General features: G+C 74.1%; 52 protein-coding genes and 1 tRNA gene (2 of these 53 cut by a window edge). 8 read left to right on the forward strand and 45 right to left on the reverse strand.

Going from position 1 to position 57671, the window contains the following annotated elements:
• A protein-coding gene (locus tag BJ989_RS18800) for a hypothetical protein (RefSeq protein WP_179518482.1) crosses the window boundary here: on the reverse strand, positions 1-1585 show its 5' portion. It extends 1076 nt beyond the left edge of the window; only the first 1585 of its 2661 coding nucleotides appear in the window; its start codon is at positions 1583-1585; its stop codon lies beyond the left edge, outside the window.
• Complete coding sequence (locus BJ989_RS12530; RefSeq protein WP_179518483.1) at positions 1582-2181, reverse strand: hypothetical protein; 600 nt, start codon at positions 2179-2181, stop codon at positions 1582-1584. The genes BJ989_RS18800 and BJ989_RS12530 overlap by 4 nt, the downstream gene beginning before the upstream one ends.
• Positions 2182-2367: 186 nt before the next feature.
• On the opposite strand from BJ989_RS12530, the gene BJ989_RS18335 reads away from it, so the two are divergent.
• Positions 2368-3696 carry a lipopolysaccharide biosynthesis protein gene (locus tag BJ989_RS18335; protein ID WP_179518484.1) on the forward strand — a complete coding sequence of 443 codons (1329 nt, stop codon included), beginning with the start codon at positions 2368-2370 and terminating at the stop codon, positions 3694-3696.
• Between the two features lie 10 nt (positions 3697-3706).
• The gene (locus tag BJ989_RS18805) at positions 3707-4729 is read left to right on the forward strand and encodes a lytic murein transglycosylase (RefSeq protein WP_179518485.1); all 1023 of its coding nucleotides are present in this window, start codon (positions 3707-3709) and stop codon (positions 4727-4729) included.
• Between the two features lie 39 nt (positions 4730-4768).
• On the opposite strand, the gene polA is transcribed toward BJ989_RS18805, so the two are convergent.
• Positions 4769-7477 carry a DNA polymerase I gene (gene polA / locus BJ989_RS12545; protein ID WP_343049330.1) on the reverse strand — a complete coding sequence of 903 codons (2709 nt, stop codon included), beginning with the start codon at positions 7475-7477 and terminating at the stop codon, positions 4769-4771.
• A 68-nt stretch (positions 7478-7545) separates the two neighbouring features.
• On the opposite strand from polA, the gene BJ989_RS12550 reads away from it, so the two are divergent.
• Entirely contained in the window at positions 7546-8010 is a 465-nt protein-coding gene (locus tag BJ989_RS12550) for a PaaI family thioesterase (RefSeq protein WP_343049331.1), read from the forward strand.
• Positions 8011-8032: 22 nt separating this feature from the next.
• Here BJ989_RS12550 and BJ989_RS12555 read toward each other — a convergent pair whose 3' ends face one another.
• Positions 8033-8608 (reverse strand): GNAT family N-acetyltransferase, encoded by a 576-nt coding sequence (locus BJ989_RS12555; RefSeq protein ID WP_179518486.1) that lies wholly within the window; start codon positions 8606-8608, stop codon positions 8033-8035.
• A 212-nt stretch (positions 8609-8820) separates the two neighbouring features.
• On the opposite strand from BJ989_RS12555, the gene BJ989_RS12560 reads away from it, so the two are divergent.
• Positions 8821-9570 (forward strand): DUF554 family protein, encoded by a 750-nt coding sequence (locus tag BJ989_RS12560; RefSeq protein ID WP_179518487.1) that lies wholly within the window; start codon positions 8821-8823, stop codon positions 9568-9570.
• 211 nt (positions 9571-9781) lie between these two features.
• Positions 9782-11140, forward strand: coding sequence for an ABC transporter substrate-binding protein (locus BJ989_RS12565; protein WP_218848809.1), 1359 nt, complete (start codon positions 9782-9784; stop codon positions 11138-11140).
• Positions 11141-11378: 238 nt separating this feature from the next.
• Here BJ989_RS12565 and BJ989_RS12570 read toward each other — a convergent pair whose 3' ends face one another.
• From BJ989_RS12570 to BJ989_RS12590, 5 genes are all read right to left on the reverse strand, one after another.
• A complete protein-coding gene (locus tag BJ989_RS12570; RefSeq protein WP_179518488.1) occupies positions 11379-12242 on the reverse strand; it encodes an ABC transporter ATP-binding protein in 864 nt (287 codons plus the stop codon).
• Positions 12239-13216, reverse strand: a complete 978-nt coding sequence (locus BJ989_RS12575; RefSeq protein ID WP_179518489.1) for an ABC transporter ATP-binding protein — start codon at positions 13214-13216, stop codon at positions 12239-12241. Before BJ989_RS12575 ends, BJ989_RS12570 begins: the two co-directional genes overlap by 4 nt.
• A complete protein-coding gene (locus BJ989_RS12580; protein WP_179518490.1) occupies positions 13209-14195 on the reverse strand; it encodes a branched-chain amino acid ABC transporter permease in 987 nt (328 codons plus the stop codon). Before BJ989_RS12580 ends, BJ989_RS12575 begins: the two co-directional genes overlap by 8 nt.
• Before the next feature lie 10 nt (positions 14196-14205).
• Positions 14206-15579, reverse strand: coding sequence for a branched-chain amino acid ABC transporter permease (locus BJ989_RS12585; RefSeq protein WP_218848810.1), 1374 nt, complete (start codon positions 15577-15579; stop codon positions 14206-14208).
• A gap of 169 nt (positions 15580-15748) precedes the next feature.
• Positions 15749-16363 carry an ANTAR domain-containing response regulator gene (locus BJ989_RS12590; RefSeq protein WP_343049332.1) on the reverse strand — a complete coding sequence of 205 codons (615 nt, stop codon included), beginning with the start codon at positions 16361-16363 and terminating at the stop codon, positions 15749-15751.
• A gap of 52 nt (positions 16364-16415) precedes the next feature.
• Here BJ989_RS12590 and BJ989_RS12595 point away from each other — a divergent pair.
• Positions 16416-16488 (forward strand) — tRNA-Leu (locus tag BJ989_RS12595).
• 15 nt (positions 16489-16503) lie between these two features.
• On the opposite strand, the gene pyk is transcribed toward BJ989_RS12595, so the two are convergent.
• The 20 genes from pyk to hisD all read right to left on the reverse strand — a co-directional run bounded on the left by pyk (position 16504) and on the right by hisD (position 40365).
• Positions 16504-17949, reverse strand: coding sequence for a pyruvate kinase (gene pyk, locus BJ989_RS12600; RefSeq protein ID WP_179518491.1), 1446 nt, complete (start codon positions 17947-17949; stop codon positions 16504-16506).
• 135 nt (positions 17950-18084) lie between these two features.
• A complete protein-coding gene (locus BJ989_RS12605; protein ID WP_179518492.1) occupies positions 18085-19554 on the reverse strand; it encodes a glutamate synthase subunit beta in 1470 nt (489 codons plus the stop codon).
• A gap of 32 nt (positions 19555-19586) precedes the next feature.
• Entirely contained in the window at positions 19587-24128 is a 4542-nt protein-coding gene (gltB, locus tag BJ989_RS12610; RefSeq protein ID WP_343049333.1) for a glutamate synthase large subunit, read from the reverse strand.
• Positions 24129-24314: 186 nt separating this feature from the next.
• The gene (locus tag BJ989_RS12615) at positions 24315-25031 is read right to left on the reverse strand and encodes a VIT1/CCC1 transporter family protein (protein ID WP_343049334.1); all 717 of its coding nucleotides are present in this window, start codon (positions 25029-25031) and stop codon (positions 24315-24317) included.
• 47 nt (positions 25032-25078) lie between these two features.
• A complete protein-coding gene (gene lgt / locus BJ989_RS12620; protein WP_343049335.1) occupies positions 25079-26041 on the reverse strand; it encodes a prolipoprotein diacylglyceryl transferase in 963 nt (320 codons plus the stop codon).
• A complete protein-coding gene (locus tag BJ989_RS12625; RefSeq protein WP_343049336.1) occupies positions 26038-26700 on the reverse strand; it encodes an SCO family protein in 663 nt (220 codons plus the stop codon). The genes lgt and BJ989_RS12625 overlap by 4 nt, the downstream gene beginning before the upstream one ends.
• Positions 26693-27535 (reverse strand): tryptophan synthase subunit alpha, encoded by an 843-nt coding sequence (trpA, locus tag BJ989_RS12630; protein WP_179518494.1) that lies wholly within the window; start codon positions 27533-27535, stop codon positions 26693-26695. Before trpA ends, BJ989_RS12625 begins: the two co-directional genes overlap by 8 nt.
• A complete protein-coding gene (gene trpB / locus BJ989_RS12635; RefSeq protein ID WP_179518495.1) occupies positions 27532-28821 on the reverse strand; it encodes a tryptophan synthase subunit beta in 1290 nt (429 codons plus the stop codon). The genes trpA and trpB overlap by 4 nt, the downstream gene beginning before the upstream one ends.
• A complete protein-coding gene (gene trpC, locus BJ989_RS12640; protein WP_179518496.1) occupies positions 28818-29645 on the reverse strand; it encodes an indole-3-glycerol phosphate synthase TrpC in 828 nt (275 codons plus the stop codon). Before trpC ends, trpB begins: the two co-directional genes overlap by 4 nt.
• Positions 29646-29783: 138 nt before the next feature.
• Positions 29784-30023, reverse strand: coding sequence for an HGxxPAAW family protein (locus BJ989_RS12645; RefSeq protein ID WP_179518497.1), 240 nt, complete (start codon positions 30021-30023; stop codon positions 29784-29786).
• A gap of 58 nt (positions 30024-30081) precedes the next feature.
• On the reverse strand, positions 30082-30783 hold the full coding sequence (locus BJ989_RS12650) for a Trp biosynthesis-associated membrane protein (RefSeq protein WP_179518498.1): 702 nt from the start codon (positions 30781-30783) through the stop codon (positions 30082-30084).
• Entirely contained in the window at positions 30780-31139 is a 360-nt protein-coding gene (hisI, locus tag BJ989_RS12655; protein ID WP_179518499.1) for a phosphoribosyl-AMP cyclohydrolase, read from the reverse strand. Before hisI ends, BJ989_RS12650 begins: the two co-directional genes overlap by 4 nt.
• 45 nt (positions 31140-31184) lie before the next feature.
• Positions 31185-33017, reverse strand: coding sequence for an ABC transporter ATP-binding protein (locus BJ989_RS12660; RefSeq protein WP_179518500.1), 1833 nt, complete (start codon positions 33015-33017; stop codon positions 31185-31187).
• On the reverse strand, positions 33014-34813 hold the full coding sequence (locus BJ989_RS12665; RefSeq protein WP_218849407.1) for an ABC transporter ATP-binding protein: 1800 nt from the start codon (positions 34811-34813) through the stop codon (positions 33014-33016). Before BJ989_RS12665 ends, BJ989_RS12660 begins: the two co-directional genes overlap by 4 nt.
• 204 nt (positions 34814-35017) lie before the next feature.
• Positions 35018-35779 carry an imidazole glycerol phosphate synthase subunit HisF gene (gene hisF, locus BJ989_RS12670; protein ID WP_179518501.1) on the reverse strand — a complete coding sequence of 254 codons (762 nt, stop codon included), beginning with the start codon at positions 35777-35779 and terminating at the stop codon, positions 35018-35020.
• Positions 35776-36510 carry a bifunctional 1-(5-phosphoribosyl)-5-((5-phosphoribosylamino)methylideneamino)imidazole-4-carboxamide isomerase/phosphoribosylanthranilate isomerase PriA gene (gene priA, locus BJ989_RS12675; protein WP_179518502.1) on the reverse strand — a complete coding sequence of 245 codons (735 nt, stop codon included), beginning with the start codon at positions 36508-36510 and terminating at the stop codon, positions 35776-35778. The genes hisF and priA overlap by 4 nt, the downstream gene beginning before the upstream one ends.
• 66 nt (positions 36511-36576) lie before the next feature.
• A complete protein-coding gene (gene hisH / locus BJ989_RS12680; protein WP_179518503.1) occupies positions 36577-37293 on the reverse strand; it encodes an imidazole glycerol phosphate synthase subunit HisH in 717 nt (238 codons plus the stop codon).
• Positions 37290-37898 carry an imidazoleglycerol-phosphate dehydratase HisB gene (gene hisB, locus BJ989_RS12685; protein ID WP_179518504.1) on the reverse strand — a complete coding sequence of 203 codons (609 nt, stop codon included), beginning with the start codon at positions 37896-37898 and terminating at the stop codon, positions 37290-37292. The genes hisH and hisB overlap by 4 nt, the downstream gene beginning before the upstream one ends.
• Positions 37895-39055: a histidinol-phosphate transaminase gene (locus tag BJ989_RS12690; RefSeq protein ID WP_179518505.1), complete on the reverse strand. Its 1161-nt coding sequence runs from the start codon at positions 39053-39055 to the stop codon at positions 37895-37897. The genes hisB and BJ989_RS12690 overlap by 4 nt, the downstream gene beginning before the upstream one ends.
• Positions 39052-40365 (reverse strand): histidinol dehydrogenase, encoded by a 1314-nt coding sequence (hisD, locus tag BJ989_RS12695; RefSeq protein WP_179518506.1) that lies wholly within the window; start codon positions 40363-40365, stop codon positions 39052-39054. The genes BJ989_RS12690 and hisD overlap by 4 nt, the downstream gene beginning before the upstream one ends.
• Before the next feature lie 43 nt (positions 40366-40408).
• Here hisD and BJ989_RS12700 point away from each other — a divergent pair, with 43 nt between their 5' ends.
• Positions 40409-41074, forward strand: coding sequence for an LON peptidase substrate-binding domain-containing protein (locus BJ989_RS12700; protein ID WP_179518507.1), 666 nt, complete (start codon positions 40409-40411; stop codon positions 41072-41074).
• Positions 41075-41076: 2 nt separating this feature from the next.
• Positions 41077-41574, forward strand: coding sequence for a Cys-tRNA(Pro) deacylase (gene ybaK, locus BJ989_RS12705; protein WP_179518508.1), 498 nt, complete (start codon positions 41077-41079; stop codon positions 41572-41574).
• A 28-nt stretch (positions 41575-41602) separates the two neighbouring features.
• On the opposite strand, the gene BJ989_RS12710 is transcribed toward ybaK, so the two are convergent.
• The 16 genes from BJ989_RS12710 to murG all read right to left on the reverse strand — a co-directional run.
• Positions 41603-43288, reverse strand: a complete 1686-nt coding sequence (locus BJ989_RS12710; protein ID WP_179518509.1) for a DUF3352 domain-containing protein — start codon at positions 43286-43288, stop codon at positions 41603-41605.
• 37 nt (positions 43289-43325) lie between these two features.
• Positions 43326-43862: a hypothetical protein gene (locus BJ989_RS12715; protein ID WP_179518510.1), complete on the reverse strand. Its 537-nt coding sequence runs from the start codon at positions 43860-43862 to the stop codon at positions 43326-43328.
• On the reverse strand, positions 43859-47419 hold the full coding sequence (gene dnaE, locus BJ989_RS12720; protein WP_179518511.1) for a DNA polymerase III subunit alpha: 3561 nt from the start codon (positions 47417-47419) through the stop codon (positions 43859-43861). Before dnaE ends, BJ989_RS12715 begins: the two co-directional genes overlap by 4 nt.
• A 106-nt stretch (positions 47420-47525) precedes the next feature.
• On the reverse strand, positions 47526-48302 hold the full coding sequence (locus BJ989_RS12725; protein ID WP_179518512.1) for a GNAT family N-acetyltransferase: 777 nt from the start codon (positions 48300-48302) through the stop codon (positions 47526-47528).
• A 3-nt stretch (positions 48303-48305) separates the two neighbouring features.
• The gene (locus BJ989_RS12730) at positions 48306-49238 is read right to left on the reverse strand and encodes an RluA family pseudouridine synthase (RefSeq protein WP_179518513.1); all 933 of its coding nucleotides are present in this window, start codon (positions 49236-49238) and stop codon (positions 48306-48308) included.
• Positions 49235-49816 carry a signal peptidase II gene (gene lspA, locus BJ989_RS12735; RefSeq protein WP_179518514.1) on the reverse strand — a complete coding sequence of 194 codons (582 nt, stop codon included), beginning with the start codon at positions 49814-49816 and terminating at the stop codon, positions 49235-49237. Before lspA ends, BJ989_RS12730 begins: the two co-directional genes overlap by 4 nt.
• The gene (locus BJ989_RS12740) at positions 49789-50616 is read right to left on the reverse strand and encodes a TraR/DksA family transcriptional regulator (RefSeq protein WP_179518515.1); all 828 of its coding nucleotides are present in this window, start codon (positions 50614-50616) and stop codon (positions 49789-49791) included. The genes lspA and BJ989_RS12740 overlap by 28 nt, the downstream gene beginning before the upstream one ends.
• 169 nt (positions 50617-50785) lie before the next feature.
• Complete coding sequence (locus BJ989_RS12745) at positions 50786-51544, reverse strand: DivIVA domain-containing protein (RefSeq protein WP_179518516.1); 759 nt, start codon at positions 51542-51544, stop codon at positions 50786-50788.
• A gap of 109 nt (positions 51545-51653) precedes the next feature.
• Positions 51654-51938 (reverse strand): YggT family protein, encoded by a 285-nt coding sequence (locus BJ989_RS12750; protein ID WP_343049339.1) that lies wholly within the window; start codon positions 51936-51938, stop codon positions 51654-51656.
• 17 nt (positions 51939-51955) lie between these two features.
• Positions 51956-52465 (reverse strand): cell division protein SepF, encoded by a 510-nt coding sequence (locus BJ989_RS12755; protein ID WP_179518518.1) that lies wholly within the window; start codon positions 52463-52465, stop codon positions 51956-51958.
• Between the two features lie 55 nt (positions 52466-52520).
• Positions 52521-53222: a YggS family pyridoxal phosphate-dependent enzyme gene (locus BJ989_RS12760; RefSeq protein ID WP_343049341.1), complete on the reverse strand. Its 702-nt coding sequence runs from the start codon at positions 53220-53222 to the stop codon at positions 52521-52523.
• Positions 53219-53878, reverse strand: coding sequence for a purine nucleoside phosphorylase YfiH/LACC1 family protein (locus tag BJ989_RS12765; RefSeq protein WP_179519618.1), 660 nt, complete (start codon positions 53876-53878; stop codon positions 53219-53221). Before BJ989_RS12765 ends, BJ989_RS12760 begins: the two co-directional genes overlap by 4 nt.
• A gap of 56 nt (positions 53879-53934) precedes the next feature.
• Positions 53935-55203, reverse strand: coding sequence for a cell division protein FtsZ (ftsZ, locus tag BJ989_RS12770; RefSeq protein WP_179518520.1), 1269 nt, complete (start codon positions 55201-55203; stop codon positions 53935-53937).
• A gap of 192 nt (positions 55204-55395) precedes the next feature.
• Positions 55396-56142 carry a cell division protein FtsQ/DivIB gene (locus BJ989_RS12775; protein ID WP_179518521.1) on the reverse strand — a complete coding sequence of 249 codons (747 nt, stop codon included), beginning with the start codon at positions 56140-56142 and terminating at the stop codon, positions 55396-55398.
• Positions 56132-57580: a UDP-N-acetylmuramate--L-alanine ligase gene (gene murC / locus BJ989_RS12780; protein WP_179518522.1), complete on the reverse strand. Its 1449-nt coding sequence runs from the start codon at positions 57578-57580 to the stop codon at positions 56132-56134. The genes BJ989_RS12775 and murC overlap by 11 nt, the downstream gene beginning before the upstream one ends.
• On the reverse strand, positions 57577-57671 hold the end of the coding sequence (murG, locus tag BJ989_RS12785) for an undecaprenyldiphospho-muramoylpentapeptide beta-N-acetylglucosaminyltransferase (protein ID WP_179518523.1). Its footprint extends 1003 nt past the window's final position; 95 of the gene's 1098 nt are visible here — the last part of the coding sequence; its start codon lies off the right edge, out of view; the stop codon is at positions 57577-57579. The genes murC and murG overlap by 4 nt, the downstream gene beginning before the upstream one ends.

A 57671-nucleotide genomic window follows, 5' to 3' on the forward strand; every position in this document is an offset into this window, starting at 1 on the left:
CCAGCCCGGACTGCACCTGGTCGACGCCGCCCTTGGCGAGTCCGAGACCGCTGGTGGAGCCGCCTCGCAGCTGCTGCAGGCCACCGGTCAGCGTGCCGGCGCCGTTCTTCAGCTCGGTCAGGCCGCCGGAGAGGCGGGCCAGCCCGTTGAGGAGCGTGTCGGCCTGCGAGGTCGAGCCGAAGCCCGCGAGCAGCTGGTCGACGCCCGCCTTGAGCTGGGTGATGCCCGCCTCGGCGGCCGGGAGGCCCGCCTCGGCGCTCGCGAGCTGGCCGAGGCCGCCGCTGATCTGCTGCAGCCCCGCCTCGAGCTTGCGGCCACCCTCGGCGGCGGAGCCGGTGCCGGCCTCGAGCGTGCCGAGACCCGCCTGCAGCTTGCCCGCACCCGCGTCGAGGTCGCCGAGGCCCGCGGCGAGCTCGCGCGCACCGGCCGCGATCTTCCGGGCGCCGGGTGCGGCGTCCTCGAAGAGGCCGGCGAAGAGCTGCTGCGCGCCGTCGGCGAGCTTGCCCGCACCCGGCAGCGCCCGGCCCTGCAGGCCGGCGGAGAGCTCCGCGGCGCCGTCGGCGAGCTTGCGCGAGCCGGGGGCGGCGGAGTCGACGAGACCCGCGGAGAGCTGGTCGGCGCCGTCGCTGAGCTGGATCAGCCCGGCGAGCAGCTCGCCGGCGCCGTCGCGCAGCTTGAGCAGGTTGGTGTCGATCTCGGTGGCGCCCGCAGCCAGGGTGGCGCCGGTCTCGGCACCCGCGGTGTAGCTGTCGCTGGCCTTCTTCAGCGTGGGGTTCGCGAAGGGGTTGATCGGCAACGCGGTGATCTTGGCGCCCGGCACGACGGCGTCGGTCACCTGAGCAGACCAGGTGACCTCGGCCTCGGGAGCACCGACCGGCGGGAAGAGGGTCAAGGTGTGCTTGACCAGCATGCCGCCGCGGCCGTCGCCGGCGATCTGCGCGCCCTCGCTCACGACCTCGGCGAAGCCCGCGGGCAGGGTGGCCTCGAGCGAGGCGACGATCGGCACCGCGACCTCGACGGTCTGCGTGGTGGTGCCGCCGCGGCCGTCGGGGACCTCGACCTCCTGCTCGCGACCGGTGCCGTTGCGCACGCGGTAGGTGACCTCGAGCAGGCCGCTGGCACCGACGACGTCGTCGGGCTCGACCCGCTCGCCGTCGAGGCGGTACTCGACCTCGACGGTCACGGGCAGGTCACCGTCGAAGTCGCTCACGCTGCGCAGGCGCTCGACGCCGTCGACCTCGAGGTCGAGGCGCTGGGCGCCGTCCTGCACGCTCCAGCCGGAGAAGCCGTCGAGGTTGCGCAGCCCCTCGGTCGACACGGGGTTCTCGACCGACGCGCGGCCGGTGCCGCTCAGCACGAGCTGCTCGTAGACGCGCGAGCTGCTGACGGTGCCGTCGGGGTCGAGGAAGGCCTGGACGGTCTCGGTGTTGACGACGTCGACGGCGCCGGTGGAGCCGCCCTCGGCCGAGCCGGCGCCGGCGGCGAGCGCACCGGGCACGGTCGAGCTGGACATCAGGGTCAGGGCGCCCGCGGCGAGCGCGAGCGTGGTGGTCCGCCGGACGCGGCGGGAGCGGGCGGCGGTCACGCGCGGGTCTCCAGGATCTGGTCGAGGGGGGTGGTGGGCTCGTCGGCGGGCGCGGTCTCCCCGCGCTCCGCGGCCCGGGTGGGCGCAGCGGTGCGGACGCCGGCCGACGGCCCGGCGAGCAGCGCGAGGGCGAAGCCGAGCGCCGCGGCGAGCGCGAGCGACGAGGCGGTGCTGACCGAGGTCTCGAGCACGCGCGCAGGCGCGGCGGCGAAGGTCAGCTCGTAGGCGCCGGTGAAGCCGGCGCTGCCGAGCAGGACGCTCCACAGCGGCAGCCGGCTGGCGGTCGCGACGGCGACCAGGGTGCAGGCGAGCACGACGACCGCGACCACGACGGCGCGGCCCGCGGCGCTGTCGGGCAGGAAGCCCGCGCGCACCACGTAGCCGACGAAGGCCACCGCGAAGCCGGCGGCGGCGCCGCCGAGTCGGCGGGCCGGGGTGGCGTCGGGCACGAGCGCGAGGACGGCACCGAGGGCGGCGCCGAGCAGGACGACCGACTCCAGGCCGAGGTCGAGCGCGTCACTGAGGAGCATCGTCGCGGCGGCCCCGACCGCCAGGACGGCACCGGCTGCGAGCAGCCGTGCCTGAGGTGGGCGCACGCCTCGTCGCGTCGCCCCTGACGTGGTTGCAGACATGCAGAAAGGTCCTCCCTCCCACGCGGCCCTCCCAGACCGCGGACCACCTCGGAGCGAGGACGGTCGGGCAATGCTAACCGCCGGTAACGAGAGATCGGCCACAGCAACCCCTTGGATCGGCGCAAGACTGGCCGACCTAGGGTCTGAAGTGTGACCGACCCCGAGTCGTCGCCCCCGTCGTCGCCCGCGCCGGCACCCGACGCAGCGGACGGCGCGGCACCCCGCCCGTCCCTGCGGGGCCTGCTGCGCACCGCCGGGGGCTTCGCGGTGGCGATGGCGGTCATGAACGTCGCGACCTACGCCTTCACCATCGTCGCGGCGCGACTCCTCGGCCCGGCCGAGTACGGCGCGTTCGGCTCCCTCATGGGCCTGCTGCTGGTGGTCAACGTGCTGTCGCTCGGCCTGCAGGCGACCGGCGCGAGACGCGTCGCGGCGCACCCCGGCGAGCGGGACCTGATCGAGGCCGAGGTGCTGGCCGCGACCTACCGCTCCGCGACCTGGCTCACCCTCGCCTGCCTGGTCGCGGCACCCCTGGTGGGCTGGGCCCTCGACCTCGACGACTGGTGGACCGCGCTGACCCTCGCCGCCGCGGCCTTCCCGCTCACGCTCATGGGCGGCTACGCCGGCATCCTCCAGGGTGAGCAGCGCTGGCTGCCGCTGGCCGGGGTCTACCTCGCGATGGGTCTGGGCCGCGTGGTGGTCGGGGGCGTCGTCGTGCTCGTGCTGCCGACCGCCTTCGGCGCCCTGCTCGGGGTGGCGGTGGCCGCCGTGCTGCCGGCCCTGGTGGGCGCACTGGCGCTGCGCCCGGGGATCCGGGTCCCCCGCACCGGACGCGTGGCACGCACCGCTCCGCCCGGCCGGGCACGGGGAGCGCAGGTGCTGCGCGAGGTGGCGGGCAACTCCCACGCCCTGCTCGCCTTCTTCGCCCTCTCCGGCGCCGACGTGGTGGCCGCCCGCATCGTGCTCGCGCCCGAGGACGCCGGGCTCTACGCCGCCGGGCTGATCCTCACGAAGGCGGTGCTGTTCCTGCCGCAGTTCGTCGTGGTCGTCGCCTTCCCGTCGATGTCGCGCGCCGACCAGCAGCAGCGGGTCTACCTGCGAGGGCTGGTCGTGGTGGCTGCGCTGGGCGCGCTCGCGACCGCCGTCACCGCGCTCCTGGAGGACCTCGCCCTCCTCTTCGTCGGGGGCGAGGACTACGCCGGGGTCGGGCCGACGCTGTGGCTCTTCGCCGCCCTCGGCACCGTCTTCGCGATGGTCCAGCTGATGGTCTACGAGGTCGTCGCGCGCCAGCACGCCGCCTCGGTGCACGTCGTGTGGGCCGGCCTGGTGCTCGTCGCCGCGCTCGCCGGTCTCGCGGGGTCGGTCGCCGCCCTGGTGAGCGTGGCGCTGGCGGTCAACGCGGCGGTGCTGCTGGCCCTCCTCGCGACCGCACTCCGGCGCGAGCCGACGTCCGCAGCCCCACCTGGCCCCACCCCGTAGCCTCGACCGGGTGCTCCCCGACGCCTCGCGGCGACCGGCTGCGCCCACCCCGCTCGTCGGCCGCGTCCCCGCCATCCTCCTCGCCCTCGTCGTCCTCCTGGCGCTGACCGCGTGCGGCACCCCGGGTGCCGCCCCGACCACCGGCCCGTCCTCGGGCGCCCCCGGCGTCTCGCCCTCGGGCACCCCCGGGGCCGGATCGGCCGGTGTCGAGCCGGCGGCGCCGGGCGGCCTGCACCCGGTGCTCGCCGCCGCCCTCCAGGACGGGCCCCGCCCGCCGCGCGGACCGGCGGAGGCCGCCACCCAGCTGCGCGTGACCACCGACGCGGTCTCCGACCTCGCGACCCCGCGCCGCGTGCTGGCGGCCGCCGCCCACCAGCAGCAGGTCACCTACCGCACCCTCGGGCGCAGGCCGGGCTGGGACGCGCGGGTCCGCGCCGCGCTCCCCCGCCGCCTGCACGCCGAGGTGGCCGACAACGTCGCCTCCCGACGCGAGTTCGCCGCCCTGCAGGGCGACTACCGCAGCGACGAGCTGCCCGCGTGGCGCATCGTCCGCCCCGAGCCGCCGGCCCGCCTCCTCGGCCACTACCGCGCCGCCGAGCGACGCTTCGGCGTCGGGTGGGAGCACCTGGCGGCGATCAACCTGGTCGAGACCGCGATGGGGCGCATCGTGGGCTACTCCGTCGCGGGCGCCCGCGGCCCGATGCAGTTCATCCCCGAGACCTGGGCGCGCTACGGCCGCGGCGACGTCGACGACCCGCGCGACGCGATCACGGCCGCCGCGCGCTACCTGCGCGCCCGCGGCTACACCGAGCCCGGAGGCGTGGCCGGGGCCCTCTACGCCTACAACAACTCCACGCGCTACGTCCGCGGTGTCGACCGCCTCGCGCGGGTCCTGCAGCGCAACCCGCGGGCCTACCGCGGCTACTGGCACTGGCAGGTCTACTACGTCAGCACCGCGGGTGACGTCCTGCTGCCCGAGGGGTACGCCGAGCGGCGGCCGCTGCCCGTCGAGGAGTTCCTCGCGCGGGGCTGAGCCCGGCCGTCGCCGCCGGCTCGTCGCCGGCGCCCGGGGTCAGTGCGCTGCGTCGTGCCAGCTGCGACCGGTGCCCACCGAGACGTCGAGGGGCACGGCGAGCTCGGCCGCCCCGCCCATCTGCTCGCGCACCAGCTGCTCGAGCCGGTCGCGCTCGCCGGTGGCGACCTCGAAGACGAGCTCGTCGTGCACCTGCAGCAGCATCCGCGAGGCGAGGCCGGCGTCGCGCAGCGCCTCCTCGGTGCGCAGCATCGCCACCTTGATGAGGTCGGCAGCCGAGCCCTGGATGGGGGCGTTGAGCGCCATCCGCTCCGCCATCTCGCGGCGCTGTCGGTTGTCGCTGGAGAGGTCGGGCAGGTAGCGGCGACGACCGAGGATGGTCTCGGTGAACCCGGAGCGGCGCGCCTCGTCGACGATCCCGCCGAGGTAGTCGCGCACGCCGCCGAACGTCTCGAAGTACTCGTCCATCAGCCCGCGCGCCTCGGAGCTGTCGATGCGCAGCTGCTGGGACAGGCCGTAGGCGGACAGGCCGTAGGCCAGGCCGTAGTTCATCGCCTTGATCTTGGCGCGCTCCTCGGTGCCCACCTCCTCCGCCGGCACCGAGAAGACCCGGGCGGCGGTGATCGAGTGGAAGTCCTGGCCGGAGCGGAAGGCCTCGACGAGGCCCGCGTCCTCGGAGAGGTGCGCCATGATGCGCATCTCGATCTGGCTGTAGTCGGCCGTCATGAGGCACTCGCCACCGGGGCCGACGACGAAGGCCTCGCGGATGCGCCGCCCCTCCTCGGTGCGCACCGGGATGTTCTGCAGGTTGGGGTCGGTGCTCGAGAGCCGCCCGGTCGCCGCGATCATCTGGTTGAAGGTCGTGTGGATGCGGCCGTCGGGCTGCACCGTCTTGAGCAGGCCCTCGACGGTCTGGCGCAGCCGGCTCACGTCGCGGTGGCGCAGCAGCGCCACGAGGAACGGGTGCTCGGTCTTCTCGTAGAGCGCCTGCAGCGCGTCGGCGTCGGTGGTGTAACCGGTCTTGGTGCGCTTGGTCTTCGGCATGTCGAGCTCGTCGAAGAGCACGACCTGCAGCTGCTTGGGCGAGCCGAGGTTGATCTCCTTGCCGATGACGCCGAACGCCTCCTCGGCCGCCTGCCGCACCCCCGCGGCGAACTCCTGCTCCAGCGCCTCGAGCCGGTCGAGGTCGACGGCGATGCCGACCTGCTCCATCGCGGCGAGGCTGCGCACGAGCGGCAGCTCCACCTCGGCGAGCAGGGCGGTGCCGCCGTGCTCCTCGACCGCCGCGTCGAGCGCCTCGGCCAGGTCGAGCACGGCCCGGGCGTGCAGCATCGCGGTGTCGGAGGCGGTCTCGTCGCCGAGGGTGTCGAAGGCCAGCTGCTCGCCGTCGCCGGTCTCCTGCCGCAGCTCGCGCTTGAGGTAGCGCACGGTGAGGTCGGCCAGGTCGTAGGAGCGCTGGTCGGGGCGCACGAGGTAGGCCGCGAGCGCGGTGTCGCTCACCAGTCCGTCGAGCGGCCACCCGCGGGCGGCGAGGGCCAGCATCGGGCCCTTCGCGTCGTGCAGGACCTTGGCGACGCCGGGGTCGGCGAACCAGTCGGCCAGGGCGGCGTCGTCGTCGGGGTCGACCTCGGCCGCGTCGACCCACGCCGCGCAGCCGTCGGCGGCCGCGAGCGCGACCGAGGTGACCTCGCCCGTGCCGGCACGCCAGGCGCCGCGCACCGCGACGCCGACGCGCTGGCCCGCGGTGCGCGCGTGCTCGTCGAGCCAGGCGCGCACCGTGCCGGCGGCCAGCCGCGTGGTGTCGAGCTCGAAGCCGGCGTCGTCGAGCTCCTCGACCGACTCGAGGGTCTCGAAGAGGCGGTCGCGCAGCACCCGGAACTCCAGGCCGTCGAAGAGCGTGTGCACCTCCTGGCGGTCCCACGGGCGGCGCGCGAGGTCGCTCGGCTCGACCGGCAGCACCAGGTCGCGCACCAGGGCGTTGAGCCGGCGGTTGCGGATGACGTCGCCGAGGTGGGCGCGCAGGTTGTCGCCCGCCTTGCCCTTGACCTCGTCGGCGCGGGCCACGACGTTGTCGAGGCCGTCGTAGGTGGAGATCCACTTGGCCGCGGTCTTCGGGCCGACGCCGGGCACGCCGGGCAGGTTGTCGGAGTCCTCCCCCACCAGCGCGGCGAGCTCGGGGTAGCGGTGGGGCGGCAGCCCGTAGCGCTCCTCGACCGCCGCCGGGGTCATGCGCGCCAGCTCGCTGACCCCCCGCATGGGGTAGAGCACGGTGGAGTCGTCGGTGACCAGCTGCAGCGAGTCGCGGTCGCCGGTGAGGATGAGCACCTCGAAGCCCTGGGCCAGCGCCTGCGTCGTCAGGGTCGCGATCAGGTCGTCGGCCTCGTAGCCCTCCAGCTGCAGGTGCGGGATGCGCAGCGCGTCGAGCACCTCCTGGATCAGCGGCAGCTGGCTCGAGAACTCGTCGGGCGTCTTGTTGCGCTTGGCCTTGTAGTCCGGGTACTCGGCGAGGCGGAAGGTCTGGCGCGACTTGTCGAAGGCGACCGCGAGGTGGGTCGGCTCCTCGTCGCGCAGCACGTTGATCAGCATCGAGGTGAAGCCGTAGACGGCGTTGGTGTGCTGGCCGGTGGTCGTCGAGAAGTTCTCCACCGGCAGCGCGAAGAACGCGCGGTAGGCCAGGGAGTGGCCGTCGAGCAGCAGCAGCCGCGGACGGGGCTCGGACGGGGCGCTGGGGGTCACCGGCTCAGGCACCCGGCGACTCTAGCCCGCGGCGGCGACACCCCCGCCCGGCGCCGGGGCCGGTCCGGCAAGATGGCCGCGTGAGCGACGCGAGCGAGCAGCAGACCACCCCGGACGGGGCCACCTCGGCAGCCACGGACGGCACCGACCCGCTGACGCGGATGCGCGCGCAGATGGGCGCGCTCAACGAACGGATGGGCATCGAGCTGCTCGAGGTGGAGCCCGGCCGCGTCGTCGGGCGGATGCCGGTCGAGGGCAACACCCAGCCCTACGGCCTGCTGCACGGCGGTGCGTCGGTGGTGCTGGCCGAGACGCTGGGGTCGGTGGGCTCCGCGCTCCACGCGCACCCCGACCGCCTCGCGGTCGGCGTCGACATCAACGCCACCCACCACCGCTCCGCACGCAGCGGCTGGGTGACCGGCACCGCCACCGCCCTCCACCTCGGCCGCACGGCGGCGAGCTGGGAGGTCGTCCTGACCGACGAGGACGGCCGGCGCCTGTGCACCTCGCGCATCACCTGCGCGCTGGTGCCGGCCACCCGCTAGCGCCGAGCCGACTCAGGCCGACTCAGGCCGACTCGCGGCGCACGGCGCGCCGCGCGGCCAGCACCTGGCCGAGCTGGCGGGTCTGGCCGGGCTGGCGCAGGGGCGCGCGCTGGGCACCCGTGCGCGCGCGCACGACGGCCGTCGGGGCCACCCGGAGCGTGGCGAGCGGGCCGAAACCGAGGCGCGCCATGAAGCGGTTGGCCTCGCGCGAGCCGCTCGACGAGGCCGTCATGACGTGCGCCACGCCCCGCTCCTCCGCGAAGGCCGCGGCCGCCTCCACCAGCGCCTTCCCGACACCCTTGCGGCGGTAGGCCGGGTGCACGTGGGGCGAGAGGCTCTGCACGACCGGCTCGAGGTTGAGCGGGGTGAGCGTCGCCAGCCGCAGCAGGACCGCGCCGGCCCGCTGCCCGTCGTACTCGGCGAGGATCAGCCGCTCGTCGGGCGAGGCCGCCGCCCGGGCGGCCAGGCTCACCACGTCGCCGGCGCGGTCCTCGGCGTCGCAGCGGCGCATGACCTCGGCCCAGACCTCGGTCAGGAAGCCGACGTCCTCGGAGTCGTCGGGTCGCGCCTCACGCAAGGTGACCGAGGGCCGGGTCATGCAGTCGCCTCCGCAGGGGGTCGTGCCGGCCGCGGCCGGCACGTGTCAGGGGTGTGCCGTGAAGGGGTGTCGCAGGGGCGCCCGAGGGGGGTCGGGCGGGGGCGGCGCCGAGGGCCCGAGGTGCGGCGCCGCCGGCTGAGACTACGCTCTCCGGCGCCCGCCCGCGAGGGGTGGCAGGAGTCCGGCCGCCCGCGGCCGCGGGAGGAGCGCCGGTGGTCCCCGGTCTGGGCACGGCCGTCAACGCCCTCGCGGTGCTCCTCGGCACCCTGGTCGGCACGCTGCTCGGCCACCGGCTGCCCGAGCGCACCCGCGACGCCGTCACCGACGGCCTCGGCCTCGTGACCCTGCTCATCGCGGCCGGCAGCGCCGTCGCGGTCGGTGACGACGTCCTCGAGGCGTACGTCGGGAGCAGCGCGCCGACCCTCGTCGTGCTCGGGTCGGTCCTGCTGGGCGGCATCGCCGGGTCGCTGCTGCACCTCGAGCGGCGCGTCGAGGACCTCGGCGGCGCGCTGCAAGCGCGGCTGTCGCGCGGCGACGCCGGCGGACCCGAGCGGCAGCGCTTCGTCGAGGGCTTCGTGGTGGCCTCGCTGGTCTTCTGCACCGGGCCGCTCACCATCCTGGGCAGCCTGGAGGACGGCCTGGGCCGCGGCGCCGAGCAGCTCTACCTCAAGTCGGCGCTGGACGGCTTCGCCGCGATCGCCTTCGCGGCCTCCTTCGGCTGGGGCGTCGGCGCGAGCGTCGTGACGATCCTGGTCGTGCAGGGCGGGCTCACGCTGGTCGGGGTGGGCCTCGGCGACGTGCTGCCCGAGGCCCACCTCGCCGCGGTGACGGCCGTCGGCGGGCTGCTGCTCGTCGGCGTCGCGCTCCGACTCCTGCGCATCCGCGAGGTGCCGGTCGCCGACCTGCTGCCGGCGCTGCTCGTGGCCCCGGTGCTGGTCGAGCTGGCAGCCGCGCTCGCCTGAGCCGCCGCAGCCCCGGGACTCCCCGGGGTCCGCCGGAGGTCCCGACCTCGCAGGACACGCTGCGCGGTCGTTGACGTAACGGTTCGGCAACGACATGGTGCGGGCAGCGCTGCGGGTGTCGATCGGTCCTACGGTGATCCGCACCACAGCCACGGCCCTCCGGGGGGTCGGGGCCGCGGCGAAGTCACCCACACCCCGAAAGGTCCACCCTGTGAACCGAACCAGCACCGCTTCCTGGCTGAAGGTGATGGCCGGCACCGCCGCCCTCACGCTCAGCCTGGCCGCCTGCGGCAGCTCCGACTCCGACAACGAGGCCGCGGACGAGCCGAGCGAGGGCTCCTCGGAGTCCGCGCCCGCTGCCGACGAGACCTTCACCAACGACGTCTGCACCCAGGCGCAGACCAGCGCCGACACGCTGCGCGTGGGCGGCATCCTGCCGCTGACCGGCAACCTGGCCTTCCTCGGCCCGCCGGAGATCGCCGGTGTCGGCCTCGCCGTGTCCGACATCAACGCTGCGGGCGGCGTCGGCGGCGCCGACGCGTGCCACGACATCCGCGACTCGGGTGACGCGACCGACGCCTCGGTCGGCAACGCCTCGGCAGCGCAGCTCGTGCAGAGCCAGCCCTCCGCGGTCATCGGTGCGGCCTCGTCGTCGGTGACGCTCAACGTCGTCGACACCTTCGCCGACAACCAGATCGTCCAGATCTCGCCCGCCAACACCGCGGTCGACCTGAGCGGCTACAGCGACTTCTACTTCCGCACCGCCCCGCCGGACGGCATCCAGGGCAACGCCCTCGGCACGCTGATCTCCTCCGACGGCTTCCAGAACGTCGCCTTCCTCGTCTTCAACGACGCCTACGGCACCGGTCTGCGCAACGCGGTCCAGGAGACCATCGAGGCCGCCGGCGGCACCGTGACCTACGGCGGCCAGGGCGAGGGCGAGGAGTTCCCGCCCGGACAGACGTCGTTCTCCGCCGAGGTGACCGCCGCGCTCAACACCAACCCCGACGCCATCGTCGTCCTCGCCTTCGACGAGACCAAGGCCATCGTGCCCGAGCTCGCCGCCCAGGGCTGGGACATGTCGAAGGTCTACCTCTCCGACGGCAACACGGCCGACTACAGCGCCGACTTCGAGCCCGGCACCCTCGAGGGCGCCAAGGGCACCATCCCCGGCGCCGACGCCTCCGACGAGTTCAAGGCCCGCCTGAACGCGTGGTACGAGTCGGCCGAGGGCGAGGGCCTGTCGGACTACGCCTACGCGGCGGAGTCCTACGACGCGACCATCCTCGCCGCCCTCGCGGCGGTCAAGGGCGGCGCGACCGACCCGGTCACGATCCAGGAGAACTTCGCGGCCGTCTCCGGCGCCACCGACGGCGAGGAGTGCACCTCCTTCGAGGCCTGCGTCACCCTCCTCGAGGACGGCTCGGAGATCCGCTACACCGGCCCGTCCGGCATCGGCCCGATCAACGACCTGAACGACCCCTCCTCCGCGTTCGTCGGCATCTACCAGTTCAACGCCGAGAACAAGAACGAGCTGGTCGCCACGGTCGAGGGCTCCAGCGAGCAGTGAGCCGCTGACGCTCCACCCGGCACGACCTGCACCACCCAGCACCACCCGGAGGCCCCGGACCCGCTCAGGGTCCGGGGCCTCCGTCGTGCGCCCTGCGTGCGCCGCGTCGCGCGCCCGGTCGTGCCCGCCGGTCGTGCGCGGCGACCGGCGGGCACGGCGCCCTGCGGGCGCGCAAGACGCCGAGGCCCCGCACCCGGGAGGGGTGCGGGGCCTCGGCGTGACGGCGTACGTCGCGTCGTCAGGCGGTGGGCGGCTCCACCGTCGCGGCGTGCGAGCCGCTGCGCTCACCCGCGCCGTGCGGGGTGCCGGCGCCGTCGCCCTGCGGGGCGCGCTCGGCGTCGACGTCCTCGGCGAGCGTGCCGAGGTAGAGCTGGATGACCTTGGGGTCGTTCGCGAGCTCCCGGCCGGTGCCGGTGTAGGCGTCGCGGCCCTGGTCGAGCACGTAGCCGCGGTCGCAGATCTGCAAGCACCGCCGCGCGTTCTGCTCGACCATGACCACGCTCACGCCGGTCTTGTTGATCCGGCGGGTGCGCAGGAAGGTCTCGTCCTGCCGCACCGGCGACAGCCCGGCCGAGGGCTCGTCGAGCAGCAGCACGGACGGCTCCATCATGAGTGCCCGGGCCATCGCGAGCGACTGCCGCTCACCGCCGGAGAGCGCACCCGCGCGACGGTCCTTGCGCTCGTGGAGGACCGGGAAGAGGTCCCACATCGCCGCGAGGCGCTCCTGCAGCTTCTTGGGCCGCATGAACAGACCCATGCGGAGGTTCTCCTCGATGGTGAGCGAGGGGAAGACGTTGTTGGTCTGCGGGACGAAGCCGACCCCCATCTGCACCAGCTTGTTGGCCCGCAGGTTGGTGATCTCGCGGTCCTGCAGCGTGACGGTGCCGGAGTGCACCTTGACCAGGCCGAACATCGCCTTGAGCAGGGTGGACTTGCCGGCGCCGTTGGGACCGATGATGCCGATCATCTCGCCGGGGTAGGCCACGAGGCTGCACCCGTTGAGGATGTTGACGCCCGGCAGGTAGCCGGCGACGACGTCGCGCGCCTCGATGACGGGCTGCGTCGTGCCGGCCTGCGGCGCCGGGGTTGCCTGCTGGGTCATGCCTGCTCCTTGCGCTGGGCGTCCTCGGCCGCGACCTCGTCGGCGAGCTGCTCCTGCACCTCGTCGTTCAGCAGCGCGTCGTCGCCGAGGTCGGTGTCGTGGTGGGCGCCGAGGTAGGCGTCGATCACGGCGGGGTCGGACATCACGGTGTCGGCGGGGCCCTCGGCCACCACCTTGCCCTCGGCCATCACCACGACCCAGTCGGAGATGTGGCGGACCATGTGCATGTCGTGCTCGACGAAGAGGACGGTCATGCCCTCGTCGCGCAGGCTCTGGATGTGCCCGAGCAGCGACTGGGTCAGCGCGGGGTTCACGCCGGCCATCGGCTCGTCGAGCATGATCATCGTCGGGTCGCTCATGAGGGCCCGCGCCATCTCGAGGAGCTTGCGCTGGCCGCCGGAGAGCGAGCCGGCGAAGTCGTCCTTCTTCTCGAGGAGCTTGAAGCGCTCGAGCAGCTCGAGCGCCTTCTCGGTGTTGGCCTTCTCCTGCGAGCGCCACAGCGGGCGGACCACGGACTTCAGCAGGTTCTCACCCGCCTGGTCGCGCGCGCCGAGCAGCATGTTGTCCATCACCGTCATGCGGCTGAGGGCCTTGGTGAGCTGGAAGGTCCGCACCATGCCGGCCAGCGCCACGCGGGAGGCCGAGGTCTTGCCGAGCTCCTTGCCCTCGAAGCTCCACCGCGCCCCGCCACGCCCGGCCGAGGTCGGCCGGTCGAAGCCGGTGATGAGGTTGAAGAAGGTGGTCTTGCCGGCGCCGTTGGGGCCGATCAGCGCGGTGATGATGCCGCGCTGGACCTCCACGTGCTCGACGTCGACGGCCGTGACGCCGCCGAAGTTCCGCACGATGCGGTCGACCTCGAGGATCGGGTCGGGCTTGGGCGCACCGGGCTCGCGCGGCACGTCGGCCATGAGCGCGCGGCGTGCCGCGGGGTCGGCCAGGCCCGTGCGGGCCGGCGCGAGGGTCGGGTCAGACATTGAACTTCAGCTCCCTCTTGTCGCCCAGGATGCCCTGTGGCCGGAAGATCACCAGCAGCATCAGCACGACGCCCACGACGATGTAGGAGAACTGCTCGGTCTGCGAGGTGTTCATGATCGAGTCGGGCACGTAGGCGTTCGCCGTCTCGCGCACGAGGATGCGGCCGGCGAAGAACAGGATCGTGCCCAGCACCGGGCCGAACAGGGTGGCCGCGCCACCCAGCAGCAGCGCGGTGTAGATGAAGAACGTCAGCGAGCGGCCCATCGCGTCGGCCTGCACCGAGGTGGGCAGGACGTAGAGGATGCCGCCGACGGCGCCGAGCACGCCACCGATGACCAGCGCCTGCATCTTGATCGCGAAGACGTTCTTGCCGAGGCTGCGGATGGCGTCCTCGTCCTCGCGGATGCCGCGGAGCAGGCGGCCCCAGGGGCTGCGCACCAGCAGCGTGACCACGAGCACCGACACGAGCACCAGCGACCAGGCGACCACCCGGATCCACCAGCCGTTGTTGCCGGTGTTCTGGTAGTCGAAGGGGCCGATGTCGGTCGAGCCGGTGCCGAAGAAGGACAGGTCGCGGAACGCCTGGTTGTACGTCGAGCCCGGCAGGCCCTGCGAGCCGCCGGTGACGTCGGTCAGCAGCGACGAGCGCCCGACGTAGCGCACGATCTCGGCGGCCGCGATCGTCACGATCGCGAGGTAGTCACCGCGCAGCTTCAGCGTCGGGATGCCCAGCACGATCGCGAAGAGCGTCGCGGCCAGCAGGCCGACCAGCACCGCGAGCGGCAGCGGCGCGCCCTCGATGGTCGCGACCGCGAAGCCGTAGGCGCCGAGCAGCATGAAGGCGGCCTGGCCGATGTTGAGCATGCCGGTGAAGCCGAAGTGGATGTTGAGGCCGATGACGGCGATGGCGACGGCCGCGGTCGAGGGCGAGATCGCCTCGCGCAGCATCGCCTCGAGGATGTTGACGACGGTGTCCATGGGTCCTTCCTCAGCCGATCCGCTCGGGCTTGCCGAGGAGGCCCTGCGGCCTCACCAGCAGCAGGAGGATCAAGATCAGCAGGGCGGTGGCGTACTTGAAGTCGCCGGGCACGCCGACGACCGGGGACATCTCGACCACCATGCCGACGATCAGCGCGCCGACGAGGGCACCGAATGCGGTGCCGAGGCCGCCGAGGGTGACGGCGGCGAAGAGGATCAGCAGGATCTGCAGGCCGGAGTCCCACTTGATGCCGTTGGTGACCAGGGCGTAGAGGATGCCGCCGAGGCCCGCCAGGCCGGCGGCGACGGTCCACACGAGGCGGATCACCCGGTCGACGTCGATGCCCGAGGCCGACGCCAGCGCGGGGTTGTCGGAGACCGCGCGGGTGGCCTGGCCGATGCGGGTCTTGGTGAGCGCGAGGCCGACCGCCGTCAGCACGACGACGGCGATGGCCATCGCGACGTAGGACTGCGTGGTCATCGTGATCGGCCCGAGGCTCAGGACCTCGGGGTTGTCGCGCACGACGCGGACGGTGCGGGCACCGACGAAGTACTGGAAGGAGTACTGCAGCGCCAGCGAGAGACCGATCGTCACGATCATCATCTGCACCAGGCCGAGCCCGCGGCGCCGCAGCGGTTGCCACATCACCCGGTCCTGGAACCACCCGGTGAAGGCGCACAGCAGCACCACGACCGCGCCGCCCACCCACAGGTTGAGCCCGCCCTGGTTGACCAGGAAGTAGGCGAGGATGCCGCCGAGCGTGACCTGCTCGGCGTGGGCGAAGTTCGACAGCCCGGTCGTGCCGTAGATCAGCGACAGGCCGACCGCGGCCAGCGCCAGGAGCAACCCCAGGCGCAGGCCGTTGGCGGCGCTCTGCAGGGCGTAGTCGAGGCGGTCGCGCTCCGCGGCGTAGTCGCCGGTGCGGACCGGGATGATCACCGCGGCGGTGCGGCCGAGCTGCGCCTGGACCCGCACCTCGCCGCTGCCGGTGGCACCGACGTCGTCGGGCAGCGTGTCCTCGTCGAGCGCGAGGACGTACTCTCCGGGCTCGGTGACCTGCAGCTGGTACTTGCCGTCCTCACCGGTCTCGACGCTCTCGGCGTAGCCGCCCGGACCGGTGACGTCGATGGTCACTCCCGCGACGACGTCGGACTCGGTGCGCAGCGTGCCCGCGATGCAGGCGACGGTCTCGCTCGGGAGGCACAGGGTGGCGACCTGCGCAGGCAGGGCGGTGCGCGGGGCGGCGGCAGCGGCGGGCGACGCCGACGCGGGACCGGCGGCCAACGTCAGCAGCGGCGTCAGGACCAGCAGCGCGAGCAGCCCGAGGAGCCCCGAGACTCCCGCACCTCCTGTCCTGGGACGGAGCGTGTGGCGAGCCTTCAAGATCGGATCCTCCTGTCGAGGCGCCCGGGCGCGGACGCTGCAGAGGAGTGTAGGGGTGCACCCGCGTGATCTGCGTCATGCGGGGTAGCCGCGCCCCGACCGATACCCAACGGTGACCTTCAGGCCCCCAACCGCCTGCACACGGCAACCATCCCCGCGTGCTGCGGGCTCAGCCCTCCGCGATCCCCGGCCCGTGGGTGAGGACCCCGTCGGCGACCTGCCGCATCGAGAGTCGCAGGTCCATCGCCGTCTTCTGGATCCAGCGGAAGGCGTCGGGCTCGCTCAGCCCGAGCTGCTCCTGCAGCACCGCCTTGGCGCGGTCGACCGACTTGCGGGTCTCGAGCCGCTCGGTCAGGTCGGCGACCTCGGCCTCGAGCAGCTGCACCTCGGCGAAGCGGCTCACCGCCATCTCGATCGCCGGCACCAGCTCGGTGCGGGAGAAGGGCTTGACGAGGTAGGCCATCGCGCCCGCGTCGCGCGCGCGCTCGACGAGATCGCGCTGCGAGAACGCGGTGAGGATGACCACCGGCGCGATCCGCTCGGCGGCGATGCGCTCGGCGGCCGCGATCCCGTCGAGCACCGGCATCTTCACGTCGAGCACGACCAGGTCGGGGCGCAGCTCCTGCGCCAGCTCGACCGCGCGGGCCCCGTCGCCGGCCTGGCCCACGACGTCGTAGCCCTCCTCGCCGAGCATCTCGGCGAGGTCCATGCGGATCAGTGCCTCGTCCTCGGCGATCACCACGCGACGGGTCGGACCGGACGGGCTCGAGGATGCGCTGCTCACGGGCTCCAGGCTAGTGGGTCGCCGCGGTCGGGTAGGTTGTGCCGTCGTCCCGGCCCCGGTATCCCAACGGCAGAGGAAGCGGTCTCAAACACCGTCCAGTGTGGGTTCGAATCCCACCCGGGGCACCCGGCGGCGCTCGCTCAGAGGCGGCGGTAGGCCGGCGCGACGCCGTTGATGGCGTCGCCCATCCGGTGGATGCGCAGCGCGTTGGTCGAGCCCGGGATGCCCGGCGGGCTGCCCGCGATGATGACGACGAGCTCGCCCTGCTCGACGCGGCCGATCTGCAGCAGCGCCTCGTCGACCTGGCGCACCATCTGGTCGGTGTGCTCGACCGGGTCGGTCTTGAAGGTCTCGACCCCCCAGGTGATCGACAGCTGCGAGCGGGTGCTGTCGAGCGGGGTGAAGGCGAGGATCGGGGTGGTGGCGCGCAGCCGCGACAGCCGCCGCGCGGAGTCCCCGGACTGGGTGAACGCGACGAGGTACTTCGCGCCGACCCGCTCCCCCACCTCGGCCGCGGCCTTGGTGATGACGCCGCTGCGGGTGCGGGGGTTCCACGGGATCTCCGAGACGTGCTGCAGCCCGTGCTCCTCGGTGGCCGCGATGATGCGCGCCATCGTCTCGACCGCGCCGACGGGGTGGGCACCCACCGACGTCTCGCCGGAGAGCATCACCGCGTCGGCGCCGTCGAGCACGGCGTTGGCGACGTCGGAGGCCTCCGCGCGGGTGGGCGCGGGCGCCGAGATCATCGACTCCAGCATCTGGGTCGCGACGATCACCGGCTTCGCCATGCGGCGGGCGCGACCGATGATGTCCTTCTGCAAGAACGGCACGTCCTCCAGAGGGCACTCCACGCCGAGGTCGCCGCGGGCCACCATGAGGCCGTCGAAGGCGTCGACGATGCCGTCGATGTTGTCGATCGCCTGAGGCTTCTCGATCTTGGCGATGACCGGGACGTGCACGCCCTCCTCGTCCATGACCCGGCGGACGTCCTCGACGTCGGCCGCGTTGCGCACGAAGCTCAGCGCGACGAAGTCGACCGAGAGCGACAGCGCGAAGCGGAGGTCCTCGACGTCCTTCTCCGACAGCGCCGGCACCGACACCGCGACGCCCGGCAGGTTGATGCCCTTGTGGTTGCTCACCGTGCCGGCGACCACCACCTCGGTCACGACGTCGGTGTCCTCGACCGCGGTCACCCGCAGCCGCACCTTGCCGTCGTCGACGAGGATGGGGTCGCCGGGGCTCACGTCGCCCGGCAGCCCCGTGTACGTCGTGCCGGCGACCTCGGCGTCGCCCGGGACGTCGCGCGTGGTGATGGTCCACGTCTGGCCCGCCCGCAGCTCGACCGGCCCGTCGGCGAAGGTCTCGAGCCGGATCTTGGGGCCCTGCAGGTCGGCGAAGATGCCGACGCCGTGACCGGTCTCGTCGGCGGCCTGGCGCACGGTGCGGTAGGCCCGGGCGTGGTCGGCGTGGGTGCCGTGGCTCATGTTGAGCCGGGCGACGTCCATGCCGGCGTGGACCAGCTCGCGGATCCGCTCCTCCGAGGAGGTGGCCGGGCCCAGGGTGCACACGATCTTGGCTCTCCGCACGTGCTCCACCCTAGCTCACGTTGGATCGATCAAAGGGGCGGCGGCCGCCCGTCGTCCCGGTGACTGGGACGTACTCCCCGGTAGCGAGCGACGCCTCACGGCCCACCCTGCAGGTGGGCCGTGAGGCTGGCCGGCTCAGCCCGCGACGAGGGGGCGGTCGGTCGGTGCGACCGGGCGCGGGAGCGCCGTGCTGCCGGTGAGGAACTCGTCGACCGCCGCGGCCGCCGCGCGGCCCTCGGCGATCGCCCACACGATGAGCGACTGCCCACGACCGGCGTCGCCGGCGACGAAGACGCCCTCGACGGTCGTGGCGTAGGCCGCGTCGCGCACGACGTTGCCGCGCTCGTCGAGCTCGACGCCGAGCTGCTCGAGCAGGCCGGTCGGCTCCGGGCCCGTGAAGCCCATGGCGAAGAGCACCAGGTCGGCCGGGATCTCCCGGGCGCTGCCCTCCACCTCCTGGAAGCGGCCGTCGACCATCTCGACGTCGACGATGCGCAGCGCGCGGACGTGGCCCGCGTCGTCGCCGAGGAACTCCTGGGTCGACACGGCGTAGACCCGCTCGCCGCCCTCCTCGTGGGCGGAGCTGACCTTGAAGGTCATCGGGTAGGTCGGCCACGGCTGCGAGCTCGGCCGCTCCTCGGCCGGGCGCGGCATGATCTCGAGCTGCGTGATCGAGGCCGCGCCCTGGCGGATGGAGGTGCCGAGGCAGTCGGCCCCGGTGTCGCCGCCGCCGATGATGACCACGTGCTTGCCGGCCGCGGTCACCTGGCCCTCGACCTGCTCCCCCAGCGCGCTGCGGTTGGCCTGCGGCAGGAAGTCCATCGCCTGGTGGATGCCGGCGAGCTCGCGGCCGGGCGCGGGCAGGTCGCGCGGCACCGTCGAGCCGGTGGCCAGGACGACCGCGTCGTAGCGCTCGCGCAGCTCGCGCCCGGTCAGCTGACCACCCACGTCGACCCCGGCCCGGAAGACGGTGCCCTCGCGGCGCATCTGGTCCAGGCGCCGGTCGAGGTGCTTCTTCTCCATCTTGAACTCGGGGATGCCGTAGCGCAGCAGCCCGCCGATCTTGTCGGCGCGCTCGTAGACCGCGACGGTGTGGCCCGCCCGGGTCAGCTGCTGGGCGGCCGCGAGGCCGGCCGGGCCCGACCCGACCACGGCGACCGTGCGGCCCGAGAGCCACTCCGGCGGCTGCGGGCGCACGAAGCCCGACTCCCACGCCTTGTCGGCGATGGAGACCTCGACGTTCTTGATCGTCACCGGGTCCTGGTTGATGCCGAGCACGCAGGCGGTCTCGCACGGTGCCGGGCAGAGCCGACCGGTGAACTCCGGGAAGTTGTTGGTCGCGTGGAGGCGCTCGATCGCGCCCTCCCAGTCGTCGCGCCACACCAGGTCGTTCCACTCGGGGATGATGTTGCCGAGCGGGCAGCCCTGGTGGCAGAACGGGATGCCGCAGTCCATGCAGCGTCCGGCCTGCGGCGTGATGATCGGGAGCAGGGCCCGCCCGACGCCGTCGGGGTAGACCTCCGCCCAGTCGTTGACCCGCTCGTCGACGGGTCGACGGGGCGCGCCCTTGCGCCCCTCCTTCAGGAACCCCTTCGGGTCAGCCATGCTCTGCCACCCCCTTCATTCCTTCGCTGCGCTCATCCATGGAGTGCCTCCATCATCGCGTGGGCCGTCTGGTCCTCGTCGAGGCCGGCCTGCTCGGCCTGGGCCTTCGCCTCGAGCACCTTGCGGTAGTCGGTCGGCATGATCTCGGTGAAGCGGGCCAGCGCGGCGGGCCAGTCGGCCAGCAGCTCCTCGGCCACCGTCGAGCCCGTCTCCTCCTGGTGCTGGCGCACCAGGGACTCGAGCTCCGCGGCCGCGTCGTCGACGACGGGGCGCAGCTCGACGAGCTCGCGGTTGACGCGACCCTCGTCGAGGTCGAGCACCCAGGCCACGCCGCCGGACATGCCGGCGGCGATGTTGCGCCCGGTCGGGCCGAGCACGACCACGCGGCCGCCCGTCATGTACTCGCAGGCGTGGTCGCCGACGCCCTCGGTGACCAGGGAGGCACCCGAGTTGCGCACGGCGAACCGCTCGCCCACGGCGCCGCGCAGGAAGACCTGCCCCGACGTGGCGCCGTACGCGATGGTGTTGCCGGCGATCACCTGCTCCTCGGCGCGGAAGCCCGCGGCGCGGTCGGGGCGGACGACCACCCGACCGCCCGAGAGCCCCTTGCCGACGTAGTCGTTGGCGTCGCCCTCGAGGCGCAGCGTGATGCCGCGCGGCAGGAACGCGCCGAAGGACTGGCCGGCCGAGCCGGTGAAGGTCAGGTCGACCGTGCCCTCGGGCAGGCCCTCGGCGCGGTAGCGCTTGGTCACCTCGTGGCCCAGCATCGTGCCGACGGTGCGGTTGACGTTGCGGATCTGCAGCTGGGCGCGCACCGGCTCGCCGCGCTCGAGGGCCGGGGCGGCCAGGGCGATCAACTCGTTGTCGAGCGCCTTGTCGAGGCCGTGGTCCTGCGTCGTGGTGTTGCGCAGCGCGGCGCCCTCGGGCAGCGCAGGCTGGTGCAGCACCGGGGTGAGGTCGAGGCCGGAGGCCTTCCAGTGCTCGACGGCGCGGGCGACGTCGAGGGCGTCGACGCGGCCGATCGCCTCGTCGAGCGTGCGGAAGCCCAGCTCGGCGAGCAGCTCGCGCACCTCCTGGGCCACGAACTCGAAGAAGTTCACGACGTGCTCGGCCTTGCCCGTGTAGCGCTCGCGCAGCGTGGGGTTCTGCGTCGCGACGCCCACGGGGCAGGTGTCGAGGTGGCAGACCCGCATCATGATGCAGCCGGAGACCACGAGCGGTGCCGTCGCGAAGCCGTACTCCTCGGCGCCGAGCAGCGCCGCGATGACGACGTCGCGGCCGGTCTTCAGCTGACCGTCGGTCTGCACGACGATGCGGTCGCGCAGGCCGTTGAGCAGCAGCGTCTGCTGGGTCTCGGCGAGGCCGAGCTCCCAGGGGCCGCCGGCGTGCTTGAGCGAGGTGAGCGGCGAGGCGCCGGTGCCGCCGTCGTGGCCGGAGACCAGCACGACGTCGGCGTGCGCCTTCGAGACGCCCGCCGCGACCGTGCCGACCCCGACCTCGGCCACGAGCTTGACGTGGACGCGGGCCGACGGGTTGGCGTTCTTCAGGTCGTGGATGAGCTGGGCGAGGTCCTCGATGGAGTAGATGTCGTGGTGCGGCGGCGGGCTGATGAGCCCCACGCCCGGCGTCGAGTGCCGGGTCTTGGCCACCCACGGGTAGACCTTGTGGCCGGGCAGCTGGCCGCCCTCGCCGGGCTTCGCGCCCTGCGCCATCTTGATCTGGATGTCGTCGGCGTTCGTGAGGTACTCCGAGGTGACGCCGAAGCGCCCGCTCGCGACCTGCTTGATCGAGCTGCGGCGCTCGGGGTCGTAGAGCCGCTCGGAGTCCTCGCCGCCCTCGCCGGTGTTGGACTTGCCGCCGAGGCGGTTCATCGCGACCGCGAGGGTCTCGTGGGCCTCCTGGCTGATCGAGCCGTAGGACATCGCGCCGGTCTGGAAGCGCTTGACGATCTCCGAGACCGGCTCGACCTCCTCGATCGGCACCGGCGCCCGGCCCGCCGTCTCGGCGTCCTTGAAGCGGAAGAGCCCGCGCAGCGTCATCAGCCGCTCGGACTGCTCGTCGACGCGCTGGGTGTACTGCTTGAACACGTCGTAGCGGCCCGCGCGCGTGGAGTGCTGCAGGCGGAAGACGGTCTCGGGGTCGAACAGGTGCGGCTCGCCCTCGCGGCGCCACTGGTACTCCCCGCCGATCTCCAGCTCGCGGTGCGGGTCGCGCACGCCCGAGCGGGGGTACGCCGCAGCGTGGCGGCGCGCGACCTCCTCGGCGATGGTGTCGAGCTCGACGCCGCCGAGCTTGGAGGTGGTGCCGGTGAAGTAGCGGTCGACCACCGACTGCGCCAGGCCGACGGCCTCGAAGATCTGCGCCCCGGTGTAGGACGCGACGGTCGAGACGCCCATCTTGGACATCACCTTGAGCACGCCCTTGCCGAGCGCCTTGACCAGGTTCGCGACCGCCTGCTCGGGCTCGGTGGTGACGTAGTAGCCCTCGCGGGCGAGGTCCTCGACCGACTCCATCGCCAGGTAGGGGTTGACCGCGGCCGCGCCGTAGCCGACCAGCAGCGCGACGTGGTGCACCTCGCGGACGTCGCCGGCCTCGACCAGCAGCCCGACCTGGGTGCGGGTCTTCTCGCGCACCAGGTGGTGGTGGACCGCACCGGTGAGCAGCAGCGACGGGATGGGCGCGAGCTCGGCGGTGGAGTGGCGGTCGGAGAGCACGATGATGCGCGCGCCGTCGGCGATCGCCTGCGACACCTCGGCGCAGATCTCGTCGAGGCGGCGCGCCATCGCCTCGCCGCCGCCCTCGACCTCGTAGAGGCCGCGGGCGACGTGGGTGATGAAGCCCGGCATGTCGCCGTCGCGGTTGATGTGGCGGATCTTGGCGAGGTCGTCGTTGTCGATGACCGGGAAGGGCAGGACGACCTGCCGGCACGAGGCCGGCTGCGGCTCGAGCAGGTTGGACTCGGGTCCGATCGAGCCGTTGAGCGAGGTGACGAGCTCCTCGCGGATGGCGTCGAGCGGCGGGTTGGTCACCTGCGCGAAGAGCTGGCTGAAGTAGTCGAAGAGCAGTCGCGGCTTGTCCGACAGCGCCGCGATGGGGGTGTCGGTGCCCATCGAGCCGATGGGCTCGGCGCCGGTGTTGGCCATCGGGGTGAGCAGCACGCGCAGCTGCTCCTCGGTGTAGCCGAAGACCTGCTGACGGCGGGTGACCGAGGCGTGGGTGTGCACGACGTGCTCGCGCTGCGGCACGTCGTCGAGGTGGATCAGCCCGGCGTGCAGCCACTCGTCGTAGGGGTGCTCGGCGGCGAGCTCGGCCTTGATCTCCTCGTCCTCGACGATGCGGTGCTCGTCGGTGTCGACCAGGAACATCTTGCCCGGCTGCAGCCGGCCCTTGCGCACGACGGTCGCCGGGTCGATGTCGAGCACCCCGACCTCGGAGGCGAGCACGACGAGGCCGTCGTCGGTGACCCAGTAGCGGGAGGGGCGCAGGCCGTTGCGGTCGAGGACCGCGCCGATCTGCGAGCCGTCGGTGAAGACCACGCAGGCCGGCCCGTCCCAGGGCTCCATCACGGTGGAGTGGAACTCGTAGAAGGCGCGGCGCGCGGCGTCCATCTCGGCGTGGTTCTCCCACGCCTCCGGGATCATCATCAGCACCGCGTGGGGCAGCGAGCGCCCGCCCATGTGCAGCAGCTCGAGGACCTCGTCGAAGGACGCCGAGTCGGAGGCGCCCGGCGTGCAGATCGGGAAGAGCCGCTCGAGGTCGCCCGGGATGAGGTCGGAGGCCAGCAGCGCCTCGCGGGCCCGCATCCAGTTGCGGTTGCCCATCACGGTGTTGATCTCGCCGTTGTGGGCGATGTAGCGGAACGGGTGCGACAGCGGCCAGCTCGGGAAGGTGTTGGTCGAGAAGCGGCTGTGCACGACGGCCATCGCCGAGGTCACCCGCTCGTCGGTGAGGTCGGGGAAGACCACGTCGAGCTGCTCGGGGGTCAGCATCCCCTTGTAGACCAGGGTGCGCGAGGACAGCGACGGGAAGTAGACGTCGGTCTCGCGCTCCGCGCGCTTGCGCAGGACGAAGGCGAGCCGCTCGAGGCCCAGGCCGGTGACCCGCGCGCCGGCGCCGGCGACGACGACCTGGCGGAAGGTCGGCATGACGCCGAGGGCGGTCCGCCCGAGCGGGGCCGGCTCGACGGGCACGTCGCGCCAGCCGAGGACCTCGAGGCCCTCCTCCGCGGCGATCTCCTCGATGCGGCGCTGGGTGTCGGCGACGTGGTCGGCCTCGCCGGGCAGGAAGGCGGTGCCGACCGCGTAGGCCCCGGCCGGGGGCAGCTCGAAGCCGACGACCTCGCGCAGGAAGGCGTCGGGCACCTGGATCAGGATGCCCGCGCCGTCACCGGAGTTGGGCTCGGCGCCGGCGGCGCCGCGGTGGTCGAGGTTGAGCAGGGCCTTCACGCCCTTGCGCACGATGTCGTGGCTGGCCTCGCCGGTCAGGGTCGCCACGAAGGCCACACCGCACGCGTCGTGCTCGTGCGCCGAGTCGTAGAGCCCTTGCGGCGGCGGGAATGCGGAGTGGAGCGTCACCGGGCATTCTCCCGTCGTCGTCAGCGTCGGGGCGCAGGAGGGCCCGGACGAGTGATGATGCATGGCGGCAGGGGACGGCGTTGGCCCTAGCAGAGGTCGAGGCTACCACCCGGGCGCCGGCGGACCCGTCCTCGGCGAGAGGACGGACGTCACACCCGGAGCGGCCCCGGACGGCCCGGGGCGGCGTTAGACCGCGGTGCCGACAGCGGTGCCCACCGCGTACGTCGCGGCGAAGGCGAGCCCGCCCAGGAGCGCCTGGCGTCCCCCGCCGTACCACCACGAGCGGCTCGTGACCCGCGAGACCACGGCGCCGCACGCGAACAGGGCGACGAGCGTGAGGACCACGGCGAGCAGCAGGCTGTCGAGGCCGAGCACGTAGGGCAGCACCGGCACCGCCGCACCCACCGCGAAGGCCGCGAAGGAGGAGCCCGCGGCGACCGCGGGCGAGGCGAGGTCGTCGGGGTCGACGCCGAGCTCCTCCTGGGCGTGCACGGCCACCGCGTTGTCGACGTCGCGGTGGATCTCGCGGGCGACCTCGGCGGCGAGCTCGGGTGAGAGGCCCTTGGCGACGTACATCGCGGCCAGCTCGGACTCCTCCGCCGGGCCGTTGCGCTCGATCTCGCGGCGCTCGACCGCGATCTCGCGCTCGGCGGCCTCGGACTGGCTGGCGACCGAGGCGTACTCCCCCGCGGCCATCGAGAACGCGCCCGCTGCGAGGCCCGCCAGGCCGGCGAGGACGACGGCCGAGGAGTCGGCGGCACCGCGCGTGCCGCCGGCGACGCCGGCGATCAGGGCGGCGTTGGAGACCAGGCCGTCCATGGCGCCGAAGACGGCCGGGCGCAGCCACCCGCCCGTGACGTCGGGGTGCTCGTGGTCGATCCGCGGGGCCTCGGTGGTGGTCACGCGTCGAGCCTAGGCAGGCACGGCGCGGAATTCACCGAAGGTGAGGCTCACCTGCCCGGCTCGTCCTGCAGCTGCTCGTCGTCGCGGAGCGGCGCACGGCCGGGGAGGTAGACCTCCTCCTCGCGGCCGCCCCCGGCCCCGCTGCGACGGCCCGCGAGCACGAACCAGGCGGCCGCCGCGCAGAAGAGCAGGACGGAGGTCCACACGTTGAGCCGCAGGCCCAGCACGTCGTCCATCTGCACGTCGTCGATGCGCAGCGTCTCGATCCAGCCGCGGCCCAGGGTGTAGGCCATGACGTAGAGCGCCGCGACGCGGCCGTGCCCCAGGCGCAGGCGCCGGTCGAGCCACACCACGACCGCGAAGGCGGCGAGCGACCACAGGCACTCGTAGAGGAACGTCGGGTGGAAGGTGGTCTCGTCGAGGTAGGCCGACGGCCGGTAGGCCGGGTCGATCTCGAGGCCCCACGGCAGGTCGGTGGGCCGACCGAAGAGCTCCTGGTTGAACCAGTTGCCCCAGCGCCCGACGGCCTGGCCCACCAGCACCGCCGGCGCGAGGGCGTCGAGCAGCGGCAGCACCTTGATGCCGCGGCGTCGCGCGCCCCAGGCGGTGGCCAGGGCACCGACGGCGATGGCGCCCCAGATGCCGAGCCCGCCGCGCCACACGTAGAGCGCGGTGACGGGGTCCTGGCCCTCGCCGAAGTAGAGCTGCCAGTCGGTGAGCACGTGGTAGAGCCGGCCGCCGACGAGGCCGAGCGGCACCGCGAGCACCGCGAGGTCGCCGATCTCGCCGCTGGTGCCGCCGCGGGCCACCCAGCGGCGGTCGGCGATCCAGATCGTGAGGACGACGCCGAGGATGATCGAGAAGGCGTAGCCCCGCAGCGGCACCGGCCCGAGCTCCCACGTGCCCTGCGAGGGGCTCGGGATGCTCGCGGGCAGCAGCGCCGCGCTCTGCGCGAGGTCCAGCACCGCGCTCTGCGCGAGGTCGAGCCCCGCGACCAGCAGCCCGCTCACGAGGCCAGCCCGTCCTCGAGCAGCGCCTCGGCGTCGTCGCCGAGCAGCGCCTGCACGTCGGCGGCGAGGTCGGCCGCGGAGACGTCCTGCGTCCACAGGATCGGCGAGGTGCCGTCGGGCAGGACCCCGGTGACGTGGGTCGAGTGGGTCTCGAGGTCGTAGCCCCCGCTGGGCAGTCGCTGGCCGTCGCTGACGTAGACGGCGAGCGGCTCACCGGTGGCGACCACCTCGTCGAGCTCGCCGGTCAGGCCGGTGGCCGACGGGTCGAAGCGGTCGAGGTAGTCGCGCAGCACCGGGCCGGTGTCGCGCGCGGGGTCGGTGGTGACGAAGACCACCTCGACGCGCTCGCGGTCGGCCTCGTCGAGCCGGTTGAGGGCCGCGGCGACCGTCGACATCACCGCCGGACAGACGTCGGGGCACCGCGTGTAGCCGAAGAAGACCAGCGTGAGGTCGGCCGTGGCGTCCTCGGCGAAGGACCACGGCTCGCCCGCGGTGTCGACGAGCGACGTCGCGGGCACGGCGTACGGCGCGTGGACGGCGCCGGTGAGCGCGGCCGGGGCCTCCTCGGCACCGGCGGCGCAGCCGGTCGCGAGCACGGCCGCGGCCAGCGCGGCGACCAGGGCACGCGCGTGGGTGCGACGCGGACGGCTCTCACGCACGGGCCGGCTCCTGGGGGGTCCGGACCGCGCGCCGCACGCCTCCGGCGAGGTCCTCGGTGAGGGTGCGCAGCGCGGCCAGCCCGGCGGGCAGGTCGTCGGGGTGGTCCTGCAGGGCCCGGACGAAGGCCGAGCCCACGATGACGCCGTCGGCGAACGAGCCGACCTCAGCGGCCTGGTCGCCCGTGCTCACCCCGAGCCCGACGCCGACGGGCAGGTCGGTCGTGGCGTGGGTGCGCGCGACCAGCGGTGCTGCGAGGTCGCTGGTGGTGGCCCGGGCGCCGGTGACGCCCATGACCGCGGTGGCGTAGACGAAGCCGCGGCAGGCGGCGGTCGTCATGGCGACGCGGGCGTCGGTCGAGGAGGGCGAGACCAGGAAGACCTTGTCCAGCCCGTGGTCGTCGGCGGCCGCGATCCACTCCGGCGCGCTGTCGGGCGTCAGGTCGGGCGTGATCAGCCCGGCCCCGCCGGCGGAGGCCAGGTCGGCGGCGAAGCGCTCGACGCCGTAGCGCTCGACGGGGTTCCAGTAGGTCATGACGAGGGTGGGCGTGCCGGTCTCCGCAGCCGCCTCGACGACGCGCAGCACGTCGCGGGTGCGGGTGCCGCCCTCGAGCGCCTGCTGGGCGGCGGCCTGGATGGTGGGGCCGTCCATCACCGGGTCGCTGTAGGGCAGGCCGATCTCGAGCACGTCGCAGCCCGCGTCGACCATGGTGCGCAGCGCCTCGACCGAGCCCGCCACGTCGGGGAAGCCGGCGGGCAGGTAGCCCACCAGCGCCGCGCGGCCCTCGGCCCGGGCGCGAGCGAAGGCGGCCGCCGACCCGGTCGCCGACCCGGTCACGGCCGGCCCTCCGCCGCGTCGGGCTGGCCGAGGCCGAACCACTCGATGGCGGTGCCCATGTCCTTGTCACCGCGACCGCTCAGGCTGATCAGCACCGTCGCGTCGGGGCCCTTCTCCGCCGCGAGGCGGGTCGCCACGCGGATCGCGCCGGCCACGGCGTGCGCGGTCTCGATCGCCGGGATGATCCCCTCCGTGCGGCTCAGCAGCGCCATCGCCTCCATCGCCTCGGCGTCGGTCACCGGCTCGTAGGTGGCGCGGCCCGTGGCGGCGAGGTGGGCGTGCTGGGGCCCGACGCCGGGGTAGTCGAGCCCGGCCGAGATCGAGTGGGACTCGCGGGTCTGGCCGTCGTCGTCCTGCAGCACGAAGGTGCGGGCGCCGTGCAGCACGCCCGAGCTGCCCCCGACGATGGTCGCGGCGTGCCGCGGGGTGTCCACCCCGTCGCCGCCGGCCTCGAAGCCCCACACCTCCACGTCCTCGTCGTCCAGGAACGCCGCGAACAGGCCGATCGCGTTGGACCCGCCGCCCACGCAGGCCGCGACGGCGTCCGGCAGCACGCCGTACTGCTCGAGGCACTGTGCGCGCGCCTCGTCGCCGATGCCGCGGGTGAAGTCGCGCACCATGCTGGGGAAGGGGTGCGGGCCCGCCGCGGTCCCGAAGAGGTACGCCGTGTGGTCGACGCTGGCGACCCAGTCGCGCAGCGCCTCGTTGATCGCGTCCTTGAGCGTGGCGCTGCCGGACTCCACCGCGACGACCTTCGCCCCGAGCAGGTGCATGCGCGCGACGTTGAGGGCCTGGCGGCGGGTGTCGACCGCGCCCATGTAGACGGTGCAGTCGAGCCCGAAGTAGGCCGCGGCGGTCGCGCTCGCGACGCCGTGCTGCCCGGCGCCGGTCTCGGCGATCACGCGCGTCTTGCCCATCCGCTTGGTCAGCAGCGCCTGACCGAGCACGTTGCGGATCTTGTGGGCGCCGGTGTGGTTGAGGTCCTCGCGCTTGAGCAGGATGCGGGCGCCGACCTGCCGGCTGAGGCGCTCGGCGTGGTAGAGCGGGCTCGGCAGGCCGGCGTAGTCGCGCAGCACGGCCTCGAACTCGGCGACGAAACCCGGGTCTGCCATCGCGTCGTGCCAGGCGTCGGTGAGCTCGTCGAGCGCGGCGACCAGGGCCTCGGGCATGAAGCGGCCGCCCCAGCCGAGGGCCGGGTCGCCGAAGTAGCCGCGCTCGTCGGCGTCGAAGCGGCCTCGGGCCGCGGGTGCGGTCGGGCCTGCGGGTCCGGGTGCGACCTGGGTCATGCGAGGGTCCCTCCTGCGGTGGGGCTCGGGGTGCGGACCGGGAGGCCGGTCATGGCGCGCACGGCCGCGGCGGGGTCGCCGTCGCGGACCAGCGCCTCTCCGACGAGCACCGCGCGGGCGCCCTCGGCGGCGAAGCGGGCGACGTCGTCGGGGCCGGTGACGCCGGACTCGGCGACCAGGACCCGGTCGGCGGGCACCAGCGGGGCGAGGCGGCCGAAGGTGCCCGCGTCGACGTCGAGCGTCTTGAGGTTGCGGGCGTTGACCCCGACCAGCTCGGCGCCCAGGGCGACCGCCCGCTCGGTCTCGGCCTCGTCGTGCACCTCCACCAGCGCGGTCATGCCGAGCTCGCCGACGAGGTCGTGCAGCCGGCGCAGCGAGGCGTCGTCGAGCGCCGCCACGATCAGCAGCACCAGGTCGGCGCCGGCAGCGCGGGCCTCGACGACCTGGTAGTCGGCGACCACGAAGTCCTTGCGCAGCAGCGGCACGTCGACCGCGGCGCGCACGGCCCGCAGGTCGTCGAGGCTGCCGCCGAAGCGGCGCTGCTCGGTGAGCACGCTGATCGCGGCGGCCCCGCCGGCGGCGTAGGCCGCGGCGAGCGTCGTCGGGTCGGGGATGTCGGCGAGGTGGCCCTTGCTGGGGCTGCGGCGCTTCACCTCGGCGATGACCGAGGTGGTGGAGGCGCGCAGGTGCGGCAGCGGGTCGCGCACCGCGTCGGCGTCGGCGAGGGCCGCCCTCAGCTCGCGCAGCGGCGTGCGCGCCTCGCGGGCGGCGAGGTCCTCCCGCACGCCCGCGACGATGTCGTCGAGCACCGAGGGCACGGACATGGGGCTCCCCTCCACGGGTGGACGTCGGTCGCGAGGGCGGCGACGCTGCCGGCCACGCGGCGGCCGGGCGCGCGGTGCGCGCGGCGGGGCCGCCTCGGCCCCCAGTCTCTCACCCGGGGCCAGCGGACGGGGAGCGGCTCAGTGGTCGCCGGAGCGGGCGCCCGCGGCGGAGTTGGCGCTCGAGCCACCGTGCAGGCCCAGCTTGACCATCACCGCGAAGACGACCAGGGATCCCACGCCGAGCGCCACGCCGACCCAGAAGACCGGCATCTTCACCGGGTCGAACATCAGGCCGATGCTGCCCACCAGGAAGCCGGCGAGGGCCACCGCGACGGCGGTCCAGGCTGCGGGGGTGTTGCCGTGGCTGTCAGCAGACATGGCGGGCGGGCTCCTCGGGTTGTGCGGTGTCGGTGGGGGCCGGTGGGCCGCGGCCAGTCTAGGGGGCCGGGTCGGCCGTCGGGTCGCGGCCCTCGTCGATCGCGCGCCACAGCGCGCGCTGGGCGTCGCCGTCGACCGCGCCGTCGACGCCGCCCGCTCCGTCCGCTCCGGCCACGCCGTCCTGGCCGTCCTGGCCGTCCTGGCCGTGCTGTGCGTCGCCGCCGTGCGGCGCAGCCGGGGCGGCGGCGGCAGGTGCCGGGGCGGCACCGGGTGCACCGCTCGGTGCGTCGTAGCGCGCACCCATCTCGGGCCAGTGGGGCACCCACGCGACCGCGGCCGCCAACAGCGCGACGGAGAGCAGGGTGGCGACCCACGCCGCGGCGTACCACCCGGTGACGGAGACGTCGGGCGAGCCGGCGCCGGCCGCGACGTAGGGCTCGCGCACGCGCGCGGTCAGGCCGGGCAGGCCGGCGCCGAGCGCCACCGCCGCGCCCAGCGCCGCCAGGAGCCCCAGCGCCAGGACGGCGCGGCGCACCCGGCCGCGCAGCACGAGCATCGCCCCCCAGGCGGCGAGGACGACGAGGGACAGCGCCTGCGGGAGCGGCAGGTCGGTGGCGGGGGGCCGCACGAGCGCCCCGTCGGTGCCGTCGACGCCGCCGACCTCGACCGCCGGGCGGGCAGTGGCGACGGCGGCGAGCGCGGCGGCGCCGAGGCCGAGGAGGGTGGTGCGCCCGAAGGTGCGGCGCCGCGACGTGCTCACGCCGGGTCGGCGGCGAGCGGGAGCAGGTCGGCGTCGAAGCAGGTGCGCTCGCCGGTGTGGCAGGCCGGTCCCTCCTGCTCGACGCGCACGAGCAGGGCGTCGCCGTCGCAGTCGAGGCGCACCTCGCGCACCCACTGGCGGTGACCGGAGGTCTCCCCCTTGACCCAGAGCTCCTGCCGCGAACGGCTCCAGTAGGTGGCGCGGCCGGTGCTGAGGGTGCGGGCGAGCGCCTCGTCGCTCATCCAGCCCAGCATCAGCACCTCGCCGGTGTCGTGGGCCTGCACGACGGCGGCGACCAGGCCGTCGTCGGTGCGCTTGAGGCGGGCGGCGACCTGCGGGTCGAGAGTGGTGCTCACGCCCCCAGTATCGCGGCCCGCCCCAGGTGGCGGACGGGCCCGGTCCTAGCGGCCCTGCTGGGCCACCCAGGACGCGTGCAGCCCGGCGTAGACGCCGCCCTGCTGGGCGACCAGCTCTGCGTGGGGGCCGCGCTGCACGACCCGGCCCCGGTCGACGACCAGCACCTCGTCGGCCGCCTCGGCGGTCGAGAGGCGGTGGGCGATGGTGACCGAGGTGCGCCCGCGCATCAGCCGCTCGAGCGCCCGGCCGATGCGCACCTCGAGCGCGGGGTCGACCGCCGAGGTGGCCTCGTCGAGGACCAGCAGGTCGGGGTCGGCGAGCTGCGCGCGCAGCAGCGCGACCAGCTGGCGCTCCCCGGCCGACAGCGACTCGCCGCGCTGCCCGACCGGGGTGTGCACGCCGGCGGGCAGCCCCGCGAGCCAGTCGCCCAGGCCGAGCTCGTCGGCCGCCGCGGCGATCTGCTGCTCGGTGGCGTCCAGCCTGCCGTAGCGGACGTTGGCGGCGAGGGTGTCGTCGAAGAGGAAGCCCTCCTGCGGGACCAGCACCACGCTGCGGCGCAGGTGGGCCTGCGCCACGTCGCGCACGTCGACGCCGTCGAGCAGCACCGCGCCCTCGGAGGGGTCCATCAGCCGCGTCAGCAGCTTGGCGATGGTCGACTTGCCCGACCCCGTCTCCCCCACCACGGCGACGCGGGTGCCCGCGGCGAGCGCGAGGTCGACGTCGCGCAGCACCGGCGGCCCGCCGGGGTAGGCGAAGGACACGTGGTCGAAGCGCACCTCGATCGGTCCCCGGGGCAGCGCCCTGCCGTCGGCACCGGGGTCGACGAGGTCGGCCGGGGTGTCCAGGATGCCGATGACGCGGCGCCACCCGGCGATGGCGAGCTGGGCGTCGGTGAGGATCTGGGTGCCCATCTGCACGGGCCCGACGAAGAGCGTGACGATGAAGGCGAAGGCGAGGATCTCGCCGGAGGTGAGGTCGCCGGTGATGCCGAGCAGCACCCCGACGACGATCACGCCCGCGTTGGCGAGGCCGGCGGAGACGCCGCCGAGGGAGAACGAGAACGCCGTGAGCCCCTGCGCCCTCGTCGACGCCGCGCGGTGGCGGTCGATGGCCTCGTCGATGCGCGCCTGGGTGCGCGCCTCGACGGCGTAGGTGCGCACCACCTCCGCGCCCACGACCGGCTCGGAGATCGCCGACAGCAGGCTGCCCACCTGCCGGCGCACCACGCCGTAGGCGAGGGAGAGCCGGCGCTGGAACCACCGCAGCGAGAGGAACAGCGGGGCGAAGCAGAGCCACACGACGAGCGCCAGCTGCCAGCTGTAGACGACCATGACGACGGTCGCCACCAGCACCTGGCCGATGCTGATGATCAAGAAGACGCCGCCGAAGACCAGGAACTGGCTGACCTGGTCGACGTCGCTCGTGACGCGCGAGACGAGCGAGCCGCGCCGCTCGGTGTTCTGCGTCAGCAGCGGCAGGTCGTGCACGTGGCGGAACGCCTTGGTGCGCAGCGTGGCCAGCCCGCGCTCGGCCGTGCGGAAGAGGCGGGCGGTCATGACGTACTGCGACACGGCCGTGCCGACGAGGGCCGCCGCGGCCACCAGGCCCATGCGCACCGTGAAGCCGAGGTCGGGGCCGTCGGGGCCGGCGAGGCCCCGGTCGAGGGTCTGCTGCACCGCGATCGGCACCACCACCTGACCGACGGTCGCGAGCACCGCCAGCAGCAGCGTGACCCCGAGCCCCTCGCGCAGCTCCGGCGAGTGGTGCAGGCCGCGCCGCACGGTCTCGAGCGCCTTCAGCTCGTCGCCGGTCGCGAGGGCGGTGCCGGAGGCCGAGGCGGGCCGGGTGTCGGTGCCCGGCCGGGTCGAGGTGCTCATGCGTCCTGCTCCGTCCGGTCGTGCTCGTGGTCGGCCTCGTAGGCGTTGACGAGCTCGGCGTACGCCGGGCTGCGGCGCAGCAGCTCGTCGTGCGTGCCGCGGTCGACGATGCGGCCGCCGTCGAGGTGCAGGACCTCGTCGGCGAGCCCGATCGTGGCCTTGCGGTAGGCCACCACCACGAGCGTGGCGCCACCGGAGCCGCCGCGCAGGGCGGCCAGGATGCGGGCCTCGACCTCGGGGTCGACGGCCGAGGTGGCGTCGTCGAGGATGAGCAGGCGCGGGCGCCGCACGAGCGCGCGGGCCAGCGAGATGCGTTGGCGCTGCCCACCCGAGAGCGAGGTGCCGCGCTCACCGAGGCGTGAGTCGAGGCCGTGCGGCAACGCGGCGACGAAGCCGTCGGCCTGGGCCGTGCGCAGCGCCTCCCAGACCTCGTCGTCCCCGACGTCGGCGCCCAGGGCGACGTTGCCGCGCACGGTGTCGTCGAAGAGGAACGCGGTCTGGCCCACGAGCGACACCGAGCCGGCCAGCTCGCCCGGGGCCAGGTCGCGCAGGTCGGTGTCGTCGAGCAGCACGCGGCCGTGGTCGGGGTCGACCAGGCGGGTCAGCAGGGCGGTGAGCGTCGTCTTGCCGCTGGCGGTCGGCCCCACCAGCGCGACGGTCGCACCGGGGCGCACCTCGAAGGAGACGGAGCCGAGCAGCGCGTCGCCGGGTGCCGGTGCCTCTCCCGTCGGGTGGGTCGTCGGGTGGGTCGTCGGGTGGGTCGTCGGGTGGGTGTAGCCGAGGTCCTCGACCACGAGGTGCGCCCCGCCGCCGTCGCGCGGAAGCCGGGCCTCGCCGTACTCGACCGCGCCGGTGGCCTCGAGCACGCGGGTGACCCGCTCGTAGCCGACCACGCTGCGGGGGAACTCCCCCAGCAGCCAGCCGATCGAGCGGATCGGGAAGGAGACGACCGTCAGCAGGTAGGCGACCGTCACCACGTCGCCGGGGTCGGTGGCGCCCGACACGACCCGCGAGACCCCGACGGCCAGCACGACGAGGACGCCGAGGTTGGGCAGCGAGGAGAGCGCGGGGTCGAAGGCGGCGCGGATCCGGCCGGCGCGCACCTGCACGTCGCGCAGCTCGCGGGCGGTGGCGGCGAAGCGGTCGGTCTCCTCCTGCTCGCGCCCGAGCGTCTTGACCACGACGGCGCCGTCGAAGGACTCGTGGGCGATCTCGCTCAGCTCGGCGCGCAGCTGCTGCGCCCGGGTCATGAGCGGGGAGGACAGCCGCTGGAAGACGACGTTGGCGCCGATGACGGCGGGGAAGACGAGCAGGCCGACCGCGGCCATCACGACGTCGGCGAGCAGCATCTGCACGACCGCGATCGCCATCATGGCCACGGTGCCGACCGCCATCGGCAGCGGCGCGATCGGCATCCACGCGGCCTCGACGTCGGAGTTGGCGTTGGAGAGCAGCTGACCCGTGGGGTGGCGGTGGTGCCACTCCATCGGCAGCCGGAGGTACTGCCGGGTGACGGCGCGGCGGTAGTGCGCCTGCATGCGGTACTGCATGACGCCGGCCCCGAGGCGGCGCGCGACGATCCCGACGGCGCGCAGGATGGCGACGCCCAGGAAGAGCGCGACCACGGCGAGGAGCATCGAGGCGTCGGCCTCGCCGGTGCGGAAGGCGGGGAGCACGACGTGGTCGGTCGACCACCCGAGCACCCAGGCGTCGGCGACCGTGAGTGCCCCGAAGAGCACGCTGCCGAGGGCGGAGAGGGTGAAGATCCACGGCTCGCGGCGGATGCCGACGCCCAGGACGCGGAAGCCCTCGCGCGTCGTGGAGGAGCGCCGCCGCCCGGTCTCGGCTCCGGTCTCGGCTCCGGACTCCGCGCCGGTCTCCGCGCCCGCCTCGACCCCGGTCTGCACTGCCACCTGCTGCTGCCCCCTCGCCTGCCGGTGCGCCCTCCCCCGGAGGGTCTCCCCGGGCGCGCGCACGCCGGGACAGCCTAGGTCGGGTCCCTAGCGGACCGGGTGGCCCGCCCCCGCCAGCGCCGCCTTCACGTCGGCGATGCGCAGGGTGCCGAAGTGGAAGACGGTGGCAGCGAGCACCGCGTCGGCGCCGGCCTCGACAGCGGGCGCGAAGTGCTCGACGGCGCCGGCGCCGCCGGAGGCGATGACGGGGATGCTCACCTCGCGGCGCACCGCCCGGGTGAGCTCGAGGTCGAAGCCGTCGGTGGTGCCGTCGGCGTCCATGGCGTTGAGCAGGATCTCCCCTGCGCCGAGGTCGGCCGCGCGCGCCGCCCAGGCCACCGCGTCGAGCCCGGCGGACTCCCGCCCGCCGTGCGTGGTCACCTCGAAGCCCGAGTCGGTGCCGGGCGCGCGCCGCGCGTCGACCGACAGCACGAGCACCTGGCTGCCGAACCGGTCGGCGACCTCGGCCACGAGCTCCGGGCGACGGATCGCGGCGGTGTTGACCGCCACCTTGTCCGCGCCCGCGCGCAGCAACCGGTCGACGTCGGCGACCGACGACACCCCGCCGCCGACGGTGAGCGGGATGAACACCTGCTCCGCGGTGGCCGAGACGATCTCCATCGTGGTCGCGCGGCCCTCGTGGGAGGCGGAGATGTCGAGGAAGGTGAGCTCGTCGGCGCCCTCGGCGTCGTAGAGCCGGGCCAGCTCGACCGGGTCGCCGGCGTCGCGGAGCGACTCGAAGTTCACGCCCTTGACCACCCGCCCCCCGTCGACGTCGAGGCAGGGGATGACGCGCACGGCCAGGCTCACAGGTGGTCCCGCTTGGTCAGGGCGAGCGCGTCCTCGAGCGTGAACCGGCCCTCGTAGAGCGCGGTGCCGGCGATGGCGCCCTCGACGCCCTCGGGCACGAGCGCCATCAGCGCCTCGAGGTCGGCCAGCTCGGTCACGCCCCCGGAGGCGATCACCGGCTTGTCGGTGGCGGCGCAGACGTCGCGCAGCAGCTGCAGGTTGGGACCCTGCAGCATGCCGTCCTTGTCGACGTCGGTGACGACGTAGCGGGCACAGCCCTCGGAGTCCAGGCGGGCCAGGACCTCGTAGAGGTCGCCGCCCTCCTGCGTCCACCCGCGCGCGGCCAGCGTGCGGCCGCGCACGTCGAGCCCGATCGCGATCCGGTCGCCGTGCTCGGCGATCACCTTGGCGCACCACTCGGGCGTCTCCAGCGCGGCGGTGCCGATGTTGACCCGGCGGCAGCCGGTGGCCAGCGCGGCCTCGAGCGACTCGTCGTCGCGGATGCCGCCGCTCATCTCGACGTCGATGTCGAGGACGCCGACGATCTCGGCCTGCAGCGCGCGGTTGCTGCCGCGACCGAAGGCGGCGTCGAGGTCCACGAGGTGGAGCCACTCGGCCCCGGCGTCCTGCCAGCGGCGCGCGGCGGCCACCGGGTCGCCGTACACCCGCTCGGAGCCGGCGACGCCCTGGGCGAGCTGGACGGCGCGGCCCTCGGTGATGTCGACGGCGGGCAGCAGCTGGAGGTAGGACATCGAGGCGGGCTCCTTCGGGCGGGGTCGGTCAGGGGGCGTACGCCGGGCGCGCGGCCGGCGCGCGGGTCACAGGTCGCGGACCCAGTTGCGCAGCAGCGCGGCACCGGCGTCGCCGGACTTCTCGGGGTGGAACTGGGTGGCCGAGAGCGGACCGTTCTCGACGGCCGCGACGAACCGGTCGGGCGTCGACGGGGCCCCCGCCGCTCCCGCACCGGCCTCACCGCTGCGGGTCGCCTCGGCACCGGGGTCGCCGCCGTGCTCGGCCCAGGTGACCAGCGGCGGTCGGGTGCGGCCGTGGGTCTCGAGGGTCCAGTCGCGCACGGCGTAGCTGTGCACGAAGTAGAAGCGCTCGTCCTCGAGGCCGGCGAAGAGCCGCGAGCCGGCCGGGACCTCGACGGTGTTCCACCCCATGTGGGGCACGACCGGGGCCTGCAACCGCTCGACCACGCCGGGCCACTCGTCGCAGCCGGGCGTCTCGACGCCGTGCTCGGCGCCGGTGGAGAAGAGCACCTGCATGCCCACGCAGATGCCGAGCACGGGCCGACCGCCGGCGAGCCGCCGACCGATCAGCTCGGGCCCGCGCACGCCGCGCAGCCCGGCCATGCACGCCGCGAACGCGCCGACGCCCGGCACGAGCAGGCCGTCGGCGTCGAGCCCGGCCTGGAAGTCGGAGGTCAGCGTCACCTCGGCACCGGCCCGCTCGACGGCACGGACGGCCGAGCGCAGGTTGCCCGAGCCGTAGTCGAGGACGACGACCGAGGGCCGGTCGCCCCCAGCGCTCACAGGGTGCCCTTGGTGGAGGGCACCCCGGTCTCGCGCGGGTCGAGGGCGATCGCGTCGCGGAAGGCGCGCGCGAAGGCCTTGAACTGCGTCTCCACGATGTGGTGGGGCTCGCGCCCGGCCAGCACGCGCACGTGCAGCGCGAGGTGGGCGTGGAAGGCGATGGTCTCGAAGACGTGCTTGGTCAGCGAGCCGAGGTAGGACACCCCGGAGCCCCCGAGCTGGACGTAGGCCTGGCCCTCCGGCTCCCCGGTGTGCACGCAGTAGGGCCGGCCCGACACGTCGACGACGGCCTGCACCAGCGCCTCGTCCAGCGGCACCGTGGCGTCGCCGAAGCGGCGCACGCCCCGCTTGTCGCCGAGCGCCTCGCGCAGCGCCTGACCGAGCACGATGGCGGTGTCCTCGACGGTGTGGTGGGCGTCGATGTGGGTGTCGCCGTCGCTGCGCACGGTCAGGTCGAGCAGCGCGTGCCGCGCGAAGGCGGTCAGCATGTGGTCGTAGAAGCCGACGCCGGTGCTGACGTCGTGGCGCCCGGACCCGTCGAGGTCGACCTCGACGAGCACCTTCGACTCGCTGGTCTGGCGCTCGAGGCGTGCGGTCCTGGTCATGGCTGCTCTCCGATCAGCGGTGCGGTGCCCGCCTCCCGCACGCGGCGGAAGGCGGTGCGGAACGTCTCCATCTCCTGCGGGGTGCCCACCGACACCCGCAGCCAGCCCTCCGGGCCGACCTCGCGCACGAGCACGCCGTGCTCGAGCAGGTCCTGCCACACCGCGTGCCGGTCGGCGAAGCGGCCGCACAGCACGAAGTTGGCGTCCGTGTCGGCGACCTCCAGCCCCTGCTCGCGCAGCCAGGTGACGAGGCCGTCGCGCTCGACGCGCAGCTCGTCGACCTTGCCGAGCAGCTCGGGGGCGTGGCGCAGCGCCGCCAGCGCGACGGCCTGGGTGACGGCCGAGAGGTGGTAGGGCAGGCGCACGACGCGGATCGCGTCGCAGATGCGCGGGTCGGCGGCGAGGTAGCCCAGACGGGCGCCCGCCAGCGCGAAGGCCTTGCTCATGGTGCGGCTCACCACGAGGTTGGGGTGCTCGGGCAGCGACTCCAGCGCACTGGGTGTGCCGGCGCGGCGGAACTCGCCGTAGGCCTCGTCGACCACCACCACACCGGACGGCTCGTAGGACGCCGCCGCCTCGCACAGCACGGCCACCGCCTCGGGCGGCAGTGCGGTGCCGGTCGGGTTGTTCGGGCTGGGCAGCAGCACGACGGTCGGTCGGTGCTCGAGCACCTGGGCGCGCGCCGCGTCGAGGTCGAGGGTGAAGTCGTCCTCGCGCCGCCCCTGCACCCAGGTCGTGACCGTGTCGCGGGCGTACTCGGGGTACATCGAGTAGGTCGGGGCGAAGCTGAGCGCGCAGCGGCCCGGCCCACCGAAGGCCTGCAGCAGCTGCAGCATCACCTCGTTGGAGCCGTTGGCCGCCCACACCTGCTCCGGGCGCACCTCGAAGCCGCGGGTCGGCAGGGTGTCGCGGGAGAGGTACGCCGCGAGGGCCGTCCGCAGCTCGGTGAACTCACGGTCGGGGTAGCGGTTGAGCGTCGTGGCCGCGGCCGCGACGGCAGCCGCGATGTCGGCGACGCACTCCGGCGAGGGGCCGTAGGGGTTCTCGTTGACGTTGAGCTGGACGGGCACGTCGAGCTGGGGTGCGCCGTACGGCTCGAGACCGCGCAGCTCCTCGCGCAGCGGCGGGAAGGCCGCTGCGCTCGCCGCGCCGCTCACCGGTCCTGCAGGCGCACGCGGACCGCGGCGCCGTGGCCGGGCAGGTCCTCGGCCTCGGCGAGCGTCACGACGTGGTCGCCCACCTCGGCCAGGGCGTCGCGGGAGTACTCGACGACGTGGACCGAGCGGGTGAAGGCGCGCACGGACAGGCCCGAGGAGTGGCAGGCGCAGCCGCCGGTGGGCAGCACGTGGTTGGAGCCTGCACAGTAGTCGCCGAGGGAGACCGGAGCCCACGGGCCGACGAAGACCGCGCCGGCATTGCGCACCCGGGCGGCGACCGCGGCGGCGTCGCGGGTCTGGATCTCGAGGTGCTCCGCGGCGTAGCCGTCGACCACGCGCAGGCCCTGCTCGACGTCGTCGACGAGGACGAAGGCCGACTGCGGACCGCCCAGCGACGTGCGGATGCGCTCGACGTGGCGGGTGACGGCCACCTGCTTGTCGAGCTCGGCGGCGACGTCGTCGACCAGCGCCTCCGAGGGGGTCACGAGCACGGCCGCGGCCAGCGGGTCGTGCTCGGCCTGGCTCAGCAGGTCGGCGGCGACGTGGGCGGCGTCGGCGGTGTCGTCGGCCAGGATCGCGATCTCGGTGGGCCCGGCCTCGGAGTCGATGCCGACGACACCCTTGAGGAGCCGCTTGGCGGAGACCGTCCAGATGTTGCCCGGGCCCGTGACCAGGTCGACCCGCTCGCACGGGCCGGCACCGTAGGCGAACATCGCGACCGCCTGCGCACCCCCGACGGCGTAGACCTCCTCGATGCCCAGCAGCGCGCAGGCCGCCAGGATCGTCGGGTGCGGCAGCCCGCCGTGCTCGGCCTGGGGGCTCGACGTCAGCGCGATCGAGCGGACGCCGGCCACCTGGGCGGGCACGGCGTTCATGACGACGGAGGAGACGAGCGGGGCGATGCCGCCGGGCACGTAGAGGCCGACGCGGTCGACCGGCACCTTGCGGTGGGTCACCCGCGCGCCGTCGCCGAGGTCGGTGACCACGTCGCGCTCGAGCTCGCGCTCGCTGGTGGCGCGCAACCGGCGGATCGACTCCTCCAGGCCGGCCCGGATCGCGGGGTCGAGCCGCTCCAGGGCGCGGTGGGTCTCCTCGACGGGCACGGCGATCTCGGTCTGCTCGACACCGTCGAAGCGGGCGGAGAACTCGGTGATCGCCTCGACGCCGCGCAGCCGCACGGCCTCGCAGATGGGGTGGACCTGCGGGATCGCGGCCTCGATGTCGAAGTCGGCCCGCGGCACGGCGGTCCGGTAGTCGAGGGGGGCGCCCGGGCGGTCCCCGGCACCTCGCAGGTCGATCCGGCGCATCATGGCGTCCAGTCTAGGTGCTGCGGCACGGTCTACAGTCGCCGGTGTGAAGCAGCCGCTGCCGATGTTCCCGCTGGGCACCGTGCTGTTCCCGGGCGTCTCGGTCCCCCTCCACGTCTTCGAGGACCGCTACCGCGCGCTGGTCCACCACCTGCTGCGCGTGCCGGACCCGGCCGACCGGCTCTTCGGCTCCGTCGCCATCCGGGAGGGCTACGAGGTCGGCGAGCACGGCGCGCAGTCGCTCTACCGCGTGGGCTGCCGGCTGCAGGTGGTGGAGGTCACCGAGCACGCCGACGGCACCTTCGACCTGCTCGCCGTGGGCCGCGACCGCATCCGCCTGGACCGGCTCGAGACCACCGGCTCCTTCCCGGCCGGCCACGTCTCGCTGATCGGCCCCGGGGAGGGTCCGGTCGACCAGGGCGTGGTCGAGGAGGCGCGGGCCGTGTTCACCGCCTACCGCGCCGCCCTGCTGCCCTACCGCGACGACCCCTTCGAGGGCGCGCTCCCCACGGACCCGGAGTTCTTGTCGTGGGTGCTCTCCGCCGCGGCGCCGCTGCCGATGAGCGACCGCCAGGCGCTGCTCGAGGCGGCTGACCCCGAGGAGCGGCTCCGGCTCGTCGTCGACCTCTTCCGCGCCGAGCTCCGCGCGATGAACGTCATCCCCTCGCTGCCCGCGACCGAGGTCGCGCGCACCCGCTGGTCGCCCAACTAGCGGTGGGCCGCGCCTCGAAGGGCTCGGTCGGCGCCACGCCGGCCACCGCGCTGCTCGCCTCGGCGGGGGTCGCGCACGTGCTGCACCCCTACGCCCACGACCCCCGGGCGACGTCGTACGGCGCGGAGGCCGCCGCGGTGCTCGGCGTCGACCCCGCCCGGGTGCTCAAGACCCTGCTCGCCGACCTCGACGGAGGCCTCGTCGTCGCGGTGGTGCCGGTCGCGGGGCAGCTGGACCTCAAGGCGCTCGCGCGGGCGCTCGGCGGCAGCCGCGCGACGATGGCCGAGCCGGCGCGGGCCGAGCGGGCCACCGGCTACGTCGTCGGCGGCATCTCGCCGCTGGGCCAGAAACGCACGCACCCCACCGTCGTCGACGCCGGGGCGCTGGAGCACGCCACCGTGCTGGTCTCCGCAGGGCGACGCGGCCTCGACGTCGAGCTCGCGCCCGGTGACCTGGTCCGGCTGACCGGCGCCGTGGTGGCGCCGGTCGGCCGGTCCTGACGCCCCGCGGTGGGCGGGTCCCGACGGGTCAGTCGGTGGTGAGCTGCAGCGAGAAGCGAGCGGTGCCGTCCTCGGTCCAGCTGCTCATGCCGAGGGCCGAGAGCGGCTCGACGTTGGCCACGACCTCGTCGGCGCTGTCTCCCCCGGACGCGGCCATCTCGCTCAGCTCCTGGACCCACGCCGCGTCGAGGTCGACGAACAGGAGCACCGACGCCTCGTCGGCCTCCTCCACGACCTCCTCGAAGCGCTCGTCGTCGCCGAGCCCGCCGTCGCCGAGCAGCTGCTCGCGGTAGTCGGCGCTCGGGCTCAGCGCCACCGCGTCGCCCTCGGCGTCGTCGCCGAGCACCTGCCCGAAACCCAGCGCAGCGTCGAGGGCGTCGAGGACGCGGACGATGCCCTCGGCGTCGCCGACCACCTTGGCGCCGACCGGCACCTCCGAGCCGTCCTCGCTCTGCTCGGCCTCGCGCAGCGAGAAGTCACCGCCGACCGCGACGGCCAGGGAGTCGCCGAGCAAGGTCTCGAGGTCCTCGGGCAGCTGCAGGCCTGTCTGCTGCTCGGCGGTGGCGAGCAGCTCGTCGAGCGAGGTGCCGAGCAGCGCCTCGGCCTGCGCCCCGAGCCCGGAGTCGAGGCCGTCGAGCATCCGCTGCGCCCAGCCGTCGGGCAGGCCGAGCCCGAAGGCGGCCGCGGTGTCGGCGGGCAGCGACCGGACGGCCTCCCCGCCTCGCGCACCGACGGCCTCGCCCTCGCTGGTGTCGCTCATCGCGACCTCCAGCTCGAGCCCGCCGTCGTCGAAGCTGAGCGCACCGGCGCCCCCGTCGAAGGCCTCCGCCTGCCGGCGGAGCTCCTCGGGCACCTCGCCGTTGCCGAGGCCGAGGGCGAAGCCTCCCGCGAGGCCGTCGAGCGGGCTCCCGGAGGGGAAGGGGAGCTCGTCGCCTCCGCTCGAGGCGGCCGACTCGAGGAAGTCGAGGTAGGCCTGGCCGACCTCGGGCGCGGCGTAGGCGGTGAGGACGCCGGCCTCGACCTGGCCGGTCCAGCGGGTGAAGTCGGGGTCGTCGGCGAGGGACCCGGACGCGGCGGACTCGACGACCGCCTCGGCGGCCTCGTCGCTCTCGGTGACCACGGCCCAGCCGTCGGCGACGGCGAAGCCGACCTCGCCGGCGCCCGCGCAGGTCGCGAGCGCGGTGAGGCCCTCCTCGGCCCCCGACTCGTCGCTGACCTGCAGCACCGCCACCGGGCGGGGCTCGTCGCCCTCGTCGCCGGCGGGCAGCGCCGCCACGGCGAAGCGGTCGCCGAGCCACGGCTCGACGTCGTCGTCGTAGTCGAGGCCCTCGCAGCCGTCCTCGCCGCCCAACGTCTGCTCGACGAGGTAGCGGCGGACGTCGTCGTCGGTCTCGAGGCCGACCTCGTCGCGGAACGCGGGGAACTCGCGCAGCATCCGCAGCGCCTCGATCTTCTGCTCGCCGCTCGGGTCGAGGTCGACGCTGACGTAGCCGAGGGTGTCGGCCGGCAGGGCCTCGCTGGGCTGGGCGCCGGTGCCGAAGAACGACGTGGCCGCCCAGGCGCCACCACCGACGAGGCCGGCGACGGCGACGACGGCGCCCCCGACCAGGACCCGGCGGCGGCCGCGGCCGGGGACGGGCCCGGAGCGGGGCTCGGGGCCGGAGAGGTGCTCGGGCCCGCTGGCGGGTCCGGTGGGCGGGACGGTGCTGGACATAGGTGAGGGACCCCCGTGCTCGGAACGAGCCTGAAGGCTACCGCCCGCGGGCGACGCTCGCGGCCCGGTCGGCGCGGACCGGCTCGGGGTGTCGCCGACGGGTCAGCACCAAGAACACCACGGCGGCCGCGAGCAGCGCGGCCGAGGGGAACGTGAGCCACGCCGCGGCCCCCTCGACGCGGAGGTCCTGGACCAGCGGGGCGTAGTCGTCGAGGTCGGCGGCGCGGGTCGCGGCGTCGGGCGGGCCCAGGGCCGCGCCGACCAGGGCCGTGACGGTGCCCGCGAGGGCGGAGGCGGCCAGGAGGGCGAGCAGGACCGGCACCTCGCGCCCGTCGCCGCGCAGCGCGGCGACGGTGCCGAGCGCCAGCCCGCCCGCGGCGGTCACGAGGACGTAGAGACCGGTGCCGCTGAACCCCTCGCCGATGCCCGCGGAGGTGAAGACGAACTCACCGTCGACCGCCACTCCGGCCGGCGGCGTCCACCACCACTCCCACAGGACGCCGCAGACGACGCCGAGCAGCAACCCGCCGACCAGCACGCCCGCCACGACCCGCGCGGTGCCCCGCCGGCTCACCCGCTCAGGCACCCCGGGCCCAGGAGCTGCTTGAGGTCGGCGAAGAGCGCCGGGCTCGGCGTCACCCGCAGCCGGTCGTCGAGCCGCATCACGGTGGTCTGCTGGCGGGTCAGCAGGCGCAGCCGCACCTCGGTGAGGCCCGGGTGCGTGCCGAGGACGTCCTTGAGCTGCTCCACCACGGGGCCCGTGCAGCGCGTCGAGGGCAGGCTGATGACGACCGGGCCGGACGCCCCCTCCGACAGGTCCGGGACGCTCACCTCCTGACCGTGCAGCTCCGGCTGGTCCTTGCTGCGCGACAGCCGGCCCTTGACGGTGAGGATCGCGTCCTCCACCAGGTGCGGGCTGGCCAGCTGGTAGGCGCTGGGGAAGAGCAGCACGTCGATGGCGCCGTCGAGGTCCTCGAGGGTGACCATCGCCCAGGCGTCACCGCGCTTGGTGATCTTGCGCTGCACGGACGTGACCAGGCCGCTGATGGTCAGCGTCGAGCCGTCCGGGCGGTCCTCGTCGAGCACGAGCTGGCCGATGGTGCAGTCGGTGCCGTTGGACAGCACGTGCTCGAGGCCCAGCAGCGGGTGGTCGGAGACGTAGAGGCCGAGCATGTCGCGCTCGTGCCCGAGCAGCGTCATCTTGTCCCACTCGTCGATGTCGGGGATCGCGACGGAGACACCGAAGCCCGAGTCGCCGGCGTCGTCGAGCCCGCCGAAGAGCGAGTCCTGCCCGATCGCCTCGTTGCGCTTGATGTCGACGTACTGGTCGACGGCGGTCTCGTGGACCGCGACGAGCGCGCGGCGGCGGTGCTTCATGTCGTCGAACGCGCCGGACTTGATGAGCGACTCGATGACGCGCTTGTTGCACACCAGCACCGGCACCTTCGACATGAAGTCGTCGAAGTCGACGTAGCGGCCCTTCTCCTCGCGCGCGGCGACGATGCCGTCGACGACGTTGGCGCCGACGTTGCGGATGGCGGTCAGGCCGAAGCGGACGTCGTTGCCGACGGGGGTGAAGGTCGCCTGGCTCTCGTTGACGTCGGGCGGCAGCACCTGGATCTTCATCCGGCGGCACTCGTTGAGGTAGATCGCGGACTTGTCCTTGTCGTCCTTGACCGAGGTGAGCAGCGCCGCCATGTACTCGGCGGGGTAGTTGGCCTTGAGGTAGGCGGTCCAGTAGGAGACCAGGCCGTAGGCCGCGGAGTGCGCCTTGTTGAAGGCGTAGTCGGAGAACGGCAGCAGGATGTCCCACAGCGTCTTGACCGCGGCGGCGGAGTAGCCGCGCTCGGTCATGCCGGCGGAGAAGCCGGCGAACTGCTTGTCGAGCTCCTCCTTCTTCTTCTTGCCCATCGCGCGGCGCAGGATGTCGGCCTGGCCCAGGCTGTAGCCGGCGAGCTTCTGCGCGATCGCCATGACCTGCTCCTGGTAGACGATCAGGCCGTAGGTCTCGCCCAGGATGTCCTGCAGGGGCTCGGCGAGCTCGGGGTGGATCGGCTCGACCGGCTCGCGCCCGGTCTTGCGGCGGGCGTACTTGTTGTGGGAGTCGGCGCCCATCGGGCCGGGTCGGTAGAGCGCACCGACCGCGGAGATGTCCTCGAAGCTGTCGGGGCGCATCGAGCGCAGCAGCGCGCGCATCGGGCCGCCGTCGAGCTGGAAGACACCCAGGGTGTCCCCGCGCTGGAGCAGCTGGTAGGTCGCCTCGTCGGTGAGCGGGAGGTCCTCGAGGACGACCTCCTCGCCGCGGTTCTGGCGGATGTTGACGAGGGCGTCGTCGAGGACCGTGAGGTTGCGCAGCCCCAGGAAGTCCATCTTGATCAGCCCGAGGCGCTCGCACGTCGGGTAGTCGAACTGCGTGATGATGGCGCCGTCCTGCTCGCGCTTCATCAGCGGGATCACGTCGATCAGCGGCTCGCTCGACATGATGACGCCGGCGGCGTGCACGCCCCACTGGCGCTTGAGGCCCTCGATGCCGATCGCGGTGTCGACGACCTGCTTGACGTCGTGGTCGGCGTCGTAGAGGGAGCGGAACTCCCCGCCCTCGCCGTAGCGCTTGTGGGCCGGGTCGAAGATCTCCTTCAGCGGGACGTCCTTGCCCATGACCGCCGCCGGCATCGCCTTGGTGATGCGGTCGCCCATGGCGAAGGGGTAGCCCAGGATGCGCGAGGAGTCCTTGACGGCCTGCTTGGCCTTGATGGTGCCGTAGGTGACGATGTAGGACACCCGGTCGTCGCCGTACTTCTCGCTGACGTAGCGGATGACCTCGCCGCGCCGACGCTCGTCGAAGTCGATGTCGAAGTCGGGCATCGAGACGCGGTCGGGGTTGAGGAAGCGCTCGAAGATCAGGCCGTGCTCGAGCGGGTCGAGGTCGGTGATGCGCATGGCGTAGGCGACCATCGAGCCCGCGCCCGAGCCGCGGCCGGGGCCGACGCGGATGCCGTTGTCCTTGGCCCAGCCGATGAAGTCGGCGACCACGAGGAAGTATCCCGGGAAGCCCATCTGGTTGATGACGCCGATCTCGAAGTCGGCCTGCTGGCGCACCCGCTCCGGGACGCCCGCGGGGTAGCGCGCGGCGAGGCCCCGGTCGACCTCGTGCACCAGCCACGTCTCCTCGGTGTGGCCCTCGGGCACCGGGAAGCGCGGCATGTAGGTGCCGTTGCCCTCGGTGAACTCGACCTCGCAGCGCTCGGCGATCAGCAGCGTGTTGTCGCACGCCTCCTTGAGGCCGTAGCGGTCCTGCCACAGCTCGCGCATCTCGGCCGGGGACTTAACGTAGTAGGAGTCGCCCTGGAAGGCGAAGCGCTTGCCTCCCTTGTCGTAGGACGGCTCGCTCATGACGCTGCCGGAGGAGACGCACAGCAGGTGCTCGTGGGCCTGCGCGTCGCCCGGCATCGTGTAGTGGGAGTCGTTGGTGGCGATCGGCGGGATGCCGAGCTCCTTGCCCAGGCGCAGCAGGTCGTCGCGGACCCGGGTCTCGATCGACAGGCCGTGGTCCATCAGCTCGAGGAAGAAGTTCTCGCGGCCGAAGATGTCCTGGAACTCGCCCGCGGCCTTGCGGGCCAGGTCGTACTGGCCGAGGCGGATGCGGGTCTGGATCTCCCCCGACGGGCAGCCGGTGGTGCCGATGAGGCCCGCGGCGTGCTGGCTGAGCAGCTCGCGGTCGGCACGCGGCTTGTAGAAGAAGCCCTCGAGCGACGACCGGGTCGAGAGCCGGAAGAGGTTGTGCATGCCCTCGGTGGAGGACGACAGCAGCGTCATGTGGGTGTAGGCCCCGGAGCCGGAGACGTCGTCTCCCCCGCCGTCGCCCCAGCGGACCCGCTTGCGCTCGCCGCGCGGGGTGTCGGGGGTGAGGTATGCCTCCATGCCGATGATCGGCTTGATGCCGTGGGCCTTGGCCTTGGAGTAGAAGTCGAAGGCGCCGAAGACGTTGCCGTGGTCGGTCATCGCGATCGCGTCCATGCCGAGCTCGGCGGTGCGCGCGAACATCTCGCCGAGCCGGGCCGCCCCGTCGAGCATGGAGTACTCGGTGTGGACGTGCAGGTGGACGAAGGAGTCAGAGGACGCGGACGGCATGGGGGGTGACGACTCCGGGGCAGCTCGTGGGACCGGGCGGACGGGCCGGGCGAGCCCGGCGGGTGGAGCAGCCGCGGCCGGGCCGGGCGTCCTCGGGGAAGGACGCTCAGCCTACGCGACCGCGCGGGTCGATCGTGGCACCCGGCACCGACACGTCCGTGACCGCGGCGAGGCTCTCGGCGACCAGCACGTCGACCACGCGACGGGCCCGCTCCTCCCCCAGCTCGGGCGCCCGGCGCGCCCAGCGCGCGGCCACCTCACGCTCGCGCGCGGGGTCGCGCTGCGGCACACCGCCCGCCTGCGGCGCACCGGCCGCGCGCTTGTGGTGCTGCACCGCACGGGTCAGGGCCACCCGGCGGGCCAGCAGGTCGCCGAGCTGGTCGTCGACCTCGTCGACGAGGCCGCGCAGGAACCTCAACGGGTCTCCGCCGGGCCAGGCGACCCGCACGTCGGGCGCTTGCTCCTCGTTGCCGCTGCCGTCGGTGCGCTCCAGCTCGACGAGGCCGTGGCGGGCGTAGAACGCCCGCGCCGGGCCGTTCGACTCGAAGACCCACAGGCAGAAGCCGCCGGGACGCACCGACTTCGCCACGTCGAGGAGCGCGGACCCGACGCCTGCGCGCTGGGCTCGGGGCGCGACGTACAGGTGGTCGAGCCAGGTGGGGGTCAGCAGCGCGAAGCCGAGCAGCCTGCCGGCCCCGTCGCAGGCCAGCCAGAGGTCGTGGGTGGTGAGGTCCCAGCCGAGCACCCAGGCGCGGGTCTCCTCCGGCGGGTGCACGTCGGGCGGCACGTGCGGCACGGCGGCGGCACGGGCCTCGCGGAAGAGCGCGGCGACGGCCGGCAGGTCGGCGGTGGTGCCGGGGCGCAGGACGAGGTCGGGCGCCACGGCTCAGGAGGCCTGCCGCACGGCCTCGAGCGCTGCGGCGAGGTCGTCGGGGTAGGCGCTGTCGTAGCTGACGTGCTCGCCGGTGTCCGGGTGCTCGAAGCCGAGGCGCACGGCGTGCAGCCACTGCCGCTCGAGGCCGAAGCGGCGCGCGAGGGTGGGGTCGGCGCCGTAGGTCAGGTCGCCGACGCAGGGGTGCTTGAGCGCCGACATGTGCACCCGGATCTGGTGGGTGCGGCCGGTCTCGAGGTGGACCTCGAGCAGGCTGGCGAAGCGGTGCGCCTCGAGCGTCTCGTAGTGGGTGACGCTCGGCTTGCCGTCGGAGCGGACGGTGAACTTGAAGTCGGCGCGCGGGTGACGCCCGATGGGGGCGTCGACGGTGCCCTGCAGCGGGTCGGGGTGGCCCTGGACCAGCGCGTGGTAGGTCTTGTCGACGGTGCGCTGGCGGAAGGCGTCCTTGAGCACGGAGTAGGCGTGCTCGGACTTGCACACCACCATCACTCCCGACGTGCCGACGTCGAGGCGCTGCACGATGCCCTGGCGCTCGGACGCCCCGCTGGTGGCGATGCGGAAGCCGGCACCGGCGAGGTGGCCCACGACGGTCGGACCGCTCCAGCCGGGGCTCGGGTGCACCGCGACACCGACGGGCTTGTCGATCACCACGACGGACTCGTCGTCGTGGAGGATCCGGATCCCCTCCACGACCTCCGGCACGACCTCGAGGGGGTCGACCGCGACCGGGATCGTGGCGTCGAGCAGCTCCCCGCCGCTGACGCGGTCGGACTTCGCCACCCGGGAGCCGTCGAGCTGGACCAGCCCGTCGGCGATCAGCTCGGCCGCGCGCGTGCGCGAGAGACCGAACATCCGGGCCATCGCTGCGTCGACCCGCTCGCCCGCGAGCCCGTCGGGCACGGTCACGACCCGCTGGTCGGCGCTCACGCGGTGGGCTCCGACTCGTCGGCGCGGTGGTCGGACTCCCGGGTGCCGTCGAGGCGGATCCCGCGGAAGGCCTGCACCAGGATGACCGCGGCCGCGGCGTTGATGCAGACGTCGGCGACGTTGAAGACCGGCCAGTTGGGCAGCAGGAACATGTCGACCACGTGTCCGCGCATCGGGCCGGGCTCGCGCAGCAGCCGGTCGGTGAGGTTGCCGAGCACGCCGGCGAGCAGAGCCCCGAGGCCGACGGCCCACAGCGTGCTGCGCACCCGGCGGGCGAGCACCAGCACGACGACCGCCGCGACGGCGGCGAAGACGCTGAGGGCGACGGTGAACTGCGTGCCGGTGCCGAAGGCCGCACCCGGGTTGCGCACCAGCGTCAGCTGCAGCACCTCGCCGACCACGGGCACGGGCTCGGCGCGCCCCTCGAGCTGCTCGACCGCCACGACCTTGCTGACCACGTCGACGGCGTAGGCGGTGAGGGCGACGCCCGCCAGGAGCAGGCGCGCCCGGGTGCGTCGGGACGGATCGGACCCCGTGGTGGTGTCGCCGGTCAGCGACGCTCCTCGCGCTGCTTGCATGTCATGCACAGTGTGGCACGCGGGAAGGCGAGCAGCCGATTCTTGCCGATCGGCTCACCGCAGGACTCGCAGACGCCGTAGGTGCCGTCGTCGATCCGGGCCAGCGCCCGGTCGATCTGGGCCAGCGCCTCGCGCTCGCCGGCGAGCACGATGAGCTCGTGGTCGCGCTCGAAGCTGGTCGCACCGACGTCGGCCTGGTCGTGGCCGGCCCCGTCGCCGGCGTCGCGCATCAGCCCGGCGAGCTCGGCCTCCTGCTCCTGCAGCACGGCCGTGAGGCGGTCACGGTGCTGGTGCAGCTCGGTCAGGACCTCGTCGAGCTCGGCCGCGGTCCACGCGGTCTCGTCGGCCTTGACGACGAGCGGAGCGGCTGCCTGGGCTGCCGTCGCGGCCGCCTTCTTCGCGGGGGCCTTCTTCGCGGGGGCCTTCTTGGCAGGGGCCTTCTTCGCAGGGGCCTTGTTCGCGGGGGCCTTCGTCGCGGGGGCCTTCGTCGCGGGGGCCTTCTTCGCGGGGGCCTTCTTCGCGGGGGCCTTCGTCGCGGAGGCCCTCTTCGCGGGGGCCTTCGTCGCGGGGGCCTTCGTCGCGGCGGCCTTCGTCGCGGCGGCCTTCGTCGCGGAGGCCTTCTCCGCCGCCGCCTCGGTCGCGGGCGCGTTCTTCGCGGGCGTCTTCTTCGCGGGCGCCTCCTCCGCGGGCGCCGCCGGCGCAGCGTCGTCCTCGCCGCCTCCGCCCGGGAGCCGCGGCAGCACCTTGCGCGCGGCCGCCTTCGCCGTGCCGGCCAGGGTCTTGCGGGTGCTGCGCGCCATGCGGTCAGGCCTCCTGCCCGTCGATCGGGTGGCGGGCCACCCGAGGTGGTCGGAGGCTAGCGGGTGCCCCGAGGCGACTCAACGCGCCACCCCGACCGACACACGACGACGGCGACCGGCCCCGTCCGGGACCGGCCGCCGTCGCGACGCAGGTGCGTGGGCTCCGCGCTCAGCCCTCGTCCTCACCGAGGATCGAGCGGAGGCGCTTGGGCGCCGGGGTCGTCTCGCCAACGGGCGCGGCGGACTCCGGCGAGCCGTTCAGCGCCTCGAGCTGCTGGGAGAAGTAGCTCTTGAGGCGGGAGCGGTACTCGCGCTCGAAGGAGCGGAGGTTCTCCACCTCGGTGTTGAGGCGGTCGCGCTCGCGCTCGAGCTCGCCGAACATCTGCTGGCGCCGCTCGGCGGTCTCGCTGTCGAGCATCTGCGCCCGGGTGCGGGCGTCGGCCTCGAGGCGGTCGGCCTTGCCCTTGGACTCGGTCTCGAGGCGCTCGGCCTTGGTGCGCGCCGCGCCGACGATCTTGTCGGCCTCGTTCTTGGCCTCCTCGACGAGCTCGTCGGCGTTGCGGGTCGCGATCTCGAGCAGGCGGGCCGCGGCGTTGCTGGCCTGCGGCACCGTCTCGACGCGGATGGTCTCGACCGGGCCGGCGGCCGCGGCGGCGACCGGGGCCGGCGCCGCGGGCGCCGGGGCGGGCTCGGGAGCCTTGACGGGCTCGGGGCGCGCCGGCTCGGGCGCCTTCTCCTGCACCGGCACCGGGCCACCGGCCTGGGCAGCAGCGAGCTTGGCGCGGAGGTCGTCGTTCTCCTTGGTGAGACGGGCCAGCTCGGCCTCCACCTCGTCGAGGAACTGGTCGACCTCTCCCATGTCGTAGCCCTCGCGGAGCCGGACGGGAGTAAAGCGCTTGTTGCTCACGTCCTCAGGCGTCAGCGGCATGACCTCACCCATTCGTTGTGTCGGCGTGCAGTGGAGTGGTGCGTGTGGTGTGACCGTCGAACTGTAGCGCTCCTGGGCAGGCGGACCGCACCGCCCCGGGAGCGCCCGGTCAGGTCAGGAAGATCGCGGTGTTGAGCTGCAGCAGCAGGTAGGAGCCGAAGAAGACGATCAGGAAGCTGAGGTCGAGGGAGATGCTGCCCAGCCGCAGCGGCGGCACGACCTTGCGCAGCGCCTTGATCGGCGGGTCGGTGGCGGAGTAGACCGCCTCGAGCACCACGAGCAGAGGTCCTCGCGGCGTCCACGAGCGCGCGAAGACCTGCACCCAGTCGACGATGAAGCGGATCCAGAGCATCGCGATGAAGACGAGCAGGACGACCCGGATGACCGAGCCCACGAGTTCCACGGTGGCCGTCAGCTCTGGTTGAAGAAGCCGCCCTCGACGATGCGTCGCTTGTCCTCGGCGGCGACGCTCACGTTGGGCGGGGAGAGGAGGAACACCTTGCTGGTCACGCGCTCGATGGTGCCACGGGTGGCGAAGACCAGGCCGGCGGCGAAGTCGACGAGGCGCTTGGCGTCGTTGTCGTCCATCTCGGAGAGGTTCATGATCACCGGGGTGCCGTCGCGGAAGTTCTCACCGACGGTGCGCGCCTCGTTGTAGGTGCGCGGGTGCAGCGTGGTGATCTTGGCCAGCTCGGCCACGGTGCCCACCGCGGCGACGGGCGCGACCGGGCCCGGGCGACGCCGCTCGGCGAGGTCGGCCACCGGGGCGGGACGACCGCGGTCGGCGGCCTCCGCGTGGGGACGGGCGCCGCGGGCACGCGCCGGCTCGACGGGACCGTCCAGCTCGTCGTCGTACTCGTCGTAGCGGGTGTCCTCGAGCAGGCCGAGGTACTCGCCGATCCTGCGCATCGCGCCGCTCATGACGCATCTCCTCCGGTGTCGTGCGCCCGATCGCGGGCGCCCATGGACGTGGACACTACTGGTTCGCGGGCCTCGGGCCGAGGACCGCGGAGCCGACGCGCACGTGTGTCGCGCCGGCGGTGACGGCCTGCTCGAGGTCGCCGCTCATCCCGGCCGAGAGCCAGGTCGCCGCCGGGTGGTCGGAGCGCAGCGCGGCCGCGGTCGCGGCCAGCCGGTCGAACGCGCGAGCAGGGTCCTCGCCGAGCGGCGCGACGGCCATCAGGCCGCGCAGCCGCAGTCCCTCGGCCGCCGCCACCGCGTCGGCCACCGCCGCGACCTCGTCGGCCCCGGCGCCCTGGCGCCCCTCCCCCGACCCCGGCGGGTCGAGGCTCACCTGCACCAGGCAGTCGAGGGGGCGGCCCCGCTCCTGCGCACCGCGGTCGAGGCCACGGACGAGCTTGACCCGGTCGACGGAGTGCACCGCGTCGGCGTAGGCAGCGACCGCGGCGGCCTTGTTGCTCTGCAGCCCGCCGACGAAGTGCCAGCGCAGACCGAGGTCGGCGCAGTCGCCGGCCTTGGCCTCGGCCTCCTGGTGACGGTTCTCCCCCACGTCGCGCACCCCGAGGTCGGCCAGCAACCGCACGTCGGAGGCGGGGAAGAACTTCGTGACGACGACGAGCACGACGTCGTCGGGCGCGCGGTCGGCGGCGCGGGCGGCCCGGGCGACACGCTCACGGACCGTCGTCAGGCGCTCCCGCAGCTCCTCGGAGCGGGTCACGGCAGCCACACCACCCCGGCGAAGCGGCCGGCGGCCTCGCCGTCGCGCCGGTGCGAGGGCCACGCGGGGTCCTCCCGGGTGCACACGCCGACCTGCACCACGTCGTCGCAGCCGGCGTCGGCGAGCTGCGCGAGCACCCCCGCGCCGAGGTCGAGCGCCGGCGTGCCTTGCGGCGTGCGCGTCGAGGTCGCCGGCACGTGCGCCACCACCTCGTCGTGCAGCGCCGCGGGCACCTCGTAGCAGGCCCCGCACACGTGGGGGCCGACCCACGCACGCAGCCGCTGCGCGCCGAGCCCCGCCATGGCCTCGACCGCCCGGCCCACCACGCCCGCCGCCACTCCGGCCCGGCCCGCGTGGACCGCGCCCACGACGCCGGCGTCGGCATCGGCCAGCAGCACCGGCACGCAGTCCGCGGCGCGGGCGAGCAGCGCGAGGCCACGCTCGTCGGTCACCAGCGCGTCGGCGTGCGGCGGCGGCGCCGCAGGGTCGTACGACGCTCCGAGGGTCGCGACGTCGGCACCGTGCACCTGCGACATCCGGGCCACCCGCGCGCCGGTCGCTGTGGCGACCGTGCGCAGTCCCTGCTCCAGGCGGTCCCGGTCGCTGCCGGGCCGCTCGGAGAGGTCGACGCCGTCGGTGAAGGCCACCTCGACCACCGCGCCACCGCGACCGGTGACCCGGTCGCGGAGGCGGAGCGGGGTCGAGGCGGTGCTCACTTGAGGAAGTCGGGCACGTCGAGGTCGTCGTCGTCGAACTGCACCGGGCGCGGCTGCCGCGGCGGCGCCGGGTGCTGGCCGACGGCGTGCGAGCCGCCCTGACCGCCGTGGCCCGACGGCGCACCCACGGGCTGCGGCTCACGCCGCTCCTCCCGGGGCTGGTGCTGGGGCTGGTGCTGAGGCTGCTGGTGGTGCTGCTGAGCGTCGGGCCGGCCCGCTTGCTGGGCGTGCTGCTGCACGGCCTGGCGGGTCTCGGCCTGGGTCTGCTGGGGGCGGGTCTCGCGGCGCAGCACGGTGCCCTCGTCGCGGCGCTTCGGCATGCCCCCGTCGAAGCCGGCGGCGATGACGGTGACGCGCACCTCGTCGCCGAGCGCGTCGTCGATGGTGGCGCCGAAGATGATGTTGGCCTCACCGTGGGCCGACTGCGCGACCAGCGCCGCGGCTTCGTTGATCTCGAAGAGGCCGAGGTCGGAGCCGCCGGCGATCGAGAGCAGCACGCCGTGGGCGCCCTCGATCGAGGCCTCGAGCAGCGGGCTCGAGACAGCCATCTCGGCCGCGGCGACCGCGCGGTCCTCGCCGCGGGCCGAGCCGATGCCCATGAGGGCCGAGCCCGCGTTGGCCATGACCGACTTGACGTCGGCGAAGTCGAGGTTGATCAGGCCGGGGGTGGTGATGAGGTCGGTGATGCCCGAGACGCCCTGCAGCAGCACCTGGTCGGCCTGCTTGAAGGCGTCGAGGATCGACACGTTGCGGTCGCTGATCGACAGCAGGCGGTCGTTGGGGATGACGATGAGGGTGTCGACCTCCTCGCGCAGCGCGGCGATGCCCTCCTCGGCGGAGTTGGCGCGACGGCGGCCCTCGAAGGCGAAGGGGCGGGTGACCACGCCGATGGTCAGCGCGCCGAGCGAGCGGGCGATGCGGGCCACGACCGGGGCGCCGCCGGTGCCGGTGCCGCCACCCTCGCCGGCGGTCACGAACACCATGTCGGCGCCCTTGAGCACCTCCTCGATCTCGTCGGCGTGGTCCTCGGCCGCGCGACCGCCGACCTCCGGGTCGGCGCCGGCGCCGAGCCCGCGGGTCAGCTCGCGACCGATGTCGAGCTTCACGTCGGCGTCGCTCATGAGGAGGGCCTGCGCGTCGGTGTTGATCGCGATGAACTCGACGCCCTTGAGCCCGACCTCGATCATCCGGTTGACGGCGTTCACCCCGCCTCCGCCGATGCCGACGACCTTGATGATGGCCAGGTAGTTCTGCGCTGCTGCCACGACGGCTGCCTCTCGCTGGACGGGCCCGGGATCGCCGGACGGAGCTGTCGAGGTCGGTAACCCTAACCCTCATGCTGAGGGTTATAGTTATGTCAACCTCGCGATGGGGAAGACGTTAGGTTGGCACGCACCGACGGCGGCGCAGACACGCCGGTCGGCACGCGAGCAGATGCCTGCGGGCAGCTGCGGGTGTCAGCTGCGGGTGGTGGGCTGCCCGGGCACGGACACGTCGTACGTGCGGGCGCCGGGCACCGCGGTGAGCAGGGCGTCGACGACGCGCACCTTGGCCGCGGAGTCGTCGGCACTCCCCCACACCACGCGACGACCGCCGCGCAGCCGCAGCGAGATCGCGTCGACGGTCTCGACCTCGACCCGCTCCACGCGGGAGGACAGCGCGTCGGGCAGCGCGCCCACGACGCGCGCGGCCTCGACGACCGCCTCGGTGCGGGTGCCGGCGGGCACGACCACCCGGGGCAGGCCGGCGGGCGCCCGGTCGTAGCGGCGGAAGAGCACGCCGTCGGCGTCCATGCCGCGCAGCGACCCCGCCAGCTCCACGACCGCCACCGGGGTGCGCTCGGTCACCCGCACCCGCAGCGCCTGCGGCCAGCCGCGCGTCACCTCCGCCTCGAGCACGGGGGTGAGCTGCTCGACCCGCTCCTCGACGGCGGCGAGGTCGACGCGTGCCAGCGGGGTGCCCGTGACCGCACCCGTCGCGGCACGCACCTCGGCCTCGCTCAGCAGCGCGGCGCCCTCGACCTCGATCTCCGCGACGGCGAGGTGGGAGGAGAAGAGCGCGAGCCAGGTCGCGCCGGCGACCGCGCCCAGCAGCAGGGCTCCCACCAGCACGGGACGCCAGGCCAGCCAGCGGCGCGCCCAGCGACGCCGCACGAAGCGGCGGCGGGTGCGCGCGGTGACCGCGTCGGTCGGGTCAGGCGCCACCGTCGGCCCCGGCCAGCTCGGCGAGCACCAGCGGCCCCAGGGTGGTGACGTCGCCCGCCCCCAGCGTGAGCACGAGGTCGCCCGGCCCGGCGAGGCGTGCGAGCAGGGGCGCGGCGGCGGCCGGCGCTCCGGCGCGGTGCACGCGGCCGGCCGGCAGCGGCACGTGGTCGGCGACGAGGTCACCGGTCACCGCCGGGTCGGCGTCCTCGCGGGCGAGGTAGACGTCGAGCACGACCACCTCGTCAGCGGCGCCGAGCTCCTCGCCCATCGCCGGGCCGAAGAGGCGGGTGCGCGAGACCAGGTGCGGCTGGAAGGCCACGACGACGCGCCCCTCCCCCGCCACGGCCCGGGCCGCCTGCAGGTCACCGCGGATCTCGTTGGGGTGGTGGGCGTAGCTGTCGTAGACGCGGACGCCCGCCTGCTCGCCCTTGGCCTCCATGCGGCGCCGCGTGCCGCCGAAGCCGGCGAGGCCCGCGAGCAGCCGCTCGGCGTCGAAGCCGAGGCGCAGCCCGACGGCGAGGGCAGCGAGCGCGTCGAGCACGTAGTGGCGCCCCGGGATCGCGAGGCGCAGCTCGCCGACGGGCTCCTCCCGGCCGTCGGGCGCACGGCGCACGACCCGGCAGCGCGAGGTGGTGCCCTCGAGCACGAGGTCGTCGGCGCGCAGGTCAGCGGCCGTGCCCTCCCCCACCGCGACGACCTCGAGGCCTCGCGCGCGGGCGTCCTCGGCCAGCGCGGCCGCGCCCGGGTCGTCGACCACGCACACCACGAAGCCGGCGGGGTCGACGCAGTCGAGGAAGTCGCGGAACGCCGCCTGGTAGGCCTCCTCGGTGCCCCAGCTGTCGAGGTGGTCGGCCTCGACGTTGGTGACCACCGCGGCGGCCGGCCGGTAGACCAGGAACGCGCCGTCGGACTCGTCGGCCTCCGCGACGAAGAGGTCGTCGGTGCCCTCGTGCGCGTTGGTGCCGGTCTGCGCCAGCTCGCCGCCCACGGCGTACGTCGGGTCGGCACCGGCGGCCTGCAGGGCCACGGTGAGCAGCGAGGTCGTGGTGGTCTTGCCGTGCGTGCCGGCGACGGCCAGCGTGCGGCGCCCGGCCATCACCGCGGCGAGCGCCGCCGAGCGCGGGAGCAGCCGCAGGTCACGGCGCAGGGCCTCGACGACCTCGGGGTTGTCCTCGCGCACGGCGGTGGACACGACGACGGTGTCGCCCGGGCCGAGGTGGGCGAGGTGGGCGGCGTCGTGACCGACGTGGACCTCGGCGCCGAGGTCGCGCAGCGCCGCGAGCACCGGCGAGTCGACGCCGTCGCTGCCGCTGACGGCCAGGTCGCGCTCGAGCATGATGCGGGCGATGGCCGACAGGCCGGCACCGCCGATGCCGATGAAGTGCACGCGCCCCAGCCGGTCGGCGGGCAGCACCTCGTCGGGGACGGAGACCCTCACCGCGGGCCCCCCGTGGCGCGGGCGACCTCGAGCACGATCGCGGCGAGCCGGTCGTCGGCGTCGCGCGGCACCAGCGCCGCGGCCGCGGCAC

Origin of the sequence: Nocardioides perillae, assembly GCF_013409425.1 — a bacterium.
In the GTDB taxonomy this organism is placed as follows: domain Bacteria; phylum Actinomycetota; class Actinomycetes; order Propionibacteriales; family Nocardioidaceae; genus Nocardioides; species Nocardioides perillae.

Excerpts from the sequence above, each read along its gene's own strand:
- BJ989_RS12645 (WP_179518497.1), bottom strand. The coding sequence starts at position 30,023 with ATGTCTGCTGACAGCCACGGCAACACCCCCGCAGCCTGGACCGCCGTC.
- BJ989_RS12755 (WP_179518518.1), bottom strand. The coding sequence starts at position 52,465 with ATGAGCGGCGCGATGCGCAGGATCGGCGAGTACCTCGGCCTGCTCGAG.
- hisD (WP_179518506.1), bottom strand. The coding sequence starts at position 40,365 with ATGATGCGCCGGATCGACCTGCGAGGTGCCGGGGACCGCCCGGGCGCC.
- hisB (WP_179518504.1), bottom strand. The coding sequence starts at position 37,898 with ATGACCAGGACCGCACGCCTCGAGCGCCAGACCAGCGAGTCGAAGGTG.
- dnaE (WP_179518511.1), bottom strand. The coding sequence starts at position 47,419 with ATGCCGTCCGCGTCCTCTGACTCCTTCGTCCACCTGCACGTCCACACC.
- priA (WP_179518502.1), bottom strand. The coding sequence starts at position 36,510 with ATGTCCTACCTCCAGCTGCTGCCCGCCGTCGACATCACCGAGGGCCGC.
- BJ989_RS12605 (WP_179518492.1), bottom strand. The coding sequence starts at position 19,554 with ATGGCTGACCCGAAGGGGTTCCTGAAGGAGGGGCGCAAGGGCGCGCCC.
- trpB (WP_179518495.1), bottom strand. The coding sequence starts at position 28,821 with ATGACCCAGGTCGCACCCGGACCCGCAGGCCCGACCGCACCCGCGGCC.
- BJ989_RS12575 (WP_179518489.1), bottom strand. The coding sequence starts at position 13,216 with ATGTCTGACCCGACCCTCGCGCCGGCCCGCACGGGCCTGGCCGACCCC.
- trpC (WP_179518496.1), bottom strand. The coding sequence starts at position 29,645 with ATGTCCGTGCCCTCGGTGCTCGACGACATCGTCGCGGGCGTGCGGGAG.
- BJ989_RS12555 (WP_179518486.1), bottom strand. The coding sequence starts at position 8,608 with ATGACCCGGCCCTCGGTCACCTTGCGTGAGGCGCGACCCGACGACTCC.
- BJ989_RS12660 (WP_179518500.1), bottom strand. The coding sequence starts at position 33,017 with ATGAGCACCTCGACCCGGCCGGGCACCGACACCCGGCCCGCCTCGGCC.
- BJ989_RS12710 (WP_179518509.1), bottom strand. The coding sequence starts at position 43,288 with ATGTCCAGCACCGTCCCGCCCACCGGACCCGCCAGCGGGCCCGAGCAC.
- BJ989_RS12740 (WP_179518515.1), bottom strand. The coding sequence starts at position 50,616 with ATGGCGCGCAGCACCCGCAAGACCCTGGCCGGCACGGCGAAGGCGGCC.
- lspA (WP_179518514.1), bottom strand. The coding sequence starts at position 49,816 with ATGCAAGCAGCGCGAGGAGCGTCGCTGACCGGCGACACCACCACGGGG.
- BJ989_RS12570 (WP_179518488.1), bottom strand. The coding sequence starts at position 12,242 with ATGACCCAGCAGGCAACCCCGGCGCCGCAGGCCGGCACGACGCAGCCC.
- BJ989_RS12580 (WP_179518490.1), bottom strand. The coding sequence starts at position 14,195 with ATGGACACCGTCGTCAACATCCTCGAGGCGATGCTGCGCGAGGCGATC.
- BJ989_RS12745 (WP_179518516.1), bottom strand. The coding sequence starts at position 51,544 with ATGCCGCTGACGCCTGAGGACGTGAGCAACAAGCGCTTTACTCCCGTC.